General features: G+C 69.0%; 63 protein-coding genes (2 of these 63 only partly in view). 30 read left to right on the top strand and 33 right to left on the bottom strand.

Annotation, left to right across the window (positions count from 1 at the left end; translation table 11 throughout):
- The 3 genes from EGH21_RS04390 to mutS all read left to right on the top strand — a co-directional run.
- On the top strand, positions 1–350 hold the 3' portion of the coding sequence (locus tag EGH21_RS04390; RefSeq protein ID WP_220617234.1) for a multicopper oxidase domain-containing protein. It extends 4,327 nt beyond the left edge of the window; 350 of the gene's 4,677 nt are visible here — the last part of the coding sequence; its start codon lies off the left edge, out of view; the stop codon is at positions 348–350.
- Positions 351–578: 228 nt separating this feature from the next.
- Positions 579–1,127, top strand: a complete 549-nt coding sequence (locus EGH21_RS04385; protein ID WP_220617233.1) for a hypothetical protein — start codon at positions 579–581, stop codon at positions 1,125–1,127.
- Between the two features lie 51 nt (positions 1,128–1,178).
- Complete coding sequence (gene mutS / locus EGH21_RS04380) at positions 1,179–3,878, top strand: DNA mismatch repair protein MutS (protein ID WP_220617232.1); 2,700 nt, start codon at positions 1,179–1,181, stop codon at positions 3,876–3,878.
- Between the two features lie 39 nt (positions 3,879–3,917).
- Here the strand turns inward: mutS and EGH21_RS04375 are convergent, their stop codons facing one another.
- The 5 genes from EGH21_RS04375 to EGH21_RS04355 all read right to left on the bottom strand — a co-directional run bounded on the left by EGH21_RS04375 (position 3,918) and on the right by EGH21_RS04355 (position 6,456).
- Positions 3,918–4,208, bottom strand: coding sequence for an SUI1 family translation initiation factor (locus EGH21_RS04375; RefSeq protein WP_220617231.1), 291 nt, complete (start codon positions 4,206–4,208; stop codon positions 3,918–3,920).
- A 95-nt stretch (positions 4,209–4,303) separates the two neighbouring features.
- Entirely contained in the window at positions 4,304–4,696 is a 393-nt protein-coding gene (locus tag EGH21_RS04370; protein WP_220617230.1) for a hypothetical protein, read from the bottom strand.
- 1 nt (position 4,697) lies between these two features.
- Positions 4,698–5,180, bottom strand: coding sequence for a DUF7992 family protein (locus EGH21_RS04365; protein WP_220617229.1), 483 nt, complete (start codon positions 5,178–5,180; stop codon positions 4,698–4,700).
- A gap of 112 nt (positions 5,181–5,292) precedes the next feature.
- Positions 5,293–5,889: a class I SAM-dependent methyltransferase gene (locus EGH21_RS04360; protein WP_220617228.1), complete on the bottom strand. Its 597-nt coding sequence runs from the start codon at positions 5,887–5,889 to the stop codon at positions 5,293–5,295.
- A 57-nt stretch (positions 5,890–5,946) separates the two neighbouring features.
- Complete coding sequence (locus EGH21_RS04355) at positions 5,947–6,456, bottom strand: hypothetical protein (RefSeq protein ID WP_220617227.1); 510 nt, start codon at positions 6,454–6,456, stop codon at positions 5,947–5,949.
- Positions 6,457–6,606: 150 nt separating this feature from the next.
- Between EGH21_RS04355 and EGH21_RS04350 the strand changes: the two genes are divergently transcribed.
- Positions 6,607–7,215 carry a DUF4397 domain-containing protein gene (locus tag EGH21_RS04350; RefSeq protein ID WP_220617226.1) on the top strand — a complete coding sequence of 203 codons (609 nt, stop codon included), beginning with the start codon at positions 6,607–6,609 and terminating at the stop codon, positions 7,213–7,215.
- 7 nt (positions 7,216–7,222) lie between these two features.
- Here the strand turns inward: EGH21_RS04350 and EGH21_RS04345 are convergent, their stop codons facing one another.
- Both EGH21_RS04345 and EGH21_RS04340 read right to left on the bottom strand, forming a co-directional pair.
- Positions 7,223–8,479 (bottom strand): HAD family hydrolase, encoded by a 1,257-nt coding sequence (locus tag EGH21_RS04345; protein ID WP_220617225.1) that lies wholly within the window; start codon positions 8,477–8,479, stop codon positions 7,223–7,225.
- Between the two features lie 82 nt (positions 8,480–8,561).
- Positions 8,562–8,726, bottom strand: a complete 165-nt coding sequence (locus EGH21_RS04340) for a hypothetical protein (RefSeq protein WP_220617322.1) — start codon at positions 8,724–8,726, stop codon at positions 8,562–8,564.
- A 129-nt stretch (positions 8,727–8,855) separates the two neighbouring features.
- On the opposite strand from EGH21_RS04340, the gene mutL reads away from it, so the two are divergent.
- Entirely contained in the window at positions 8,856–10,949 is a 2,094-nt protein-coding gene (gene mutL / locus EGH21_RS04335; protein ID WP_220617224.1) for a DNA mismatch repair endonuclease MutL, read from the top strand.
- A 16-nt stretch (positions 10,950–10,965) separates the two neighbouring features.
- Here mutL and EGH21_RS04330 read toward each other — a convergent pair whose 3' ends face one another.
- The gene (locus EGH21_RS04330; protein WP_220617223.1) at positions 10,966–11,904 is read right to left on the bottom strand and encodes a glycosyltransferase; all 939 of its coding nucleotides are present in this window, start codon (positions 11,902–11,904) and stop codon (positions 10,966–10,968) included.
- 231 nt (positions 11,905–12,135) lie between these two features.
- Between EGH21_RS04330 and EGH21_RS04325 the strand changes: the two genes are divergently transcribed.
- From EGH21_RS04325 to ygfZ, 4 genes are all read left to right on the top strand, one after another.
- On the top strand, positions 12,136–13,263 hold the full coding sequence (locus EGH21_RS04325; protein ID WP_220617222.1) for a carboxylate--amine ligase: 1,128 nt from the start codon (positions 12,136–12,138) through the stop codon (positions 13,261–13,263).
- Positions 13,264–13,343: 80 nt separating this feature from the next.
- The gene (locus EGH21_RS04320; RefSeq protein ID WP_220617221.1) at positions 13,344–14,288 is read left to right on the top strand and encodes a sugar kinase; all 945 of its coding nucleotides are present in this window, start codon (positions 13,344–13,346) and stop codon (positions 14,286–14,288) included.
- 68 nt (positions 14,289–14,356) lie between these two features.
- Entirely contained in the window at positions 14,357–15,610 is a 1,254-nt protein-coding gene (locus EGH21_RS04315) for a carboxypeptidase-like regulatory domain-containing protein (RefSeq protein WP_236035373.1), read from the top strand.
- Positions 15,611–15,648: 38 nt separating this feature from the next.
- On the top strand, positions 15,649–16,734 hold the full coding sequence (ygfZ, locus tag EGH21_RS04310; RefSeq protein ID WP_220617220.1) for a CAF17-like 4Fe-4S cluster assembly/insertion protein YgfZ: 1,086 nt from the start codon (positions 15,649–15,651) through the stop codon (positions 16,732–16,734).
- Here ygfZ and EGH21_RS04305 read toward each other — a convergent pair.
- Positions 16,725–17,120: a hypothetical protein gene (locus tag EGH21_RS04305; RefSeq protein ID WP_220617219.1), complete on the bottom strand. Its 396-nt coding sequence runs from the start codon at positions 17,118–17,120 to the stop codon at positions 16,725–16,727. The genes ygfZ and EGH21_RS04305 overlap by 10 nt on opposite strands.
- 52 nt (positions 17,121–17,172) lie before the next feature.
- A complete protein-coding gene (locus EGH21_RS04300; protein ID WP_220617218.1) occupies positions 17,173–17,400 on the bottom strand; it encodes a DUF7860 family protein in 228 nt (75 codons plus the stop codon).
- A gap of 83 nt (positions 17,401–17,483) precedes the next feature.
- On the opposite strand from EGH21_RS04300, the gene EGH21_RS04295 reads away from it, so the two are divergent.
- A complete protein-coding gene (locus tag EGH21_RS04295; RefSeq protein ID WP_220617217.1) occupies positions 17,484–17,726 on the top strand; it encodes a DUF8151 family protein in 243 nt (80 codons plus the stop codon).
- A 1-nt stretch (position 17,727) separates the two neighbouring features.
- On the opposite strand, the gene EGH21_RS04290 is transcribed toward EGH21_RS04295, so the two are convergent.
- A complete protein-coding gene (locus tag EGH21_RS04290) occupies positions 17,728–18,810 on the bottom strand; it encodes a geranylgeranyl reductase family protein (protein WP_220617216.1) in 1,083 nt (360 codons plus the stop codon).
- 76 nt (positions 18,811–18,886) lie between these two features.
- Positions 18,887–19,462: a hypothetical protein gene (locus EGH21_RS04285; protein ID WP_220617215.1), complete on the bottom strand. Its 576-nt coding sequence runs from the start codon at positions 19,460–19,462 to the stop codon at positions 18,887–18,889.
- Positions 19,463–19,594: 132 nt separating this feature from the next.
- Between EGH21_RS04285 and EGH21_RS04280 the strand changes: the two genes are divergently transcribed.
- Entirely contained in the window at positions 19,595–19,981 is a 387-nt protein-coding gene (locus tag EGH21_RS04280; protein WP_220617214.1) for a hypothetical protein, read from the top strand.
- On the opposite strand, the gene EGH21_RS04275 is transcribed toward EGH21_RS04280, so the two are convergent.
- The 4 genes from EGH21_RS04275 to uvrA all read right to left on the bottom strand — a co-directional run bounded on the left by EGH21_RS04275 (position 19,978) and on the right by uvrA (position 28,051).
- Positions 19,978–20,934 (bottom strand): WD40/YVTN/BNR-like repeat-containing protein, encoded by a 957-nt coding sequence (locus tag EGH21_RS04275; RefSeq protein ID WP_220617213.1) that lies wholly within the window; start codon positions 20,932–20,934, stop codon positions 19,978–19,980. The genes EGH21_RS04280 and EGH21_RS04275 overlap by 4 nt on opposite strands.
- A 39-nt stretch (positions 20,935–20,973) precedes the next feature.
- On the bottom strand, positions 20,974–23,034 hold the full coding sequence (locus EGH21_RS04270) for a pentapeptide repeat-containing protein (RefSeq protein ID WP_220617212.1): 2,061 nt from the start codon (positions 23,032–23,034) through the stop codon (positions 20,974–20,976).
- A gap of 45 nt (positions 23,035–23,079) precedes the next feature.
- Complete coding sequence (locus EGH21_RS04265) at positions 23,080–25,008, bottom strand: S9 family peptidase (protein ID WP_220617211.1); 1,929 nt, start codon at positions 25,006–25,008, stop codon at positions 23,080–23,082.
- Between the two features lie 61 nt (positions 25,009–25,069).
- Positions 25,070–28,051 carry an excinuclease ABC subunit UvrA gene (uvrA, locus tag EGH21_RS04260; RefSeq protein ID WP_220617210.1) on the bottom strand — a complete coding sequence of 994 codons (2,982 nt, stop codon included), beginning with the start codon at positions 28,049–28,051 and terminating at the stop codon, positions 25,070–25,072.
- Between the two features lie 117 nt (positions 28,052–28,168).
- On the opposite strand from uvrA, the gene EGH21_RS04255 reads away from it, so the two are divergent.
- Both EGH21_RS04255 and EGH21_RS04250 read left to right on the top strand, forming a co-directional pair.
- Positions 28,169–28,753 (top strand): LURP-one-related/scramblase family protein, encoded by a 585-nt coding sequence (locus EGH21_RS04255; protein WP_220617209.1) that lies wholly within the window; start codon positions 28,169–28,171, stop codon positions 28,751–28,753.
- A gap of 74 nt (positions 28,754–28,827) precedes the next feature.
- Positions 28,828–29,073, top strand: a complete 246-nt coding sequence (locus EGH21_RS04250) for a hypothetical protein (protein ID WP_220617208.1) — start codon at positions 28,828–28,830, stop codon at positions 29,071–29,073.
- A gap of 48 nt (positions 29,074–29,121) precedes the next feature.
- Here the strand turns inward: EGH21_RS04250 and EGH21_RS04245 are convergent, their stop codons facing one another.
- Positions 29,122–29,859 carry an SDR family NAD(P)-dependent oxidoreductase gene (locus EGH21_RS04245; protein WP_220617207.1) on the bottom strand — a complete coding sequence of 246 codons (738 nt, stop codon included), beginning with the start codon at positions 29,857–29,859 and terminating at the stop codon, positions 29,122–29,124.
- A 71-nt stretch (positions 29,860–29,930) separates the two neighbouring features.
- Between EGH21_RS04245 and EGH21_RS04240 the strand changes: the two genes are divergently transcribed.
- Positions 29,931–31,313: an LVIVD repeat-containing protein gene (locus EGH21_RS04240; protein WP_220617206.1), complete on the top strand. Its 1,383-nt coding sequence runs from the start codon at positions 29,931–29,933 to the stop codon at positions 31,311–31,313.
- 15 nt (positions 31,314–31,328) lie between these two features.
- Here EGH21_RS04240 and EGH21_RS04235 read toward each other — a convergent pair whose 3' ends face one another.
- Genes EGH21_RS04235 through EGH21_RS04225 form a run of 3 tightly spaced genes read right to left on the bottom strand, consistent with a single transcriptional unit; the run spans position 31,329 to position 33,295 of the window.
- Positions 31,329–32,729 (bottom strand): ribonuclease FAU-1 family protein, encoded by a 1,401-nt coding sequence (locus EGH21_RS04235; RefSeq protein ID WP_220617205.1) that lies wholly within the window; start codon positions 32,727–32,729, stop codon positions 31,329–31,331.
- Positions 32,726–33,100, bottom strand: a complete 375-nt coding sequence (locus EGH21_RS04230) for a DUF7532 family protein (RefSeq protein ID WP_220617204.1) — start codon at positions 33,098–33,100, stop codon at positions 32,726–32,728. Before EGH21_RS04230 ends, EGH21_RS04235 begins: the two co-directional genes overlap by 4 nt.
- Positions 33,101–33,139: 39 nt before the next feature.
- Entirely contained in the window at positions 33,140–33,295 is a 156-nt protein-coding gene (locus EGH21_RS04225) for a preprotein translocase subunit Sec61beta (protein ID WP_220617203.1), read from the bottom strand.
- 104 nt (positions 33,296–33,399) lie between these two features.
- On the opposite strand from EGH21_RS04225, the gene EGH21_RS04220 reads away from it, so the two are divergent.
- Positions 33,400–33,666 (top strand): thioredoxin family protein, encoded by a 267-nt coding sequence (locus tag EGH21_RS04220; protein WP_220617202.1) that lies wholly within the window; start codon positions 33,400–33,402, stop codon positions 33,664–33,666.
- A gap of 48 nt (positions 33,667–33,714) precedes the next feature.
- Here EGH21_RS04220 and fer read toward each other — a convergent pair whose 3' ends face one another.
- From fer to EGH21_RS04195, 5 genes are read right to left on the bottom strand one after another with little or no spacing between them, the layout of a single operon-like run.
- Complete coding sequence (gene fer / locus EGH21_RS24540) at positions 33,715–34,404, bottom strand: ferredoxin Fer (protein ID WP_220617201.1); 690 nt, start codon at positions 34,402–34,404, stop codon at positions 33,715–33,717.
- 46 nt (positions 34,405–34,450) lie between these two features.
- On the bottom strand, positions 34,451–35,116 hold the full coding sequence (gene npdG, locus EGH21_RS04210) for an NADPH-dependent F420 reductase (RefSeq protein WP_220617200.1): 666 nt from the start codon (positions 35,114–35,116) through the stop codon (positions 34,451–34,453).
- Between the two features lie 54 nt (positions 35,117–35,170).
- A complete protein-coding gene (locus EGH21_RS04205; protein WP_220617199.1) occupies positions 35,171–35,560 on the bottom strand; it encodes a hypothetical protein in 390 nt (129 codons plus the stop codon).
- A gap of 51 nt (positions 35,561–35,611) precedes the next feature.
- Positions 35,612–36,478: a TIGR01548 family HAD-type hydrolase gene (locus tag EGH21_RS04200; RefSeq protein ID WP_220617198.1), complete on the bottom strand. Its 867-nt coding sequence runs from the start codon at positions 36,476–36,478 to the stop codon at positions 35,612–35,614.
- 35 nt (positions 36,479–36,513) lie between these two features.
- Positions 36,514–36,912 (bottom strand): UPF0146 family protein, encoded by a 399-nt coding sequence (locus tag EGH21_RS04195; RefSeq protein ID WP_220617197.1) that lies wholly within the window; start codon positions 36,910–36,912, stop codon positions 36,514–36,516.
- 39 nt (positions 36,913–36,951) lie between these two features.
- Between EGH21_RS04195 and EGH21_RS04190 the strand changes: the two genes are divergently transcribed.
- Entirely contained in the window at positions 36,952–37,473 is a 522-nt protein-coding gene (locus EGH21_RS04190; RefSeq protein ID WP_166968258.1) for an archaemetzincin family Zn-dependent metalloprotease, read from the top strand.
- A gap of 81 nt (positions 37,474–37,554) precedes the next feature.
- Positions 37,555–37,770 carry a hypothetical protein gene (locus tag EGH21_RS04185; protein ID WP_166968259.1) on the top strand — a complete coding sequence of 72 codons (216 nt, stop codon included), beginning with the start codon at positions 37,555–37,557 and terminating at the stop codon, positions 37,768–37,770.
- 87 nt (positions 37,771–37,857) lie between these two features.
- On the opposite strand, the gene EGH21_RS04180 is transcribed toward EGH21_RS04185, so the two are convergent.
- Complete coding sequence (locus EGH21_RS04180; protein ID WP_220617196.1) at positions 37,858–39,696, bottom strand: ribosome biogenesis/translation initiation ATPase RLI; 1,839 nt, start codon at positions 39,694–39,696, stop codon at positions 37,858–37,860.
- Positions 39,697–39,698: 2 nt separating this feature from the next.
- Entirely contained in the window at positions 39,699–39,995 is a 297-nt protein-coding gene (locus EGH21_RS04175) for an EMC6-like membrane protein (protein ID WP_236035372.1), read from the bottom strand.
- 158 nt (positions 39,996–40,153) lie between these two features.
- Here EGH21_RS04175 and EGH21_RS04170 point away from each other — a divergent pair, with 158 nt between their 5' ends.
- The gene (locus EGH21_RS04170; RefSeq protein WP_135306228.1) at positions 40,154–40,420 is read left to right on the top strand and encodes a MarR family transcriptional regulator; all 267 of its coding nucleotides are present in this window, start codon (positions 40,154–40,156) and stop codon (positions 40,418–40,420) included.
- A gap of 1 nt (position 40,421) precedes the next feature.
- Here the strand turns inward: EGH21_RS04170 and EGH21_RS04165 are convergent, their stop codons facing one another.
- Together EGH21_RS04165 and EGH21_RS04160 are read right to left on the bottom strand one after the other, a co-directional pair.
- Positions 40,422–40,559, bottom strand: a complete 138-nt coding sequence (locus tag EGH21_RS04165) for a hypothetical protein (RefSeq protein WP_220617195.1) — start codon at positions 40,557–40,559, stop codon at positions 40,422–40,424.
- Between the two features lie 7 nt (positions 40,560–40,566).
- A complete protein-coding gene (locus EGH21_RS04160) occupies positions 40,567–40,728 on the bottom strand; it encodes a hypothetical protein (protein WP_220617194.1) in 162 nt (53 codons plus the stop codon).
- A gap of 271 nt (positions 40,729–40,999) precedes the next feature.
- On the opposite strand from EGH21_RS04160, the gene EGH21_RS04155 reads away from it, so the two are divergent.
- Positions 41,000–42,217 carry a molybdopterin molybdotransferase MoeA gene (locus EGH21_RS04155; RefSeq protein WP_220617193.1) on the top strand — a complete coding sequence of 406 codons (1,218 nt, stop codon included), beginning with the start codon at positions 41,000–41,002 and terminating at the stop codon, positions 42,215–42,217.
- Positions 42,214–44,055, top strand: coding sequence for a molybdopterin biosynthesis protein (locus EGH21_RS04150; protein WP_220617192.1), 1,842 nt, complete (start codon positions 42,214–42,216; stop codon positions 44,053–44,055). Before EGH21_RS04155 ends, EGH21_RS04150 begins: the two co-directional genes overlap by 4 nt.
- A gap of 1 nt (position 44,056) precedes the next feature.
- Here EGH21_RS04150 and moaA read toward each other — a convergent pair whose 3' ends face one another.
- Entirely contained in the window at positions 44,057–45,121 is a 1,065-nt protein-coding gene (gene moaA / locus EGH21_RS04145; RefSeq protein ID WP_220617191.1) for a GTP 3',8-cyclase MoaA, read from the bottom strand.
- Between the two features lie 110 nt (positions 45,122–45,231).
- Here moaA and yqeC point away from each other — a divergent pair, with 110 nt between their 5' ends.
- The 7 genes from yqeC (at position 45,232) to EGH21_RS04110 (ending at position 49,603) form a co-directional block, all read left to right on the top strand.
- Positions 45,232–45,951 (top strand): selenium cofactor biosynthesis protein YqeC, encoded by a 720-nt coding sequence (gene yqeC / locus EGH21_RS04140; RefSeq protein ID WP_220617190.1) that lies wholly within the window; start codon positions 45,232–45,234, stop codon positions 45,949–45,951.
- A gap of 114 nt (positions 45,952–46,065) precedes the next feature.
- The gene (locus EGH21_RS04135; protein WP_236035371.1) at positions 46,066–47,838 is read left to right on the top strand and encodes an aldehyde ferredoxin oxidoreductase family protein; all 1,773 of its coding nucleotides are present in this window, start codon (positions 46,066–46,068) and stop codon (positions 47,836–47,838) included.
- A complete protein-coding gene (locus EGH21_RS04130; protein WP_220617189.1) occupies positions 47,835–48,605 on the top strand; it encodes a DUF7124 domain-containing protein in 771 nt (256 codons plus the stop codon). The genes EGH21_RS04135 and EGH21_RS04130 overlap by 4 nt, the downstream gene beginning before the upstream one ends.
- A 51-nt stretch (positions 48,606–48,656) precedes the next feature.
- Positions 48,657–48,926, top strand: coding sequence for a hypothetical protein (locus EGH21_RS04125; RefSeq protein ID WP_220617188.1), 270 nt, complete (start codon positions 48,657–48,659; stop codon positions 48,924–48,926).
- On the top strand, positions 48,923–49,069 hold the full coding sequence (locus EGH21_RS04120; protein ID WP_220617187.1) for a hypothetical protein: 147 nt from the start codon (positions 48,923–48,925) through the stop codon (positions 49,067–49,069). Before EGH21_RS04125 ends, EGH21_RS04120 begins: the two co-directional genes overlap by 4 nt.
- Positions 49,066–49,413, top strand: a complete 348-nt coding sequence (locus EGH21_RS04115) for a hypothetical protein (protein ID WP_220617314.1) — start codon at positions 49,066–49,068, stop codon at positions 49,411–49,413. The genes EGH21_RS04120 and EGH21_RS04115 overlap by 4 nt, the downstream gene beginning before the upstream one ends.
- A gap of 46 nt (positions 49,414–49,459) precedes the next feature.
- Positions 49,460–49,603 carry a hypothetical protein gene (locus tag EGH21_RS04110; RefSeq protein ID WP_220617186.1) on the top strand — a complete coding sequence of 48 codons (144 nt, stop codon included), beginning with the start codon at positions 49,460–49,462 and terminating at the stop codon, positions 49,601–49,603.
- On the opposite strand, the gene EGH21_RS04105 is transcribed toward EGH21_RS04110, so the two are convergent.
- The gene (locus tag EGH21_RS04105; protein WP_220617185.1) at positions 49,604–50,824 is read right to left on the bottom strand and encodes a Dyp-type peroxidase; all 1,221 of its coding nucleotides are present in this window, start codon (positions 50,822–50,824) and stop codon (positions 49,604–49,606) included.
- 90 nt (positions 50,825–50,914) lie between these two features.
- Between EGH21_RS04105 and EGH21_RS04100 the strand changes: the two genes are divergently transcribed.
- Genes EGH21_RS04100 through EGH21_RS04090 form a run of 3 tightly spaced genes read left to right on the top strand, consistent with a single transcriptional unit; the run spans position 50,915 to position 51,564 of the window.
- Positions 50,915–51,073 (top strand): hypothetical protein, encoded by a 159-nt coding sequence (locus tag EGH21_RS04100; RefSeq protein ID WP_220617184.1) that lies wholly within the window; start codon positions 50,915–50,917, stop codon positions 51,071–51,073.
- Complete coding sequence (locus tag EGH21_RS04095) at positions 51,063–51,338, top strand: hypothetical protein (RefSeq protein WP_220617183.1); 276 nt, start codon at positions 51,063–51,065, stop codon at positions 51,336–51,338. Before EGH21_RS04100 ends, EGH21_RS04095 begins: the two co-directional genes overlap by 11 nt.
- Positions 51,331–51,564 carry a hypothetical protein gene (locus EGH21_RS04090; RefSeq protein ID WP_220617182.1) on the top strand — a complete coding sequence of 78 codons (234 nt, stop codon included), beginning with the start codon at positions 51,331–51,333 and terminating at the stop codon, positions 51,562–51,564. Before EGH21_RS04095 ends, EGH21_RS04090 begins: the two co-directional genes overlap by 8 nt.
- A gap of 1 nt (position 51,565) precedes the next feature.
- Here EGH21_RS04090 and EGH21_RS04085 read toward each other — a convergent pair whose 3' ends face one another.
- Positions 51,566–52,192 carry a TorD/DmsD family molecular chaperone gene (locus EGH21_RS04085; RefSeq protein ID WP_220617181.1) on the bottom strand — a complete coding sequence of 209 codons (627 nt, stop codon included), beginning with the start codon at positions 52,190–52,192 and terminating at the stop codon, positions 51,566–51,568.
- Positions 52,189–52,641 carry the final stretch of a hydrogenase iron-sulfur subunit gene (locus EGH21_RS04080; RefSeq protein ID WP_220617180.1) on the bottom strand. 1,686 nt of this gene lie beyond the right edge of the window, so only the last 453 of its 2,139 coding nucleotides appear in the window; the start codon falls outside the window, past its right edge — the gene reads right to left on this strand; it ends in the stop codon at positions 52,189–52,191. The genes EGH21_RS04085 and EGH21_RS04080 overlap by 4 nt, the downstream gene beginning before the upstream one ends.

The following is a 52,641-nucleotide window of genomic DNA, read 5'->3' as shown; positions in this document are numbered from 1 at the left end:
TCGCCGACGCGACGCTCCAGTTGCTCGGGACGACGACGGGCGAGCGGGTCGGCTCCGTCGTCCGGCTCCAGCCGCGACAGGGCGAGAGCGCGAGCGACATCGTCGTCGAGACGGATTCGGGTTCGGAGTTCGTCGTCGCCGGCGGCGAATCCCTCCGTGACCTCGTCGACTCGCCGCCGGGGTCCGACGTGGCCGAGTTCGTCCGCCGGACGACTAACACGCGGGTCGAGGCCGTCGCCGCGTTCGCCGACGTCGCGACCCCGATGGACGGCGACACGACCGGGAACGGCAGCGGAAACGGAAACGAGACGACGACCGACGGCCAGGGCGGCACCCAGACCGACAGCTAACTCGGTCGGCGGCGCCAAGTCACGCCGACCGCTCCCGCAATCCCTGCGCCGGTGACTACTCGACGCGGTTCTCGAGGTCACACTCCGTGAATACCTCTTCGGCGAACGCGGTCGATAGCTGCTCGCGGCCCGCGTTCTGTACGGAGACGACCACGCGGAGGGGGGCTGTCGTGGCCTGAATATCTCGGGACCAGCAACGTTATATTCAATACCTGAATTCTCAAGCGCATGACCGACGACCCTCGCTACGACCGCCGCGGATTTCTCTCGCTGGTCGGTGTCGCGGCACTCGCTGGCTGTTCCGACTCGCTGCCGACGGTCGGTCCGACGCCGACGTCGACACCGACCGTCGCGCTGTTCGAGGCACACCCGGAGACACTGGTCCTCACCCGCGGGGAACTCCCGTCGGGGGCGACGTGGGAGCAGAGTCCCTCGAATCGCCGGGACGATACGTTCAGCGTCGGCTACGAGGTGTTCGTCGACGGCGACCGCTCCCACCAGATAAGTCTGGGCCTCTCCCGACGGACGAGCGTCGACGGCGCCGTCTTCGACCACGACAACCTCGTCGAGCTATACCGTGAGGAGGACGACGCCACCGCCACGGCCCTCCAGTACGGCGACGAGGGCACGCTCGTGACCTTCGGCGACGAAGCGCACGCCATCGTCACCTACCGCAACCTCTCGCTCAACGTCGGCCTGTACGACGACGGGCCGCTGGAGAGTCTCCGGGACGTCACCGAACTCCAGGTCGAGAAACTGGAGCGACTGGCGCCGTAGAGTCGCGCCGCTCCCGCAATCCTTACCCCGGGGACGGACAGAGGAACGGCTATGACAGAGGCGACGGGTATCGTCGGGGAGTTCCTCTCGCTCAAGGAGGAGACCGACGCCGACGTGCTGACGATGCAGTGTGGCGACTTCTACGAGTTCTTCGCCGACGACGCCGAACTGGTGGCCGAGGAACTGGACCTGAAGGTGAGCCAGAAGTCCTCCCACGGGTCGTCGTACCCGATGGCCGGCGTCCCCGTCGACGACTTGACGCCGTACGTCTCCGCGCTGGTCGAACGGGGGTACCGCGTCGCCGTCGCCGACCAACACGAGACGGCCGACGGCCACGCCCGCGAGATAACGCGCGTGGTGACGCCCGGGACACACCTCGAAACCGGTGACGCTTCCGCACAGTACCTCGCCGCCGTCGTCCGGCAGTCCTCCCGCGACGGCGACACCTACGGACTGGCCTTCGCCGACGTGACGACCGGCCAGTTTCAGGTCACGCAACTCGACGACGCCGACCCCGGCGCCGTCCTCACCGAACTGTACACCTTCGCCCCGGCGGAGGTCCTGCCCGGCCCCGACCTGCGGAACGACGACGACTTTCTGGACGCCCTCTCGGAGCGCTCCGACGCTGCCGTGAGCCTCCACGCGACGGAGTCGTTCGCGCCCGGCCGGGCCCGCCACCGGGTACGCGAGCAGTTCGGCGCCGAGACGCTGTCGAGCGTGGGCATCGCCGACGACGACGCGGCTATCGCCGCCGCCGGTGCGGTCCTCTCGTACGTCGAAGAGACCGGCGTCGGGACGCTCGCCGCCGTCACGCGGTTACAGGCCTACGGCGCCCGCGAACACGTCGCGCTGGACGCGACCACCCAGCGGAACCTCGAACTCACCGAGACGATGCAGGGCGGGAAGTCGGGGTCGCTGTTCGACACCGTCGACCACACCACGACGGCCGCCGGCGGGCGACTCCTCCGCCGGTGGCTCCAGCGCCCCCGCCGTGACCGGGGGGAACTCCACCGCCGGCAGTCCTCCGTGGCGGCGCTGACCCGCGAGGCGATGGCCCGCGAGACCATCCGAGAGACCCTCTCGGACGCCTACGACCTCGAACGACTGGCCTCCCGTGCCACCTCCGGGAGCGCCGACGCCCGGGACCTCCGGGCCGCCCAGGAGACGCTGGCACTGCTCCCGCAGGTCGCCGACGCCGTCGAGCAGACCGAGCGACTGGCCGAGTCGCCGCTGGCCGACGCGCTCTCGGGCGCGGACCGCGAGGCCGCCGCCGACCTCGCCGCCGAACTGGACGCAGCGCTCGTCGAGGACCCGCCGGGGACGGTCACGCAGGGCGGCCTGTTCCGGCGGGGCTACGACGACAGTCTGGACGAGATTATCGACGACCACGAGAGCGCGCTGGAGTGGCTGGAGACCCTGCCCGACCGCGAGAAAGAGCGCACCGGCATCACCCACCTCTCGGTCGACCGCAACAAGACCGACGGCTACTACATTCAGGTCGGGAAGTCCGAGACGGACAGCGTCCCCGAGGAGTACGAGGAGATAAAGACGCTGAAGAACTCGAAACGCTACACCATCCCCGAACTCGACGAGAAAGAGCGGGCGGTCCTGCGACTGGAGGAGCGCCGCCACGAGATGGAGTACGACCTGTTCGAGGACCTCCGACAACGGGTGGCCGAACACGCGACGCTCATGCAGGACGTGGGTCGGACGCTCGCCGAAATCGACGCGCTGGCGTCGCTGGCCGTCCACGCCGTCGAGAACGACTGGACGCGGCCGGACGTGACCGACGGCGAGGAACTGTCCATCGAGGCCGGTCGCCACCCCGTCGTCGAGCAGACCACCGAGTTCGTCCCGAACGACCTCTTTCTGGACCGCGACCGGCAGTTCCTCGTCGTCACCGGTCCCAACATGAGCGGGAAGTCGACGTACATGCGACAGGCCGCGCTCATCACGCTACTGGCGCAGGCGGGGAGTTTCGTCCCGGCGCGGGACGCCACCGTGGGCCTCGTCGACGGCATCTACACCCGCGTCGGCGCACTCGACGAACTCGCGCAGGGTCGCTCGACGTTCATGGTCGAGATGCAGGAACTGTCGAACATCCTCCACTCCGCGACAGAGGACTCGCTGGTGATTCTGGACGAAGTCGGCCGCGGGACGGCGACGTTCGACGGCATCTCCATCGCGTGGGCGGCGACGGAGTACCTCCACAACGAGGTACGCGCGAAGACGCTGTTCGCCACGCACTACCACGAACTGACGACGCTGGCGGACCACCTCGAACGCGTCGAGAACGTCCACGTCGCCGTCGCCGGCGAACCGGAGTCGGCGGGCGAGGACGGCGTGACGTTCCTCAGAACCGTCAGGGACGGACCGACCGACCGGAGCTACGGGATTCACGTCGCCGACATGGCCGGCGTCCCCGGGCCGGTGGTCGACCGCTCGCAGGAGGTACTGGACCGCCTGCGCGAGGAGAAGGCCATCGAGGCTCGCGGGAGCGGCGGTGGCGGGACGAAACAGGCCGTCTTCGACCTCTCCTCGGGGACGTTCGGCGGCGGGTCGGCAGACAGTGAGCGTGCGAGCGCCGACGGCGGTGGGGCCGCTACCACGACGGACGCCCTCGCAGAGCGATTCGGCGAGGACGCCGAGGACGTGCTCGCGGCCCTCTCGGACGTCGACGTCGACGAGACGCCGCCGGTCGAACTGATGGCGAAAGTCCAGCAGTGGCAGGACGAACTGGCCGAGGAGTGACTCGGGTAAAAAATACGCTCGGGGTGACCGTCAGCGGTCTCAGGTGGTCTGGAAGCCGCTCTCGGCGAGGAGTTCTCGGACGCGGTCGGCGTGGTCGCCCTGGAGTTCGATACGTCCCTCTTTGACCGTTCCACCGGTCCCGAGCGACGATTTCAGGTCGGAGGCGAGCGACTCGACGTCGGTGTCGCCGTCGAACCCCTCCACTAGCACCATCTGCTTGCCGTAGCGGCGTTCGTCGGTCCTGACCGACAGGCGCTGTGTCGCCCGGTCTAAGTCGGCGGTCGGGTCGTCGGGGACGTCGAGGTTCTCGAACGGATCGTTGTCAGACACTATAGCACTCCTGTTAGGCGGCCGGGCGAGAAGACCGTGTCGTCGGCGAGCGCCGAACTCGACGGGGTCGTGGGCCGGTGTAACCGCGCCACCGGCTACCGTTGGGCGGCCAGTTCCCGCCGAAGGACGGCGACGCCGCCTCCCGTCGCCAGGAGGCCCACAGTGCCGTAGGAGAGCCACTGTGCCAGTCCGATGGGTGCGGTGCGGAGCGACTGGTGCCGTTCCTGTCGGTACTCCTCGTAGGTCGTGTTCTCACACCGCTGTACGTGCGTCTCGTTCAGCGTCGTCTCGCGCATTCCGAGGCCGCCGTCGACGAGGCGGGTCTGCCCCGCCAACTCGTCACATCCCCGTCTGTACGCCTCGAAGTCGTCGCGGGTGACCGCCGTCGTGAGGTCCGCGTAGACGAGGGCGCCGAGCGTTCCGACGCCGAACAGCGTGATGGCCACCGCGACGACCACGCCCGCCCGAACCGGCCTCACCGCGACCACGCTACTCCTCGCGGTCGTCGTAGTCGAACGTCTCCTCGGTCGCGTCGTCCTCGAAGAAGCCGAACGTCTCGTCGTCCCGCAGGAGGTAGTCGTTCTCCAGCATCTCCGAGACGACGCGACCGAGCGAGTCCAGTTCCGACTCTATCTCGTCTACGTCGTCGGTGTCGAGTTCGTCGCGGGCCTCGTCGGGTAGGGCCGGGGCCCGGTAGCCCACCTCGTCGGTGGCGGGGTCCCAGTAGAAGTCGAACCCCTCGACGAGGTCGTGTTCGACGACGACGTCGAAGTCGGGGGCCGTCAGACCGGTCTGGGTCGTCCACTCCTCGAAGGCGTCGTGCCACGCACCGTCGGCGAGGATGCGCTCTATCTCCTCGCGGCGGTAGTCGTCTTCGACCTCTTCCTCCGGCTCGTCGATGGCCTGATACCCGCCCCGTGGCTGTGGGCCGCGGAGCGACGGCGGGTCCGGAACCGAGACGTCGAGCGCCATGTTCTCGTGTAGACCACCCAACTAGAAATACGCACCGCCGGGAAGGGGTGTGCCGGTGGGCTGACGACGCTGCCCGGTTGGGGCCTTCGCGCCGGCGACGCCGCGACCGCCGTCACCCCAGTCGCGCGAACGCGAACTCCGTCGACGTGCCCAGCGGGTCGTCGGCCGTCTCGGTCCACACCTCGGAGAACCCCGCCGCGCGTAACTGGTCGAGCGTCGCCTGCCGCCCGGGCGCGGAGAAGAACATCGACCCGCCCATCCACCCCCGGCGGACGGTCTCGAACCGGCCGGTCGGGAGCGTCGTGAGGACGAGACCGCCCGGCCGGAGGACGCGGGCGAACTCCCGGTACACCTCGGGGTGGCGCTCACGCGGGACGTGGAAGACGGCGTGGTAGGCCGTGACGCCGTCGACGCTGTCGTCGGCGACCGGGAGCGCGGTCATGTCCCCCTGCACCAGTCGCGCGCCGGGGACCGTCTCCGTCGCCAGCTCCAGCCCTCGGCGGGAGAAGTCGAGGCCGACACTCCCCGGCGGGAGGTTCGCCAGCGTGCGCGCGCCGTCGCCACATCCCACGTCCAGCACGGTCGGGTTCTGCGGCAGTTCGGCCAGCAAGTCCGCGACGAGGGCGGCGTCGGACCCGCTCGGGTCGCGCCGCTGTGCGTACGTCTCGGCGACGTCGTCCCACGCTCGCCGTATCTCGTCCGGGTCCATACCGGCCAGTAGGGCCCCAGCGGTATCAGCGCCGCGGGGCCCGCGGGCGAGCGAACGCTAACTCTCCAGGACGGACTTCGGTCGCTTGAGGTAGAACTCCTGTTCGCTCACGCGCTCGTAGACGTCGTACAGCGTCTGGACGGCGTCCGGGTCGGGCGCGAACCGGACGTGCGGCGCGACGTGGTAGGCCTTGCAACTGGTCAGGAAGAAGTACAGCGTCCGGTGGTGGGCGGGCGTGGCGTCGACGACGCCCATCGCCTTCCCGCCGAGGTCGTCCGAGAAGTCGTTGAGCATCGCGGCGATGTCGTCGTGTAACTGCTCGTCGGGTCGTTTGAGCGTCGTCCCGAACGTCTGCTCGAGGAACTCGCTCGTCGCCCGGAAGAACGGGTTCGAATCGACGCCGCTGGGGTCGACGTCGGCGAACCGCTCGTACAGCGACAGTACCGTCGACAGTTCCGCCTCGGTGACCGCCACCGGTCGCACCGGGTCCCCCTGACCGAGGGTGTACTCCGGGAACGAGTGAGCGGTCGGGTCTGGAACCTGCCCGAACACCTGTTCGAGGTCCATAGTCGGGGTAGGACCGCGAGCCGTCTAACTGTTCTGTGGTATCGTGTACCACGGTAGGTTGGGGGTGCGTTCGGTTCCCCGGCCTTACCCGACCCTATCAGCCCCATAACGAAACACGCCGCCGGTGTCGAACCGGCAGGTGAGCCAGACATGGCAGACAGTACGCAACTGCGCATCGGACACTGCTGTCCGGACGCGCCGAACGTGGACGTCGGCGTCGACGGGACGACCCGGTTCGAGGAGGTCGAGTACGCGACGCTGAGCGACTACGCGCCCGTCGACCCCGGCGACCACGAGGTGGCCATCGCCCCCGCGGGGAGTACCGCCACCGTCGTCGAGCGGACCGTCTCGCTGTCGCCGGACACCGCGTACACGGTGCTGGCGACGGGGCTGATAACCGACATCGAGGCGACGCTCCTCCGCGACGACACCGGCGAGGTGCCCGCGGACGTCGCACACCTCCGACTCGTCCACACGTCGCCGGACGCACCGAGCATCTCGCTCGACGTCGGCGAAGCGGCGGACGTCGTCGGGCGCGTCGACTTCCGCGAGGCCAGCGACTACCGCCCGGTCGAGGCCGGCACGTACGACCTGTCGTTCCGACCGACGGACCGCGGCAGGGTCGAACTCGAACTCGACGGCATCTCTTTCGAGGGTGGGACCGCCTACTCGGCCATCGCACTCGGGCAGTTGGAGGCCGGGACGCTCGCCGCCGTCGTCGAGGCGGACGCGGTCGAACTGGTCGCCCCCGAGGAGTGAACGGCTCTCAGGACCGGCGTTCGTTCAGCCGAGCGATGAGGTCCAGTCCGTAGGCGATGTTGAGGACCGAACTCGCCTCGCCGGCCTCGTAGACGAGGTCGTCGTGGGCCCGCACGTGGTCTAAGACCGCCTTCGAGGCGTGGTCCGGGGCGGCGGCGATGCCCGCGTCGTTCTCGGCGACCCACTCCATCACCCGCAGGTCGCTCTTGCTGTCGCCCATCACCAGCGCGAACGGGTCGTCGATGCCCAGCACCTCGAAGGCCTGTTCGACGCCGGCGGACTTGTCCAGTTCCAGACTGACGAGTTCGGCGGCGTCGCCCTCGTAGTAGCCGAGGTCGATGCGCTCGAAGAGGTCCAGCAACGCCGACGGCGCGCCGTCGAGGTCGGCGTCGGTCGAGAGTCCCGCGTCGTCGAACACCGCCTGAATCTCCGGGTCCCGCGCGAAGTACGTCCGGGCGAGGGCGGCGGGGTCCGCGACATCGACGCCGACGGCTTCGGCCACGCACTCGCCGACAAGCCCACAGAGGTAACACAGCGCCTCGTCGACGATTTCGACGGCGGTGTCGCTCCCCACCTCGGCGTTCGGCTTGAGCGTGACGTTGAACTCGTTGCCCTGCAGGTGCGTACCGTGGCTCACGTCGTCGGGGGCCTCAGAGAGGACCCGCCCGCGGACGGCGTCGAACACGTCGACCACCTCGTCGTCCAGTCGCTCGTACAGCAACTGCTTGGTCTGGGCACCGTGTTTCGGCGTGAAGACGCCGTTCCCGGACTCGTAGACGATAGAGAGCGACCCCGAGGAGACGACTTCGTTGCCCAGGCCCTGAATCATGAACCCCTTGACGTTCTCCAACGTCTGGCCGGTGCAGACGACGATGGGGACGCCGCGCTCCTGAAACTCGGTGAGGAGGTACAGCGTGTCACGCGGAATCTCGTTGTCGGTGTCGCCGGCCGACCGGAGCGTCTCGTCCACGTCTAAGACGAGGACGTTCACCGACCGGCCGTACTTCGAGAAGAGGTCGAGCGCGGTGAACGCCTCCTCGCGGGTCAGTCGGGCGGCGATGTCGGCGTACGTCTCGCCCGTCGCGGGGAACTCGTCGGCTATCTCGGCCTTCCGCTCGTCCAGTTCCGCGCGGGCGTCGTCCCACTGGTCCAGTGCGACGGGGGAGCTGAGCGGCGGAAAGAGGTCCACGAACTCCTGATAGGCACGCAACGTCTCGGTGTCTGCCGTCTCGTAGAGGCGGTAGAGCTGGTCGTACTGTTCCATCTGTCTCCGTTGCCGTGGCTGTCGCTGTCCGGGCACTTCACTGTACGGTTCGCGCCGTCGAAAAACGGAGTGGGGGTCCGACTTACTCCTCGCCGTCGCCGCCGTCGGTCAACACTTCGACGTCTGTCTCCGCCTCGTTGAGGAACGACGGTATCTCCGGTTCCTCGTCCGACTCCTCGTCGGCGTCGGCCAGCTCGTCGGCGCGGTCACGGCTCCAATCGGGGATGTCGCCTCTGTGGTGGCACATGGTAGCTCACCGAGCGGGGCTCGGGACTGTGTCGTGTTAACTATTTCCATACGCGGTCCGACACTCGCCGGAGACAGTCTCAAGTCGCCCCGTCCGTTACCCGGGTGCAACGACTATGCGAGGGCCGCCATGACCGACATCCAGCAACTCGACGAGCGGACCGTCGAACGTATCGCGGCCGGCGAGGTGGTCGAACGACCCGCCTCCGTCGTCAAGGAACTCGTCGAGAACGCTATCGACGCCGACGCGAACCGCGTCACGGTAGCCGTCGAAGCGGGCGGCACCGAGGGCATCCGCGTGACCGACGACGGCGTCGGGATGGACCGCGAGAGCGTCCAGCGCGCCGTCGAGCAACACACCACCTCGAAGATTCGCGACATCGCCGACCTGGAGGGCGGCGTCGGGACGCTGGGGTTCCGCGGTGAGGCACTCCACGCCATCGGCGCCGTCTCGCGGCTGACCGTCACGACGCGGCCGCGCGGCGGCGACGTGGGGACCGAACTCGTCGTCGAGGGCGGCGAGGTGACCGCCGTCGAACCGGCGGGCTGTCCGGAGGGGACGACCATCGCGGTCGACGACCTGTTCTACAACGTCCCCGCCCGCCGGAAGTACCTCAAGCAGGCCTCGACGGAGTTCGCCCACGTCAACACCATCGTCACGAGTTACGCGCTGGCGAACCCGGACGTCGCCGTCACGCTGGAACACGACGGCCGCGAGACGTTCGCCACGACGGGGCAGGGGGACCTCCGCGAGACGGTCATGTCCGTCTACGGGCGGGAGGTCGCACAGTCCATGATAGCGGTCCGCGCGGGCGCCAGCCCCGGAGACCCGCAGAGCGGCGGCGACGACCTCCCCGATGGCCCACTCGACGGCGTCTCCGGCCTCGTCTCCCACCCCGAGACGACCCGCGCCGGCCGGGAGTACCTCTCGACGTACGTCAACGGCCGCTACGTGCGCGCGAAGACGGCCCACGACGCCGTCGTCGACGCCTACGGCACCCAGATTGCGCCGGACCGCTACCCCTTCGCCGTCCTCTTTCTGGACGTGCCGGCCGGCGACGTGGACGTCAACGTCCACCCGCGGAAGATGGAGGTCCGGTTCGCCGACGACGAGGGGGTCCGCGAGCAGGTCCGCACCGCCGTCGAGGACGCCCTGTTGCGCGAGGGACTGCTCCGCTCGTCGGCCCCGCGCGGCCGCTCACAGCCCGAGCAAACCGAAATCTCGCCGTCCGGGTCGGATGACGGCGGTTCGTCGTCGCGAACGCCCGCCGACGACCGGTCGACCGGGACGACGCGCGAGACGTCGGGGACGTCCACCGACGCCGGGCCCGACGACAGAGCGAGTTCGACGTCGAACGCGTCCGACACCTCCGTTTCGGGTCGGACGGACGACGGCGACTGGTCGGCCGCTGACGAGAGCGCCACGACGGACGACGAGGCTGCGACGGCCTCGCCGTCGACCGACGACGACCAGTCCCGTCCGCCCGAGGAGACGACAGAGACGGCCACGCCGTCCAGCGAGTCGTCCGCGGACGAGGTGCCGGCCGACCGGAAGTTCTCCGGGGGCCACGAGCAGGCGCGACTCGGCGGAAAACCGGAGACGGCCCACGACACGCTCCCGTCGATGCGGGTGCTGGGTCAGTTACACGAGACGTACGTCGTCGCCGAGGCCGACGACGGCCTCGTCCTGATAGACCAGCACGCGGCCGACGAGCGCGTGAACTACGAGCGCCTGCAGGCCGAGTTCGCCGGCGAGACGACGACCCAGGCGCTCGCGGACCCGGTCGAACTCGAACTCACCGCGCGCGAGGCCGCCGTGTTCGAGGCCCGGAGCGACGCGCTGGCGAGTCTGGGCTTCCACACCGCCCGGACCGGCGAGCGGACCGTCGAGGTGCGTACGCTCCCGGGGGTCATCGCCGACGCCGCCGGGCCGGACGTCGTCCGGGACGTGCTGGGTGCGTTCGTCGGCGGGGAGCGCGAGGCCGCGACCACCGTCGAGGCGGCCGCCGACGAACTGCTCGGGGACCTCGCGTGTTACCCGTCGGTCACCGGCAACACGTCGCTCACCGAGGGGTCGGTCCGGGACCTGCTGGCGGCGCTGGACGACTGTGAGAACCCATACGCGTGCCCGCACGGCCGGCCGACGGTCATCGAAATCGACCGCGAGGAACTCGAAGACCGGTTCGAGCGCGACTACCCCGGCCACTCCGGTCGGCGCGAGTGACGGCCGCCGCGTCGGCTCACCCGCTCAGCGCCCGTCGATACACGGCCTCCAGTCGCGCCGCCATCTGCTCGACGGCCAGTGACCGGGCGGCCCGCCGACCGTTCGACCGTTCGCCCCGGTCGAGGACGCGCGCGAGCGCCGGGGCGAGGTCGGCCTCGTCGGCACAGACCGCCGACGGCGTCACTCCGTCCAGCCGGTCTCGCACGTCGCCGACGTCGGTGGCGACCACCGGGAGGTTGCACGCGAGCGCCTCCTTGACGGTGTTGGGCGACCCCTCGCGGCGCGAGGTCAACAGCAACGCGTCGGCCGCGTTCATGTAGGTCGGGACGGCCGCCTGTTCGACCTCGTAGACGGCGTGGAGACGGACCTGACGGTCGATGCGTGATCGAACGGCGTCGACGACGCGTTCGGCCAGCGGGTAGTTCTTCACCGCCCGGTCGGGCGTGTACGGGAACAGGACGTGGGCGGCGTCGGGGTCCCATCCCACTTCGTGGCGGGCCGTCGCCGGGTCCATCGGCCGGAACAGGTCGAGGTCCACGCCGTGTGGGACGACCGTCGCGTCGCCGTCGAGGCCGGCCGCCATCTCGTCGCTCATGACGACCGTCTCGTCGACCAGTCGGGCACAGCGCTCGCTGAGCCACCCGAACTCGCCCATGAGGTCCGACCCCCAGAGGGTGAGGACGACGGGTCGACGGGGCTGGGCCAGCGCGAACGGCGCCGTGAGGCCGTAGTGGGCGTGGACGATGTCGTAGTCGTCCCGGGCCGCAGAGAGCACCCGACCGTAGAACCGGAGATAGTGGTGGACGGAACGGCGCGCCGCCTTGCGCTCGGCCCGGTCGTCGCTGTCACGGCCCGGAACGGGCACGACGTCGCAGACGTGTCCTCGCTCGCGGAGACACTCGACGCGGCGGTCGAAGAACGACGAGCGGTGCGTCACGAGGTGGAGGACCCGCATCGGTGGCGTCCTCCCGTCGGCGGCGCAAAGTAATGGTGTCCCGATTGTCGGCCGTCTCGCGGTAGTAGTGACCTTATTGGGCAGGTTCGCCACCGCCGGCGTGCGAACCGGTGCGGTGTCCGGCCCGAGTCCGGCGGTCGACGCGCCAGTCGCGTCTGCAGAGCGGTCCGAAACCGGTTACCCGACGTAAGTTTGCAATTACAATCAGGCTATTGTGAGAGGTATAGTCGTATGGACGTGTTGGTCACCGACGGCTTCGAGAAGAAGTCGCTGACGGTGGTCAGGGCCATCCAGTCCGTCGCCGACGAGGTCGGCGTGGTCGCACAGTTTCCGTTCTCGCTGACCGCCGCCTCCCGGCACACCGCGCGGGACCACCGCATCGAGGCCGACGACGCCGACGACTACGCGGCCCAACTCGCCGGCGTCGTCGAGGAGTACGGCTACGACTACGTCCTGCCGGTCAGCGGTCGCACGACGGAGATCGTCTCGGAACACCGAGAGGCGATTCCCGCCCCGCTCGACCCGATTCTCCCGCCGAAACCGTCGTTCCGTCGGGCCATCGACAAGCACGACCTGCACTCGCTGGCCGGCGAGTTCGACATCCCGACGCCCACGTCGGTCCGTATCCGGTCGTTGTCGGACGTCGCACGCGCTGTCGAGACTGTCGGCCCGTCGGGCGTGTTCAAGACCGGGAGCGAGACGGAGCCGCGTTTCCTCCGGTACGTCGGGTCCCCGGCGGAACTCCGGTCCACGTACCGGACCTACATGGAGACCCACGACTCCGACCCCGTCTATCAGGCCTACCTGAGCGGCCGGGGCCGAGGCTTCTTCGGTCTCTACGTCGACGGGGAGTGTCGCGGCCACTACGCCCACCGGCGTATCCGCGAGTCGCCGCCGTCGGGTGGCAAGAGCGTCTGTGCCGAGTCTCTCTCGGACCCGGAACTGTACGCGTACGCCGACCCCCTGCTGTCGGCACTCGACTGGAGCGGCGTCGTGATGCTAGAGTTCAAGAACGACGCCGACGGAAACCCCCGACTGCTCGAGTGTAACCCGAAGTTCTGGGGGTCGATGGGGCTGGGGGTCGCCTCGGGGATGAACTTCCCGCGCGCGCTGCTGGAGTACCTCTCGGAGGGACGGGTACCGTCCTTCGAGTTCACGCCGGCCCGGTACCACTGGCCGCTCTCCGGGGACCTCCTGCACGCCATGAAACGTCCGCGGAGCGCTCCGGCGGTCGCTGTGGACCTGCTCTCGCGGTCGACCAAGTCGAACCTCCAGCTCACGGACCCGCTCCCGCACGTCGCCGAGGGGACTCGTGCGATGGTGTCGGCCGTCGTCAGCGTCGACGGCCCGGTCGACTGACCGCCGGTGGCCCGGCACGGTCCGAATCGTACGCCGACCCGGCCGGTTGAACTAAGCCGTAGTCTCCCGATACGCGGAGTATGTCACTGGTTACTTTCGGCGAGACGGCCCTCCGATTCGCGCCGCCGGACGGACAGCGCTTCGAGACGGCCCGCGAGGTACGGATGCGGGCCGACGGCACCGCGAGCACCGTCGCGGCGACGGCGAGCAGACTCGGCAGCGACGCCGTCTGGCTCTCGAAACTGCCGGACACACCGCTGGGCCGCCGCGTCGTCGCCGAACTCCACGAGCACGGCCTGGAGACGGACGTGGTGTGGGCCGACGCCGACGACGGCCGGCAGGGCCTGACCTTCTACGAGGACGCCGCCGCCCCGCGGCAGGACCGACTCCTGCAGGACCGCGGCGACACCGCGATGGCGACGCTCACGCCCGGTGAGATACCGATGGGGCGGGTCCAGAACGCCGACGTCGTGTTCACGGCCGGGTCGACGGCGGCCCTCTCGGAGACGGCCGCGGAGACGGCCGGGGCGCTCCTCCGTGCCGCGCCGGGGATGCGGGCGCTGGACCTCGACTTCCACCCGGGGCTCTGGAGCGCCGAAACGGCCCGCGACACCCTCTCGGACCTGTTCGGCGCGGTGGACCTGCTGTTCGCGAGCGAGGAGCAGGCGAAGGCCGTCTTCGACAAGACGGGCCGGCCGCGGGAACTCGTCCACACCATCGCGGCCGAGTACGACTTCCCGCGGGTCATCCTCACGCGGAGCGAACACGGCGTCGTCGCCTTCCACGACAACGTCGTCCACGAACAGGACGCCTTCGAGACGACCGCCGTCGACACCTCCGGGCAACACGCCGCGCTGGTCGGGGCCGTCCTCCAGCGACTCGCTGACGGGGCGCCGACCGACGAGGCACTCGCCTACGGGACGGCCGCGGCGGCGCTGACCCGGACGATGCCCGGGCCGGTGACGCCGCTCGAACCCGCCGAGGTCGAGCGCCTCGTCGCGTCACAGTCCGACCGTGGCCGGTGACGTCAGGGCGAGAGCGACCCGGATAAGCCGACCATACTGTTAAGGTCGGTCCACGTTACCATTCCCACATGGCTTCTCTTCGGTTGTTCGTCACGCTCTGCGTCGTCGTGCTCACCGGTACAGCCGCCGTGTCCGGTGTCGGGGCCGCACAGGAAGACCGAGTGACGTTGACGGTCACCATCGTCGACCAGAACGGTGACGCGCTGAGCGACGTCGACGTCTACGCCACGTGGGACGACGGGGCGGGCGGCCCGGTCAACGAGACGACGCGGGCCAACGGACAGGTCCTGCTGGACGTCCCCGAGGGCGCCGACGTGCGGATTCACCTGGACGACGACGAGTACATCCGCAACTCCCCGTACCTCGTCGCCGACGCGACCACCCGGTCGGTCGAGGTGCCCGTCTCGCAGAGCGCCAGCGCGACGTTGACCGTGCGTGACACCGAGGGCGCTCGGGTCGAGAACGCCCGCGTCCAGCTCTACCGGTCGGGCCAGTTCGTCACGGACCAGCGCACGAACGCCGACGGCGTCGTCGAGACGCCGCTGGTCGAAGCGGGCGAGTACCGCGTCGTCACGACGAAAGACGGCTTCTTCCGCAACTCGACGCGGATAGCGGTCACCGGCGAGACCGAGGCGACGACGACGCTCGAAGAGGGGTCGGCGCTGGTCACCGTCACGGTCACCGACGACCACTTCGAGGACCCCCGACCGATTCGGAACGCCTCCGTCACCGTCCCGTCGGTCGGCACCGTCCAGACCCTCTCGGACGGCGAGGCGACCATCAGCGTCCCGGTCAACAGCGACTACACGCTCGAAGTGACCAAGGCGGGCTACGGGACCAGTAGCCAGCCGCTCCGGGTCAGAGAGTCGGACACGGCCGTCGACGTGGCCATCCAGCGGACGCCGCGAATCGACCTCGTGCCCGCCAACGAACGCGTCGTCGTCGGCGAGACGGTCCGCATCGAAGCGACCGACGAGTACGGCGACCCGGTGGCGAACGCGACCGTCACGCAGGGCGGCGCGGAGGTCGGCACGACCGACGCGTCCGGCGTCGCGACCGTGCCGGTCGACAGCGGTGGGAACGTGACCTTCACCGCGACCAAGGGCGACCTCTCGGCGACGGCCACCGTTCAGGGTATCGACCCGGACGCGACGGACACACCCGCCGAGACGACGACCACGGCGACGACCGAACCGCCGACGGACACCGAGACGCCGACCGACGGCGTGTTGCCTATCGGCGAGAGCGGGCCCGGGTTCACTCCCGTGACCGTCGTCGTCGCCCTCGCACTCTTCGCGGTGCTCGCGCTCCGACGGCGGTAACGGGACCCTTTTGGGCGCGAGGCTCCCATCCGTGAGCAATGACTGTCCTCGAGGAGGTTCATGAGGCCCACGAGGCCACCTTCCGTGAGGTGGGCGGGCGCCGCGTCGTCGACAACTACGGCCGGCCCGAACGGACCCACCGCGCGGTCCGGAACGTCGTCGGCGTCTGTGAGTTCGGCTACGGCGTCCTCGTCGTCACCGGGGAGGACCGGGTCGACTACGTCGACAACGCCGTCTCGAACCGCGTCCCCGAACAGGACGGACGGGGCTGTTACGCCCTCTTGCTCGACCCGCAGGGCCGCGTCGAGACGGACATGTACGTCTACAACGCCGGCGAGCGACTGCTCGTCTTTACCCCCCCGCAGCGGGCCGAACCGCTGGCGGAGGAGTGGCAGGAGAAGACGTTCATCCAGGACGTGGACATCCGCGTGGCGACCGACGACTTCGCCACCTTCGGCGTCCACGGCCCGAAGGCCACCGAGAAGATAGCCAGCGTCCTCCATCAGGCCTCGTCTCCGGAGACGCCGCTCTCGTTCAATCGCGGCGAACTGGGCGACGCCGGCGTCTCGGTCATTCGTACGGACAACCTCGCCGGCGAGGAGAGCTACGACGTGGTGTGTGCGGCCGAGGACGCCGAACCGGTGTTCGACACGCTCGTCAACCGCGGACTGAACGCCGTCCCCTTCGGCTACCGGACGTGGGAGACGCTCACCCTCGAAGCGGGGTCGCCGCTGTTCGACACCGAAATCGAGGGCCACGTCCCGAACGAACTCGGCCTGCGCAACGCGCTGGACTTCGACAAGGGGTGTTACGTCGGACAGGAAGTCGTCTCGCGCATCGAGAACCGCGGCCACCCGCCGACCCGACTGGTCGGCCTCTCCGTTGCTGCGCTCCCCGAGTCGGGGGCCGCCGTCTTCGCCGGCGACGAACACGTCGGCGAGGTCACCCGCGCCGTCGACAGTCCGATGCGCGAGGCCGCCATCGCGATGGCGGCCGTCGACTGGGACCTGCCGGACGGCGCCCTGACAGTCCGAGCAGACGGAGAAGAAGTCGACGCCGAACGCACCGACCTACCGTTCGTCGACGGGTCGGCAACGTCCGCGAGACTCCCCAGTTACGAGTAGCCCACGTCGTCCTCGGCGAACTCCGGTTCACCGAGGTAGTACTCGACGGCAACGAGCGCCGTGTACGCCGAGAACGCGGCGAGACACATCCCGCCGAACTGGGTCACGGCCGTCAGCGGCGCGCCGACGGTCTGGTACTGGAGTGGGGCGAGGATGAGCCACAGACCCAGTATCGTCGCCATCACCGCTGCCGCGAAGCGGGGCCGCCCTCGTTCCCGAACGGTCTGGAAGTTCTTCCCGGCGAAGACGGCACCGACGACGGCCGAGAGCGTCACACTCCCCCTGACGCCCGGGTTGGCCCCGAGCGCCAACGGGCCGACGAACGCGACCAGACAGCCGAGCAGTGCGACGACGGCCGAGGCGACGGTGAAACGCGAGGCCTTCATGCGAAGGGCTGTCGCTCGGCAGTCGTAAATAGCTTCGACCGAATCACCGCGCTCACTCGACGAGTGGCAGGACGATGCCGAACACGAGCGGCGAGAACAGACCGAGCAGGATGCCGAGCGCTACCATGTCGGTCAACAGCACGTTACTCCACGCCGGGAACGGCCCGAGGAGCGTGTGGCCGAGGATTTCGCCGAGTGCGCCGATCGCGAACAGGCCGACACCGAGGAGGAACCCGCGTTTCGCCAACAGTCCGTGGTCCATGTCGCGGTACTGCGTCATACTCACCGGGTCGCCGTGGGCCGACTAAGCGCTTGCGCTTCGCAGGAAAAGGGTTATAATTCACATCAGCATACGACTCGCTGATGAACGGACTCGTCTCCGAATCGCTCGCGGAACTGCTCGGACTGCTCGTCTCGGCGCTGCTCGCGGGCGTCCTGACCGTCGTCGGCGTACTCACCGAGAGTGCCGGACTCTCGAACCTGCTGGCCGGACAGTCGGTGTTCGGCCTCTGGGAACTGTGGATGGGCGCCGTCTTGCTGTACGCCGGGCTATATATGCTCGGCTACAAGCGAGTGTGGCTGGGTCTCCACCGGTCGCTGGCGTAGGTCAGGACCGCGAGAGCAGCGCTTTCAGTTGCTCGCGGGAGAACAGCGTCGAGGGACGGTCCATGTGGACGCCGATTTCGCCCTCGAACGCTTTCATGCCGGCCTTCTGCACCACCTTCGGCACCGAGTAGCCCGCGCGAACGGCGTGGCCCAGACGGATATCCCGACGCAGGTCCTCGCGCCACGCACGCTCGTAGTCGCCCAGCGTCGCCGGGTCCTCGGGGTCGATTTCGCGGGCCGCGTGGTCGGCGGCGGTCATGCCGTAGAGGATGCCCCCGCCGGTGAACGGCTTGGTCTGGGCGGCGGCGTCGCCGACGAGGAACGACCGCCGGCCAGTCACGCGCTTCGGCGGGCCGATGGGGATGAGACCCGAACAGCGGCGTGTCACGTCCGCGTCGTACTCCTCGGTAAACGCCTCGAAGCGCCCGCGGGCGTCGTCGCCCGGCGGCACCGCGAGGCCGTACTCGACGCCGGCCTCGCCGCGCGGGATGCGCCACGCGAAGAAGCGCGGGACGGTGAGGTGGACGTCGACGAAGTCGCCGTGGTCGGCCGCCTCGTCGAACCCGAGGACGCCGTGGAGGAGTTCGTCGGGTTCCGGCAGGCCGAGTTCTCGCCGGACGCGGCTCTTGGGGCCGTCACACCCGGCGACCATCTTCGCGCGGTGGGTCTCGACGCCGTCGGGGCCTCTCACCTCGACGGTGACGCCGTCTCTGTCTTCCTCGACGTCGACGACGGTGTGTTCCTCGCGGACGTCCGCCCCGTCCTCGCGGGCCAACTCGGCGAGGTGGCGGTCCAGCCCCACCCGGTCGATGACGTTCGAGATGACCTCGTCCTTGTAGAAGGGGTGGGCGTCGCTGCCCGGCCCGTCGGTATGGAACCGGGCACCGGACACCTCGTTCTGCAGCAGTTCGTCGCGGGCGTCGTCGGTGTAGGCCCACACGTCGGTGCTGACGTGGCCCGAACAGGCCAGTGGTTCGCCCACCGTCCCCTGTTCGAAGGCGAGTACGTCGTACCCTTGCTGGGCGGCCCGCCGGGCGTAGCGGGCGCCAGCGGGGCCGACACCGACGACGACGACATCGTGCATACCTGTCGTCTCGGCGTCGCGAGACAAGTACTTTCTCGATTCCGAACGGCCGGAACCGAGCGTGGAGAGGCAGGCGTCAGTCGTCGCTGTCGTCGTCCGCTTCGTCCTCGGTGTCGTCTTCAGCGTCGTCGTCTTCGGGTTCTTCGCCAGCCTCTTCGTCCTCTGCGTCGTCGTCTTCTTCGTCCTCTGCGTCGTCTTCCTCCGCGTCGTCGTCTTCGGACTCTTCGTCCGATTCCTCGTCGATGTCGTACTCGTACTCTTCCTCTTGGAGGGTCAGCGACCCGTCTTCGACCGTGTACTCCAGTTCGCCCTCGGCGTCACCGGCCTCGACGGACAGTTCGACCGCTTCGAGGGATTCGCCGTCCTCGGACAGTGCCGACCGGTCGACGGTCGCCGTGCCGTTCCCGTCCGTGTGGACGGTGACTTCCTCCTCGCCTTCGACGGTCACGGTGGCGTTCTCGACGCCCTCACCGTCGTCGGTGACGGTGACCGTCGTCGTCTCGTTGCCCAGCGACGCGTCCACATCCACGTCCGTGACGGACGCCGTCGACGCGTCCGTGGCTGTCTGTGTGGCACCGGTGGCGGCGGCGACGCCACCGCCGGCGACCAGCAGTGCGACGAGTGCGAGCGTCAGCGGTTTCGTGAGCGACATTGCAAGCGAGGGGTCGGGACCGTTCGAGGATAAACCGGGCCGGTCGTTGGGTCGGATTTAACCCAGTTTAAGCCGGTTTAGACCGTTCACGGCGGCGTTACGCCTTTGACCGCGGCACTCTAGCTCACGGCCATGGCAGAGTATCAGCCGGGTGTCTGCAACATCGGGTCGACACAGCGTCGCGCGCGTCGGCAGGCGGGTATCGGGTCGTTCGGCCTGGCGGTCGCTATCGTCCTCGCCGTCGCCCTCTCCGTGCTCCCGACCGGCGCACTGTGGGCCACCGCGCCGTTCCTGTTCGGTGGGTGGGTCGGCGTCCTACAGGACTACTTCCAGTTCTGCGTCGCCTTCGGGGCGCTGGCCCGGTACGACCTCTCGGGGTCCGGCGGGTCCAGCGGGTCGGTGGCCGAACGCGAGGCCGTCGCCACCGACCGGAAGCGCGCCGCGAAGATTCTCGGCGTCGCGGCCGTCCTGACCCTCGTGTCGACGGCGCTCGTCGTCGCTCTCGGGACCGCTCTCTAGACGACGGCGAGGCCGCGTGGGACCTGGTCGTACGTCTCCTCCCACGACCCGACCCGCTCCCACGTCCATCCCTCGGCCGACCGGAACAGACCGTGGTTCGTCACCGCGCATATCGCGCCGTCGGGGTCCGGAGCCAGCACCGCCCGCGAGAGGCCGTCGGCTGCCGGCAGGCCGTCCATCGCCGTGGCCCACCCGTCGCCGGTCCAGCGGTAGACGTAGCTCTCGCCGGTCGTCGAGTGGGCCGACCGGGGACCGCTGGCGGCCGAGACGACGACGGCGTCGGGGTCGTCGGGGTGGACCGCCAGCCCCCAGACGTAGCGGTGGTCGAGGCCGTTCTGCGGGTACTGCCACGTCTCGCCGTAGTCCTCCGACTGGGCGTAGCCGTCGCCGGCGGCCGTGTACACTCTCGTCGGGGTGTCGGGGTGGACGGCCAGCGTGTGGTTGTCCCGCCGGCCGCCGGTGGGATGGTCGACCCACGTCTCGCCGCCGTCCTCGCTCCGGACGAACGCGCCGGCCTCGACGGCGACGTACACTCGTTCAGGGTCGTCCGGGGCGACGGCCAGCCATCGGACGTGGTGGGTGTGGGGACGCGGCGGGAACGACCACCGCGAGGCCGAGTCGAGGTCCGTGAGTCCGTCCCGCTGGCTCCAGTTGTCACCGCCGTCCGTCGACCGATAGACGGCGCTCGGTTCCGTGCCCGCCCACACCACGTCTTCGTCGTGTGGACTGACGGTGACGCTCGTGACGCGGTCGCCCGCGTCCAGCACGCACTCCCACGTCACCCCGCCGTCCGTCGTCCGCTGGAGGCCCGAATCGACCGTGCCGACGAACGCCCGGTCGGGCGCTCGCTCGGCGGCGGCGACACATTCGAGCGTGTGGTCGCGCAGTCGCTCGGTCCACTCGCCCGACCCGACGAGCAGGCGGTCTGAGAGGGCGGCGTAACATGTGTCCATACCGTCCCTACGTCGGCGACCGGGAGAAAGATTGCGCGCTCACCGGCTGACCGAGCGGGTCAGCGCGAACACGTACAGCGCGATGAAGAAGGCCCCGAGGAACGCCTCCGACTGCGCGATGACGTTGACCGTCGCGTCGTCGACGGCCCCGACGCCGCCGAGGAAGAAGGCGATGAACGACCCGAGGCTCAACTGGAGGTACTGCTCCACGTCGGCGAACAGGCGCGGCGCGAGCGCGAGGTAGAGGGCGGCGTAGCCGACGACGAGTGCCACCGACGCCCCGAGAGTGTAGGAGGGGCGCTCGCCGTACCCCGTCGTCAGGAACAGGAAGGCGTTCAGGCCCCAGCGCCCGAGGCTCCGCACGCGGCCCCGGAGCGGCGCGCTCCCGTCGACGACGCGGCCGGCGTGGGTCCGGCGGCGATAGGCCAACTGCGAGACGAAGAAGGCGGAGGCGGCGGTGTTGTCCGCGATATCGTTGGCGCCGTTCTTCGCCCGGAGGTAGGTCACCTCGCCGTCGGCGGCCGGGATGGTCCCCTCGGTGGCCTCCGCCAAGCGGTCGGAGCGCTCGCGGGCGTCGTCCGGGAGCGACTGGTCGGCCGCCCGGGTCGCCGCTCGCTCCAGCAGTGCGGCGGCCGTCTCGTCGTCGCCGGCCGCACCCACCATCGTTTCGAGTGCGTGCGGGTACGCGAGCGTCGTCCGAAGCGGGTCGGCGAGGCCGTCCGCGAGTTCGTGGAGGCGGTAGTCGGCGGCCTCCAGGTCCACGTCGTCGTCGTCGCGCACGTCGAACCCGTCGAAGCGCGTCCGGTGGAACGCCAGTCGGTCCAGCGGGCCGCCCGACCCGCCGCCGGTGAACTTCACCGTCCCCAGCGTGGTCTGTTCGAGGTCGTAGACGACCGTGCCGTCGGCGGGTTGGCCCAGCGTCCCGCCGCCGACCGCACTCCCGGACAGCGACACGAGCGCGACCCCGTCGGGGCCGGCGGCCGTCGGCGACAGGTCGACGGTGTCGACGGTGCAGTCCTCGACGGTCACGACGCCGAGACAGCGCACGTCCGCGGCGGTCACGCGGTCGACCGTACAGTCGGTGAGTCGCGGACTCGCCAGCGTCGCGCCGTCTAGCTGGAGGTCCGCGACCGTCGCGTCGTCGACGGTCGGACGGACGAGCGTGCTCCCCGTGAGGTCGACCCGCTCGGCGTCCAGTCCGGTGAAGTCGGTACCGACGAACGTCGAGTTCTTCAGGACGAGTTTCATCGACACCGCCGCGTCGGCGAAGGTGCCGCCGGCGAGCGTCGCGTCGGGCAGGTAGAACCGCTCGGCCTCGATGCGCTCGAACACCGCCTCCTCGTAGCTCGTCTCGTTGAAGTAACCCCCGCCGAACGTCGTGCCGTAGAATCGCGCCGTCCCGAACGAGGCCCCGCGGAAGTCGCCCTCGTCGAAACTCGCGTGGTAGAAGTCGCCCGTCTCGAACGTCGCGTCGTCGAAGTCGGCCATCCCGAACTCGGTGTGGTGGAAAGAGCCGTCGCCGACGGTGGCGTCGTCGAACGCCGCCTCCCCCACGCTCGCTCGGTCGAAGTCGACGGTCTCGAAGGTGGCGTCCCGGCAGTCCACGCCGTCGACGCGAACGCCGGCGAACGCGCCCGACTCGACGGTCGCGCCGCGGGCGTCGAGTTCGTGGTAGGCGCCGTCGAGTCGCAACTCGCCGACGGTCGCCCCTCGGAGGTCCAGTCGCTGGCCGACCTCGCTGTCGGTCCCGTCCAGCCGGTCGATGCTGGCGCCCCGGAGGTCTATCGGGTAGTTGTCGGTGGCGTCGACCACCGCCATCGAGAGGTCCAGCGTCGCGATGTCCGCCCCGAGGAACTGCTTCGACCGACGGTGCGCCGTCCGGTCGCCGTCCGCGCCCGACTCCACGGCGTCTAGGAACGCCGCCGACACGTCGACGTCCTCGGGCGTCTCGGCGGGTGGGCGGTGGAACGGGCAGTGGTCGGCGTCGGCCATCGCGCCGTGTGGACAGCGCCACGTCTCGCTGTCGGCTATCGACTCGTGCTGTGCCGCCGGCTCACACTGGAAGCGACACTGGCCGTCCCCCGCACCCGACCACACCATCAGTACTCGAAACCGTCGCTATGGACCGTAATAAGTGCTGTCCGCTCAGTCGTCGGCGGCGACGGCCTCGGTGCCGATGCGCCGGTCGAGGAAGTCGTCGAGCAACCGGAACAGCCGAATCTTCTGGTCGATGTCCGAGGAGGCGTGGCCCTCCTCGCCGAGTTCCTCGTACTCGTAGTCGCCGCCGACGGCGTCGCCGTCTCCTCGCGGGCTCTTCGACCCCGCGCTCTCCGGCCCCTCGGTGTAGCCGAAGTCGTCCAGCGCCGCCCGGAACAGGCGGGCCTGCGAGACGGGGACACGGCGGTCGTTGACCCCGTGGAGCACGAACAGCGGCGCCGAGAGGTTCTCGACGTACTCGATGGGCGAGCGTTCGTGATAGAGGTCGGGGTTCTCCTCGGGCGTCCCGAGGTTCTTCTCCATCAGTTCCGTGCGATAGTGGGGCATCGTGTTCTCGTACTGGTCTTCGAGGTCGGTCAGCCCTATCCACGCCACGCCGGCGTCGTAGAGGTCGGGGTACTGGAGCATCTGCCAGTACGCCGAGTAGCCGCCGTAGGACCCGCCGAAGACGGCCACGCTGTCCTCGTCGACCCACTCGCGGGTGTCGAGGACGTGTTCGGCGGCCGTCGCCACGTCGCCCTGTTCGGCCCCGCCCCAGTCGTCGTACAGTCGCTGGACGAACTCGCGGCCGCGGCCGGTCGATCCCCGGTAGTTCACCTGCAACACCGAGAACCCCCGCTGGACGAGGAACTGGGTGTAGAGGCCGAAGGACTTCGTGTCCATCGCCCGCGGGCCGCCGTGGGGGTTGACGATTAGCGGCGACGGTCGCTCGCCCGAATCGTACAGGAGCGCGCCGATGTCGAGCGTCTCGTAAGGGTCGTGCTCGACGGCGGCCTGCCGTGTCTCGGGGACGCCGTCCGAGGTGACGGTGAAGTACTCGGCGTCGGCGAAGTCCTCGGGCGAGAACGGACCGTACTCGGCCTCGTGGAGCGTCTCGTACTCGTCGGTCGCGAGGTCGTAGGCCAGCAGGTCCGGGCGGCGCGTCGGCGTCGTGTGGGTCAGCAGGACCCGGTCGTCGGCCAGCGTCGAGTCGCCGGCGAACGTGGCGACGCCCTCGGGGAGGTCGAGTTCGCGGGCCTCGCCCGACTCGACGTCGTAGACGACGGGCATCTTCGCGGCGTCGCGGGTCCGCGTCACGAGGAAGCGCTCGCCGTCGGGCGTGAAGCCGTGTGGCTCCTCCTCGAACTCGCCACCGAACCACGCAACCTCGTCGGTTTCGAGGTCGTAGACGCCGCTCCGCGTCAGGTCGGCGCTGTTGTCCGAGACCAGCAGGCGGTCGCCGTCCGGGCCCCAGTCGACGGGTGCCGCCTCCGCGCCCGTCTCGCCGACGCCGAGGTTCCGGGGGTTCGAGCCGTCGGCGTCGGCCAGATACACGTCCATGTTCTCGAAGTCGTCGGCCTCGTTGGTGGTGTAGGCGAGTCGGTCCCCGTCGGGCGAGAGCAGGCCCGTCCAGACCGCCCGCTCGTAGTCGGTCAGTTTCGCCGTCTCCCCGCTCGAGAGGTCGTGAGCGTAGAGGTTCATCTGCCCGTCGCGGGTCGACCCGACCAGCAGCGTCTCGCCGTCCTCGCCGACGTCGTGGAGGACGACCTGTCCGTCCATCTCGACGACCGGTTCGACGGTCCCGTCGCGGTCGACGGCGTACACGTCGTTCTGTTCGTCGCCGGCGTCGTCCAGATGGAAGAACACGCGCTCGCCGTCGGCGCTCCACTCGACGTGCCAGCGGGCGTTCCGTGGGACCTCGCCGTCGCTCCACCGCTCGGACTCGCCGCTGTCGGGGTCGAGGACGTGCAGTTCGTTGCGGCCGGTACCGTCGTAGTAGAAGGCGACGGACTCGCCGTCGGGAGACGCGGTCGGATGCGCCAGTGTGGGCAGACTGGCGAGCGCTTCGAGCGTCTCCGAGGTATCAGGGTCAGACATTCAGACACACACAGACGCGGCCATCATGTATGCGTTCCGCCTAACGAGATAGCCGGGCCGCTCAGTCGTCGTCGGCCTTCGCTGCCGTCTCGGCGGGGTCGCGGTCGGCACGCGGCCCCTCCAGTTCGACGTCTGGGAGGAGGTCACGGAGGTACTGCCCGGTGAACGACCCTTCGGTCCGGGCGACCGACTCGGGGGTCCCCTCGGCGACGAGTTCGCCGCCGTTCTCTCCGCCCTCGGGGCCGAGGTCGACGATGTGGTCGGCGTTCTTCACGAGGTCCAGTTCGTGCTCGATGACGACCACGGTGTTGCCGTCGTCGGTCAGGCGGTGGAGGACGTCGATGAGTTTCCGTTCGTCCTCGGGGTGGAGGCCCGTCGTCGGTTCGTCCAGCAGGTACAGCGTCTCGCCGGAGTCTTTCTTGCCCAGTTCCTCGGCGAGCTTGACCCGCTGGGCCTCCCCGCCGGACAGCGTGGTCGAGGGCTGGCCCAGTGTCATGTAGTCCAGCCCCACGTCTTTCAGGAGCTGGAGGCGACGGCGGATGCCGGGGTGGCTCTCGAAGAAGTCGTAGGCCTCCTCGACGCTCATGTCGAGGACGTCGGCGATGGTCGCGCCCTTGTAGGTCACGTCCAACGTCTCGTCGTTGTAGCGAGCGCCGCCACACTCCTCGCAGGGCACCTCCACGTCCGAGAGGAAGTTCATGTCGATGGTCACGGTCCCTTGGCCGCCGCAGGCCTCACACCGGCCGCCCTTGACGTTGAACGAGAACCGCCCCTTCTCGTAGCCGCGCTGTTTGGCGAGGTTGGTCTCGGCGAACAGTTCGCGGATGTGGTCGAAGACGTTCGTGTAGGTCGCGGGGTTCGACCGCGGGGTACGACCGATGGGCGACTGGTCGATGAGCCGGACCGTCTCTACCGCGTCGAGGCCCTCGATGGCGTCGTGTTCGCCGGGGTTGACGTCGGTGTCGTTCATCCGGCGGACCAGCCCCTTGTACAGCACGTCGTGCATCAGCGTCGACTTCCCGGACCCGGAGACGCCGGTGATGGCGGTGAACGTCCCCAGCGGGAACTGTACGTCGAGGTCCGCGAGGTTGTGCTGACGGGCACCCTTCACCGTGAGGTAGCCGTCGCCCTCGCGCCGCTCGTCGGGCACCGGAATCACACGGTCGCCGGCCAGATAGTCGCCGGTGACGGACGCCTCGGTGTTCATCAGTTCCTCCTGCGGGCCGTTGACGACGACTTCGCCGCCGCGCTTGCCCGGTCCCGGTCCCATGTCGATTATCTGGTCGGCCCGACGCATCGTCTCGGTGTCGTGTTCGACGACGAGCAGGGTGTTGCCCAGATCGCGCAGTTCCTCCAGCGTGTTCAGCAGGCGGTCGTTGTCCCGCTGGTGGAGGCCGATAGAGGGTTCGTCCAGCACGTACAGCACGCCCACGAGGCCGGAGCCGATTTGCGTGGCGAGGCGGATGCGCTGGCTCTCGCCGCCCGAGAGGGTGGACGCCTCGCGGTCCAGCGTGAGGTACTCCAGTCCGACCTCCTGCATGAACCCGAGGCGGGCGCGAATCTCCTTCAGAATCTCCTCGGCAATCTTCGTGTCCCGGGCCGAGAGGTTCGCCTCCAGCCCCTCGAAGTGTTCGAGCGCGTCGCCGATGGACATCCGGTTGACCTCGGTGATGGCCGTGCCGTCCACCAGCACCGCGCGGGACTCGGCTTTCAAGCGGGTCCCCTCACAGGCGGGACACGTCGTCGTCGCCATGAACTCCTCGATGTGCTCGCGGGCGCGGTCGGAGTCCGTCTCGACGTGGCGGCGTTCGAGGTTGGGGATGACCCCCTCGAAGCGTTCGGTCTTCTCCCGCGTGCCGTTCTTCGTGCGCCACTGGAAGTGGACGACGCCGTCGGTCCCGTAGAGGAACTGGCGCTGTATCTCCTCGTCTAAGTCCTCGAACGGCGTCTCCAGCGAGACGCCGAAGTGGTCGGCGACGTTGTCCAGTTGCCGGGAGTAGTACGTCCGGTCGTAGCTCCACGGTTCGAAGACGTGTTTGAGTGGCTTGCTGGGGTCCCGAATCACGAGGTCCTCGCTGACCTCCTTCGTCTCGCCCAGTCCCTCACACTCGGGACAGGCGCCGTGGGGAGAGTTGAACGAGAACGAGCGGGTCTCGACCTCGGAGATGTCGATGCCACAGTGCGTGCACGCGAGGTCCTCGGAGAGTTCGACGACGAGGCGGTCCTCGCCGGCGGTCTCCTCGTCCGCCTCGGCGTCGGCAAGGTCGCCGGTCGCGCGGGCGGTCGACCCGCCCAGCGCGTCGGCCGCGCCTTCCGGCGGGTCCGGCAGGACGACCTTCAGTGTCCCGTCGGCCTCCGTGAGTGCCGTCTCGACGGAGTCGTTGATGCGCGAGCGAGCGTCCGCCGATATCTTCACGCGGTCGACCACCACGTCGACGGTGTGGTCGTAGTTCTCGTCGAGTTCGGGGCGGTCGAGCGTGAGGTCGTACTCCTCGCCGTCGACCTCCACGCGGGAGTACCCCTCGCTCACGAGGTCGTCGAACAGGTCCTCGAAGGCCCCCTTCTGGTCGCGGACGACCGGCGCACACAGTTTCGCCCGTGTGCCCTCGGGGAGTTCCAGCAGGCGCGAGACCATGTTCTGGGCGGACTGCTCGCCCACCTCGCGGCCACACTCCGGGCAGTGTGGCACGCCGACGCGGGCGTACAGCAGACGGAGGTAGTCGTGGAGTTCCGTGACGGTGCCCACCGTCGAGCGGGGGTTGTTGGCGGCGTTCTTCTGGTCGATGGAGATGGCCGGCGAGAGGCCCTCGACGTTCTCGACCTGTGGCTTGTCCATCTGGCCGAGGAAGTTGCGGGCGTAGGCCGACAGCGACTCGATGTAGCGTCGCTGGCCCTCGGCGTAGACCGTCTCGAAGGCGAGCGACGACTTTCCCGACCCCGACAGCCCCGTGACGACGGTGAGTTCCTCGCGGGGAATCTCCACGTCGACGTCCTTGAGGTTGTGTTCTTCGGCACCCCTGACCTCGATGACGTCCTTGCTCATCTATGGGTTCACCAAGGACGGGGGCGGTGAAACCCTGTCGGTTGCTCGCTCACTACCTTTTCATCTGATACGAAACCCTACGAAAAGTTTCAAGTCGTGGCTGTATAATTCGAGTGTATGAGCGAGTCGACGTCGAAGTACGACATAGAGGGTATCGAACTCACGGACGACACCTACACCGTCGAACAGAGCCTCGTCCGGAACAAGTACAAGGCCATGGACGCCGCCGGCAACGTCGTCCTGCGGGGCAAACAGAAGATGTTCAAACTGAAGGAGAAGTTCCCGTTCGTCGACGCCGACGGGAACGAGGTGTTCGAGGTCAACGCCGGTGGCATCGTCGACATCGCCGGCAACTACGTCCTGACCGACTCCCAGACGGGGGAGGACGTCGTCGTCCTCGACAACGACTACTCCATCCTGCAGGACACGTGGACGATTCGGGACGCCCAGACCGAGGAGAAACTCGCCGAAATCAACTCCCGCGGTGCATTGGTGACGCTGGCCCGGAACACCCTCCCGTTCGGCAACTGGATACCCCACAAGTACGAGATTACCGACCGGGACGGCGACCACGTCGGTAACATCGACGGCCAGTTCTCGCTGAAGGACCGCTACGAGATTACCATCGACGACGCCAGCGACGTCCCGAAGGAACCCGTCGTCGCCGCCGCCATGGTCATCGACGCGATTCAGGGCAACTGAGCGGACGTGCCCCTCGTTCAAACCGCGTTTTGAACGTCCAGAAGGCGTTTTACGCGCCGCGCCGACGTCCGCGTATGTCGAACGCGAACACGCCGGTCGAACGCGACTGGACGCTGCGCGACGTCGGAGCGGGCCTGTCGGTCCTGCTGGGACTCGCGCTCTCGGGCTACGGCGGTTACACACATCTCACGGTCGCGGCACGAGTGAGTGCCGGACAGTGTGACGGGTGTGCCCCGTGGCACCCCCTCTTCGTCGTCGCGCCCATCGTCGTCGGTGTCGGCCTGGTGCTCCTCGGCGGCTACGTTCTCTCCCGCCGGTAACTCCCCGGACTCGACAGTGCGGGTCGAACCGCCCGCGTCGGGGTCGCCCTACAACCGCTCGGGTACCAGTCCGCCGTCGACTTCGACGTTCTCGCCGGAGATGTACTCGGAGTCCTCGTCGAGGAAGAAGAGGAGCGCCTGTTGCATGTCCTCGAAGGAGGCCGGCCGTCCGCGCGGCAGGTCGTCGGGGAACTCGTCGGAGTTCTCGACGGTGTACGGGGAGACGGCGTTGACCGTGACGCCGTCGTCCTGCGTCTCGCCGGCGAGCATCCGCGTGAACATGATGACCCCTGCCTTCGCGACGTAGTACGGGAAGTTCACGGGGTCGACGTAGGTTCGCTCGGCGGTGGCGTAGCCGACGTTGACGATGCGCCCCCACGACTGCTCGCGCATCGCCGGGAGCGCGCGCTTCGCACACAGACAGGTCGCGTCGAAGTTCGTCGTCATCACCGTCCGCCACGTGTCGTAGTCGATGTCCTCCCAGTAGGAGGGCGCGAACGCGCCGACGTTGTTGACGAGGACGTCGACGCTGTCGAGGTCGGCCTCGACGTTCTCGAAGATGGCGTCGACGGCGTCCGGGTCGGTCACGTCGCCCTGTACCGTCGTCGCCGTCGCGCCCCGTTCGCGGGCCGACTCGGCCACGTCGGCGGCGGCGTCGCCGCTCGTGTTGTAGTGGACGGCCACGTCGGCGCCGTGGTCGGCGATAGCCAGCAGGAGTTCGCGGCCGACGCCCTTCGCGCTCCCGGTCACGAGTGCAGTCCGTCCGTCGAGGTCCGGCGAAAGCATACCACCGCTAGGGGCGCCCGGATGAAAACCACCACCGGAAGTCTTCTTGCCGTCCCGCCCCGACTCGGGGTATGCATCGGCGGACGTTCCTCCAGCGCGTCGGCGCCGCCAGCGTCGGGGCCGGCGCGGCCACCGGGGCCGCGAGCGCCCATCCGACGCCGACCGGCGGGGACACCGGGAGCACGCCGGCCGGGACGCCGACCGGGCGGGACCCACTGGGGACCGTCGACCTGCCGGGCGCCCACGAACTGGTCACCAGCCCGGACGGCCACACGGCCTACGTCGCCACCGGGACGGGGGTCGCCGTCGTCGACGTCACCACCCCCACGGACCCCCGTCTCCTCACCCACCGCACGGGTTTGCTGGCCGACAGCGCCGACGGACCGATGGCGGAGGTACAGGACCTCGCAATCGTCGGCGACAGGCTCCTCGTCGCCGGCCCGGCCCACCCCGCGGAGGGCGCTCACGGCCTCGTCGTCTTCGACGTGGCCGACCGCCAGTACCCCGAACGCGTCGCCGCCTACGAGACGGAGACGCGTATCCACAACTGCGACTTCGACGGTCGCTACGCCTACCTCACGGCCACCAGTCGCGAAGGGAGTCCGTTACTGGTCGTCGACACCGAGGCCGGACGGGAGGCCGGGACGTGGTCGCTGTTCGACGCCGACGAGGCGTGGCGGGACGTGCCGGCGGGCGTCCGCCCCTTGCACGACGTGTGGGTCCACGACGGCCGGGCCTATCTCGCGTACTGGGACGCGGGGACGTGGATACTCGACGTCTCGGACCCGACCGACGTCTCGCTCGTCTCGCGCGTCAGGGGGCGGGACCCGAGCGAACTGGCCGCTATCGAGCGCCCGTCGGTCGAACGGAGCGAACCGCCGGGCAACGACCACTTCGTCACGGTAAACGCGGACGCGACACTGCTGGGCGTCGGGAGCGAGTCGTGGGACTTCGACGAGGACGGGTCGGGCGGTCCGAGCGGTATCGAACTGTTCGACGTCACCGACGAGACGGCCCCCGAGTCCGTCGCCACCATCGGCCCGCCGGCGACGAGCGACCCGACGCCGGGCGGCGTGCTGACGACGGCGCACAACTTCGAACTCGTCGACGGTCGCTGTTACGCGGCGTGGTACAACGGCGGCGTCACCGTCCACGACGTGCGCGACCCCGCTGTCCCCGAGGAAGTGTTCGCGTGGCGGGACTCCGAGACCACCTCCTTCTGGACGGCCCAGCGCGGCGCCGGGTGTTTCCTCGCGGCCAACACGAACGCCAACGCCGGGTCGGAGGTGACGCCCGGCGTCTACACCTTCCCGGACCCGCGCCTCCCGACGCCGGCCGAGTCGACGGACGCGGCGGCCGACGGGCCGGGCATCGTCGGGGCCGCCGGCGACGGGTTCGGCGTGGCGGCGGCGCTCGCGGCGGTGGGGCTCGCCGCGTGGCGACTCCGGCGCTGAGGCGGCCGGCGGCGCTCAGGACAGCGCGCTCGCGACTGCGGCGGCGACGCTCCGCGCTCGGTCGGCCAGTGCCTCCGGGACGTTCCCGGCCGCGACGGCCGCGTCGAGTTCGTCGTCGTCGACGCGTTCGACGGTGCCGTCGGCGTGTTTGACGACGTCGACGTGGAGGTCGACGTACCGGGCCGTGTCCGGAAATATCTCGACGGGCGTGCAGACGTTGACGTAGGTGCCCTTCTTCTCGCCGTCGCTGTCCCGATAGGTCGTCGGGTACCACCAGCGCCCCTCCTTCAGTTTCGTCTCCGCGACGTCGCCGGCCTCCTTCGGGACGCCCAGCGCGTCGTACTCCCCACCGGCAGTCATCTCCCGTTCGACGGTGACCGTCCCGTCGGCGTCGACCGACTGCACGTCGGCCCGGCCCAGCGTGATGAGTCGGCCGTCGGGTTTCCCGTGGCCGAGGGTGAGCGACCCGCCCGCCTCGGGGCCGAACTGCCGTGCGGTCACGGCGAAGGGGAAGTCCGTCTCGCCGCCGCTCCCGGGGTCGTCACACAGCGCTTCCACGTAGTCGACGGCGGCGCTGGCGGCGTTCGACCCGGCCTTCACGCGGTGGTGGCCCTGCATCGTCGTCGTCACTGCGCGGCGCTGGTCGTCCAGCGCGAATCGGCTCTCCCGACCGAACCACACCCACGTCGTCGCGCCGCCGTCGTAGTAGCGGTGGGGCGCGACATCGGCGGCCGCCTCGGCACCGTCGAGTGCGTCGTCGATAGCCTCGGCGCGGGCGTTGGCCGCCGAGAGCGCGTCGGCCAGTGCGTCGAACGACGCCTCGTCGCTGGCACGTTCCCACGAGACGCCCCAGCCCTCGCGGGGGTCGGCCGCGATGACGTCTAGCATAGCTGGGCCGCCCGCTGTCGTCGAGTTCGAGGCGCCACGCTCCAGCGTCAGCAACTCGCCGCGGACGGCGACGGTCCCGTCGAGAACGGGCCGGCCGTCGGTCCACGGGGCGCTCCCCTCGACGACCTGTACGCACAGGCGGTCGCCCGTCTCGACCCGGTCCTCGGCGTTCGAGTACGGCAGAAAGCCCTCGCCGTCGCCGCAGTCCACGACCGCGCCGCTCCCGAGCGTCTCGGTCACTTCGCCGGCGTACACCGCGCCCTCGGGGAGCGGGTCGGCCCACCAGAGCGCGTCCCGACCGAGGTCGGCGAGCAAGTCGACGACCCGGTCGACCGTCTCGGCGTCCCCGCTGACGCCGACGCCCTGCCGGTCGTCGGTCGTCGCCACCGTCGCGGCCGCTCGCTCGACGGCGAACTCGGCGTCGAAGCGGTCCTCGATGGGGTCCGACGCCTGCACCACGTCGACGCCCGCCTCGTCCAGCAGGTGGGTCAGCGCCGTCGTGTAGATGCCCCTGATGCGGACGCTCATAGCGCGTCTCGCTCGCTCGCGAAGCGGACCCGCGCGTCGACGGTCGGGCCCAGCGTCAGTTCGACCACGTCGTCGTTCAGCACTCGCCCCCCTTCGACGGGGACACCCCACGAGTCGAAGCGGAGGTAGCCGCGGATGTCGTCGGCGTGCGTGAAGAGGTCCAGATACTCGACGGTGTGTGTCTGTATCTCCGCAGAGCTATGGGCGACGTCCATGTCCGAGTGGACGGTCTCGCGGTCGGCGAAGAACGCTTCGAGGTCCTCGGCGGCCGCGTCGGTGGCGGCGACGACGGCCTCGGAGGCGGCTTCGATGGTCGTCTGTTCGACGCCGGCCTGCCGGAGCGCGCGCTGTTCGCGCTGTGTGAAGTGCATACCCGCTCTTGTCGGCGGGGGATAGAAAACGTCGCGGACTCAGGCCATCGCGTTCAGCACCAGGACGAGGGCGCCGAACAGGATGCCGAAGGCCACGATGGTTCGCGGGTCGATACGGATGGTGTTCTGGTCTTCTGCGTCGAAGTACCGGACCAGCCCAGCACTCGACATCAGCCCGCCGCTGTCGCTGCTCATACCACAGACTGTCCACTCGCCGGGAGTAAGCCTTTCGGGTTCGCCCCCGGCGCACCCACATGGACAATCCTTATCTGGCACCACAGGTTACATCGAAGAGAACCATGACGGTCACGCTCAAGGACTTCTACGCCGATTGGTGCGGCCCCTGCAAGACTCAAGACCCTATCCTCGAAGACCTAGAGGAGGAGTGGACTGACGTCGAGTTCGAGAAGATAAACGTCGACGAGGAACAGGACGTCGCCAACGAGTATCAGGTACGCTCCCTGCCGACGCTCATCGTCGAGAACGACGACGGCATCGTCGAGCGATTCGTCGGCGTCACGCAGGCCGACGACCTCGAAGACGCGCTCTCGCAGGCCGGCGCCTGAGCACTGCGCGCCACTTTTCGCGGGCAAACCGACGCCCCCAGCGACCGCTCAGTCCGTCGAGGACGACGCCTGCTCGAACCGACTCGCCGGGAGCAACAGGTCGTGGACCTCGGGGATGTGCTTGACGTTGTAGACTATCTTCGCGTCCGTCTCGGGCGCGACGATACAGGAGAGGCGAATCCCCTTGTCGTGGAGTTCCTGGGGCAGGATGTGGCTCTGTGGCGAGGGCATCTCCCCCTCGACGACGGCGACGGCGCAGTTCGTACAGGCCCCACCGCGACAGGCGAACGGCCACGCGTACCCCTCGCTCTCGGCGGCCTCGAGCAGGGACTCGTTCTCCGCGACGTGGAACCGGCCGTAGTCCTCGGGGTCGAACCCGCCGTCGGCGGCCTTCTCGAACAGGTCGTCGTCGTCCAGTGCCCACCCCTCGTCCGCGATTATCTCGTAGTTGAGGTACTGGACCTCGACGCCCTCGGGTTCGGGCGGATCGGGGTCCGGTTCGGGGTCCGCCTCGGTGGCGGTGGGGCCGGGCGCTGGCCCGGTCGGCGGGTGCCGTGGCTCGTCGCCGGGTTCGTAGCCGTTCTCGATGCGCTCGTAGGCGTCCTGGACGGCCTGAAACGCCTCGGCCGACCCGCCCTGGTCGGGATGGGTCTCCTTGACTCGCTCCCGGTACGCGTCGACGATGTCGGCCTCGTCCGCGTCCGGGTCGACACCGAGTATCTCGAATGGGGAGGCCACATCGGGGAGTAGGACTGCGGGGTGAAAAGTCTCTCTTCGCCGGTCGCTACTGGAACCGCACGCCGAGGTCGTGCAGGCCGTCGTTGTGGCGGGCGACGTTGATGAGCAGCGGCGTCACCGCCTCGACCTCCGCGGCGTTCGAGAGGGGGCCGCCGTCTAGGGCACGCAGGCCGACGATGCCCTCCGCGAGTTCACAGACGGTGTCTTTCGCGTCCGTGTCGTCGCCGACGACGACCGTGTCCCAGTCGAGGTCAGCGTCGAGGTTCGCCAGTCGGCCGGCGGCGAGGTTGTGGAACGCGCCGACGACGGGCGTCTCCTCGGGGGCGGCCTTCGCGGCCAGTTGCGTGACGCTGCCGACGCCGGGGCGGTTGTAGTGGAAGCCGTCTTCGTCCCGCTTCATCCCGACGGCCGGCGCGACGAGGATGGCGTCGCCGAGGACGTCAGCGACGGCCTCGACGGTGTCCGTGAGGTGGTACGCCGGGACGGCCGTGACGACCACGTCCGCGCGGGCGGCCGCGTCCTCGTTGCCCAGTCCCTCGATCGCGACGTCCTGTCCACGGCTGTCCAGTTCGGTCTCGTACTCCTCGGCCTTGGTCTCGGCTCTCTCGGCCTCACGTGACCCGACGATGACCGTGTGGTTCGTGTCGTACGCCCAGCGGAGGGCGAGGCCCTCGCCGATGTCGCCGGTCCCGCCGAGTAGCGCGATATCCATATCTACGCGGTAGGGCGACCTGCGAATAAGCGTTGTGCGACCGGTGGGACTTGCCTACGTGTACTCGTCCCAGAGATAGTCGACGCCGCCGCCGTAGGCCGTGTACAGCGCCGCCGCGAGGCCGACGACGTAGGCCACCAACTGCGCGACGATAGCGAGTGGACTGGTGGTGCCCAGCAGCAACGCGAACACCGTCGCCAACACGACCGTGACGACGAAGATGGTGAGGATGAACACCGCGACACGGCCGGGTCTGTGAGCGTTCCGGAAGAGCTGTTCGTGGGTCGAAATCGTCCAGTACGCCGCCGGGAACGCGACCACCGCGAAGCCGATGGCGTACAGCTGGACGTACTGGAGACCGGGTTCGAACACCGCCGCGCCGCCGACGAGGCCGGCCCAGACGCTCACCAGCAGCGACCACCCGACCATCCCGCGTCGTCCCATGCCGACCCGTTCCGACCCGGCGTTGAAATCCCTGCCGTTCTCTGTGGTCCGCTACCCGAGCAGGTCCGGGAGGTCGTCGACCGTCTCGACGACCGCGCTCGCACCGGCGTTGGCGTACTTCCGGCGACCGGTCTCGCCAGTCAGGCCGCCCGTCAGGACGCCGACGCCGTAGTAGACCCGGTCGTCGTCCGCCTCGTCGGCGTTGACCGCCGTCTGCACGTCGTCCAGCGTGTCGCCGGCGAACGCCACGCGCTCGGCGTCGAAGCGCTCGGCCAGCGTCACGAGGGCGTGCGGGTGCGGTTTCCCCTCCGCCCAGTCGTCCATCGTGAAGCGGTGTTCGTCGGGGATGTCCAGCCCGACCCGCTCCATCGCGATGTCGGCCTCCGCCGCGGGACGGCCGGTGACGACGCCGACGGCGTAGCGCTCTCGCAGAGTCGCGAGCGTCTCGGGGGCGACCAGCACCGGTTCGTCGTTGATGTACCCCGGCGCGTCGAACGGCGGGTCGCCGCCCTCCAGGTCGCGGTACAGGTCGCTCCCGAGGTACAGCGTCTGGAACACGTCCCGGAGTTCGTCGGGGTCCCACGCGTCGAGGACTCGCTCGGCGGCCGCCTCGTCCAGTAGGTCGCGGACCACGGCTTCGGCCGCGCCGATGCCACCGCCACGCTCGGCGATGGCGTCGGTGAAGGCCGCGAGGTCTGCCACGTCGGCTTCGCGGGCCGAGAGGACGAACAGCGCCGCCGCGTCGGTCACTTCCCAGTCGTTGTTGAACCCGCCGGCGTCCTTGAACTGCTGGATGCCGGCCTTCTCGATGGTGTCACCGTACACGCGCTCGACGGACTCGACGACCGCCCGTCGGTAGGAGTCGGCCACGTCCACGAGGACGCCGTCGATGTCGAGGACCACCGCGTCGACTTGCATGTCGGGTCGGTGGCGGGCCTCGTTCAAGCCGCTTGCTATCCGGGTCCCTCGCTCACCCGGTACAGCGTCTCCCCGCCCGGCAGTTGCTCCCGGCCGACCGGCACGGTCGGCTGGTCGCCGCCGAGCGTGGTGAACCAGCAGGCGGCGCCGACCCGGCGCGCTACCGCTCGGAGCGGCCGGTGGAGTTCCGGTGGCAGGTTCCGCGCGAAGACGACGTCGGCCCCCTCGTACACCGAGCGTTCGGGGTCGGTCACGTCGTCGACGACGAAGGTGACGCCGTCGGGGACCCGCCGCGGTCGAACGTCGGTCGCCGTCACGTCGACGCCGCGCTCGACCAGTCCGGCGGCCACGTCAGGGTGGTTGCCGACGCCGACTTCGACGACGGTCTCGGCGGCGGCCAACCGGTCGACGAGAGCGCTGTCGGCATCGTCCATGGCGGGATGTTTAAGCGGTGCCATCCCATATGGGTTCGCATGCACGTCGACATCGTTCCGGTGGGCGAGGTCTCCGCCCAGGTCAAGCGCGAGGCCTCCGACGGCCTCCGGGCCACCTACGACTGCGAGGTCTCTATGCACGAGCCACAGTCGGTGCCCGCCGGTGCGTACGATGGCGACCGCGACCAGTACCGCGCCGAGGAGTTCATCGACCTCGCTCGCCGCGTCGGGTCGGGAAGCAAGAACATCGCCATCACGCCCAAAGACCTCTTCTACCGCCGCCGCAACTACGTGTTCGGACTCGCCTACCTCGGCGGGTCGGGGAGCGTCATCTCCACGTATCGCCTGCAGACGTCCTCGGACGGTGGGTTCTCGAACCGCTCGGCCGGCGAGATATTCTCCGCCCGCGTCCGCAAAGAGGTCGTCCACGAAATCGGTCACACCCTCGGACTGGAACACTGCGACAACAAGCGCTGTGTCATGAACTTCTCGCCGACGGTCCGGCAGGTCGACGTCAAGGAGGCGTCGCTCTGTGGCTCCTGCCAGCGGGACGTCCTCTGATTGCGGTAACCGCAGGACTGCGACGGTCCTAACGAGTTAGGTAGAGTGCCTAATTCCCTCTGGGTCTTCCTCCCAAGTGCGATGAGCAAGAGTCAGTCCAGCGACCGAGTTGCGGAGCTAGGTGACATCTTCGTCTCGGTCACCGGCGATGAATCGGTCACCGAACAGCAGGCCGGCGACTCCCCCGACCGAGAGCTCCGGCCCGAAGAGGAGTTCGACCCCGAGGAGGTCGCGGACGGGCTCGACGACGCCGTCGCCGGCTCCGAGACCGGCGATACCTCCGACCCCGCGGCCTGACGCCGCGGGAGCGTGTGTTCTCCGTTTTCGAACCGACGGTAGCGGCCGCTCTCCCGGTCTCCGAGTCGCGGAAAACGCCGCGCAGCCTCAGTTCTGCGTCGGCGAGTAGTAGTACTCGCCCGCGTTCTTCTGCTTGCGGTCGAGCTGGGACCCCGGTTTGTTGATGCGTGGCCGCGAGGTCCGTTCGTCGCGGCGGAACGTGATGTCGAGGTTCGAGAGGAACTCGTTCATCCCCTCGCGCATCCCCTGTGGGGGTGCGGCGTGCCCGCTCTTCGCGGGTTCGCCGTCGAAGACGAGCAAGCGGTCGGCGAGTAGGTCTATCATGTAGATGTCGTGGTCGATGACCATCGCCGTCGCGTCGTGGTTCTCGGCGTAGCGCCGAATCGCGGAGGTGGCCAGCACCCGCTGTTCGACGTCGAGGTGGGCCGACGGTTCGTCCAGCAGGTAGAGGTCGGCGTCCTTCGAGAGACACGCCGCGATGGCGACGCGCTGGCGCTCCCCGCCCGAGAGGTCCGTGAGTTGCTGCTCCATCACCGCGTCCAGTTGGAGCGGCTGGGCGATTTCGGTGTTCCAGTAGGAGGTGCCGAAGTCGTCCGTGATGGAGGCGAGGAACGCGTCGACGCGCATCGGCTGGTCGATATCGATGTACTGGGGCTTGTAGGCGATGTCGAGTCCGGTATCGACCGACCCCTCGGAGGGTTCGAGTCGGCCCGCGAGCATCTTCGCGAACGTCGACTTCCCGATGCCGTTCGGGCCGACGACGCCCAGCACTTCGCTCTCGCGGATGGTGCCGGCTTCGACGTCCAGCGAGAACTCGTCCTCGCCGTAGCTCTTCTGGAGGTCCGGGTACTCGATGACCACGTCGCCGGTCGAGGCGGTCCGTGGAGCGTGTTCCTCGAACTCGATTTCGGTCTGCCGGATGCGCATGTTCTCGTTCTCCAGATACCCGGAGAGGTACTCGTTGATGCCGTTCTTCGTGGACTTCGGCGAGGTGATGATACCGAACGCGCCGGGCGACCCGTAGGCGACGTTGATGTTGTCCGCCAACAGGTCGAGGATGGCGAGGTCGTGTTCGACCACGAGCATCGACCGGTCGCCCTCCTCTGCGAGTTCCCGGATGAGGCGCGCGGCGGTCATCCGCTGGCCGATGTCCAGATACGGCGTAATCTCGTCGAGGAAGTAGAAGTCGGCGTCCCGGGCGAGCGTCGCCACGAGCGCCACGCGCTGGAGTTCGCCGCCCGAGAGGTCGTCGATGTGGTTGTCGACGACCGGGCGGATACCGGTCCGGTCGATGAGGTAGTCCAGTTCGCCGCGCTCGTCGGTCTGTTCGAGCAGTTCGCGGGCCTTCCCGTCGAACTGGTCGGGGATGCGGTCGACGTACTGGGGTTTCCGGGCGACGTCGACGTCGCCGTCGCGCATGTCTTCGAGGTAGTCCTGCAGGGCGGTCCCGCGGTACTCGTCGAGAATCTCCTCCCAACTGGGCTCTTGGCCGTACTGCCCGAGGTTCGGGGCCATCTCGTCGGCGAGGATTCGGACGGCGGTGGTCTTCCCGATACCGTTCGGGCCGAGAATCCCGGTGACCTGCCCCTCCTGTGGCGCCGGCAGGCCGTACAGCGCGAAGGCGTTCTCGCCGTAGCGGTGGACCGGCTCGTCGGTCAGTTCCTGCGGGAGGTTGATGATCTCGATGGCGTCGAACGGGCACTTGTTGACGCAGATACCGCAGGACTCACCCAGACATATCTCCTCGGAGATGCGGACCTGGTCGGGTTTGCCCTCGAACTCCTCGTCGTCCTCGTAGGCCTCGCCGCGCTTGACGATGCACTCCTTCCCGCTCCGGTTCGGCGGGCAGTAGTTCATACACTCGTAGTTACAGCGGTCGGGCTGGCACCTGTCGAGGTCGACGACCGCGATGCTGTCCTCCGCCATCGTTACACCCCGGCCGTCAGCAGGATGCCCCACGAGACGAACCAGAGCGCGAAGGTCATGAACGCGATGTAGAGGACGTCCTTCGTCGAGAGGTCGTCCGGACCGATGCCGATGACCCGGAGAACCGGGAACTGTGCGAGGACGGCGGCCGCCACGACGAGGACGCCGGTGACGTCCGTCGCGCTTGCCGCGACAGCGTTCGAGACGAACGCCGCCGCGATGCCCGCGACGGCCGTGATGGTCGTGACGGTGAGTCCCCGCATGTGGGAGCTCATGCCGTCCGCCGTATCCGTAGCCATACCCACTACTGGACTACCCTCCACCAAAAGGGGCGCGGTTCCAGTACCGCTCGGTCCCGGTGAAGCCGCGCCGACCGAGTCGACAGTTCCGCCGTGAGCGCCGGTCTGGCGAACTGACTCCTCAATCTTTATGCATCCGGCGCCACTCGGTGCAGGTAATGACGGAATCCGATGGGGAGGCCATCGCAGACCTTCCACCGAGCGCGAAGCTCGTCTACAAGGTGCTGGAATACGACGGGCCGCTCACCCAGAAAGGCATCGTGGAGGAGTCGATGCTCTCCGCGCGAACGGTCCGCTACGCTCTCGAACGGCTCGACGAGGTCGGCGTCATCGAGGAGGACGTCTACTTCGCCGACGCCCGACAGAACCTCTACGAGATAACGGAACAGCCGGCCGAACAGGCCGACGCCGCCGTCTCGGACTGACTCACCGACTGGCTTCTCTCACCCCGTATCCACAGGCCGGACAGTTCTGACGCTCGTCGTCGAAGGTGAGGCCACACAGCCCACACTCGTAGGTCGGCCGCGGTTCGAACCGCTCTCTCAGTTGTTGTCGGATACTCATCGCCCGGTCACGCGAGTTCACCGCAGGTCCGACAGCGCGGCCGGCCCGCGCTCGGGTCGAACACCAGCGCTATCTCCCGACAGTGTCGGCAGTACCTGTCGTCGGCACCGAACCGCGCGTCGGCAGTGACGTGACGGGTCGTGGCTGAGCGGGCGTCGTCTATTGCCATGTCAACACGGAGCACGAACTCGCACTAAAGTCCTGTGGGCATACGTCCCGTAATAACCTTATACACTACTAGACACTCGCAAACTTTCCGACGTGATGAAGTATGACGGAACTTCTAGAAGATAGAACTGGCAGTGTGTGGTTCTACACCTGGTGTGGCGGCCACCACTACGCCCGACGTCGGTGGGGCACCCGGTAGTCGGCCCGACGCCGGGCGGAGTCGCCGTCTATCCACGCGGAGGTTTTTGGTCGCCACCGGCCTAGCGACGGACATGAGTGACGAGGCCCGACGGACGGAGGGGTTCAAACAGCGCACACGAGTCGAGTCGGCCCGGGAGACGCTGCTTTCGGCCGTGACGCCACACGACAGAACCGAGCGCGTCCCGCTCAGGGACGCCGACGAACGCGTCCTCGCGACGGACGTAGGGGCCGCACGCCCGGTCCCGCACTATCGGCGGGCGGCGATGGACGGCTACGCGGTCCGGGCCGAGGACACCTTCGGCGCCAGCGACCGCTCCCCCGAACAGTTGCGCGTCGCCGAGCGCGTGGGGCCAGGCACCGCCAGCCGGGTTCACACCGGGAGCGAACTGCCGGCCGGCGCCGACGCCGTGGTGATGGTCGAGGACACCGACCGGCAGGGCGAGTCACTGACCGTCTTCGACGCGGTGGCCGGCGGCGAGAACGTCGCCCCCGTCGGCGAGGACGTCGAGGACGGCCAGACGCTGTACGAGGCCGGCCACCGACTCAGACCTTCGGACCTCGGCCTGCTGAAGTCCGTCGGACTGGACGCCGTCGAGGTGTACGAACGCCCACGCGTGAGCGTGATTCCGACCGGCGAGGAACTCGTTCAGGACGACCCCGCTCCCGGCGAAGTCGTCGAGACGAACGGCCAGACGGTCACGCAGTACGTCGAGCGCTGGGGCGGCGAGGCCACCTATCGCGACGTGGTCACCGACGACGAGGACGCACTCAGAGCGGCCGTCGAGGGCGATCTCGACCACGACGTGGTAGTGACCACCGGTGGGTCCTCGGTGGGCGAACGTGACCTCATCCCCGAGGTGGTCGACGAGTTGGGCGAGGTGCTGGTCCACGGCGTCGCGCTGAAACCCGGTCACCCGGTCGCGCTGGGCCGCGTCGCAGACACGCCGGTCCTCATGCTGCCGGGCTATCCCGTCGCCTGCATCGTCAACGCCGTCCAGTTCCTCCGGCCGACGCTCGAACGGGCGGGCCACCTCCCGACGACGGGTCCGCCGACGACCGACGCGCGGTTGACGCGCAAGGTGGTCAGCGACCCGGGCACCCGGACGTACGTGCGCGTCCAGTTGGGCGAGGACGACGAGGTCGTCACGGCGACGCCGACGCGTGCGAGCGGTTCGGGGGTCCTCTCTAGCGTCGCGCTCGCGGATGGCTGGGTCGTCGTCCCCGAGCGCCGCGAGGGGTACGACGCCGGTGAGACGGTCGCCGTCGAGGATTGGGAGGCCTCGCGATGAGCGACCGACGGGAGTTCCGCGACCTCGCGCCGCCCGAGGAGGCCCACGAGACGCTGGCGGGCCTCGACCTGACGCCCGACCCCGAACGGGTGCCACTCGCCGAGGCCCGTGACCGCGTCCTCGCGGAGCGAGTCGACGCCGAACTGGACGTGCCGGGGTTCGACCGGGCGAGCATGGACGGCTACGCGGTCCGGGCGGCCGACACCTTCGGCGCGGACGAGGCCGACCCGGTGACGATGCCCCTCGTCGGCGAGGTCCACGCCGGCGAGGAACCCGACGTGACCGTCGACGAGGGGACCGTCGCCGAGATCTCGACCGGCGCGGTGATGCCCGACGGGGCCGACGCCGTGGTGATGGTCGAACGCACCACGGAGGTCGCGGACGGCGTCGAGATTCGGACCGCCGTCGCGCCGGGCGACAACGTGATGCTGGCGGGCGCGGACATCGCCGCCGGCGCGCGGGCACTCGGCCCCGGCACGCGAATCACGCCCCGCGAAATCGCCCTGCTCTCGGCGCTGGGCGTCGATAGGGTGCCGGTCCGCGGGACGCCCACCGTCGGCATCGTCTCGACGGGCGACGAACTGGTCCGGCCGGGCGAGTCGCTGAACAGCGCGGCCGGCGAGATATACGACGTCAACAGCTACACGCTCGCCGCGGCCGTCGAGGAGGCCGGCGGCGACCCCGTGCTGTACCCCCACGCCGGCGACGACTACGAGGAGATGGAGCGGTTGCTCCACGAGGCCGCCGACGAGTGCGACCTCGTGCTCTCCTCCGGGTCGACCAGTGCGAGCGCCGTCGACGTCATCTACCGGGTCATCGAGGACCGCGGCGAACTGCTCTTGCACGGCGTGGCGGTCAAACCCGGCAAGCCGATGCTCGTCGGCACCGTCGGCGAGTCGGCCTACGTCGGCCTTCCGGGCTATCCCATCTCGGCGCTGACCATCTTCCGCGTGTTCGTCGCGCCGGTGATTCGCGATGCCGCGGGCCGCGAGGCACCCGCGACGGCGACGGTCACGGGCGAGATGGCCGTCACCGAACGGTACAGCGAGGGTCGCCACCGCCTGCTCCCCGTCGGCCTCGTCGCGGACGGCGACGGGAACCTGCTCGTCTACCCCGTCGACAAGGGGAGCGGCGCGACCACCAGCCTCGTCGACGCCGACGGCACCGTCACCGTCCCCGCCGACACGGACTACCTCGGCGCGGGCGAGACGGTCGAGGTGGACCTGTTCTCGTCGGACGTGCGCCCGCCGACCCTGCTCGGCGTCGGCGAGGACGACCCCACCCTCGCCGGACTGCTGGACGACGTCGACCGGCCGCGCTACCTGCCGGTCGGGACGACGGAGGGACTTCGGCGACTGGGCGAGGGGACGCCGGACATCGCCGTCGCGGCCGGCCCGGCCGAACCGCCGAAGGCGGCCGTCAACATCGGCGACTGGGAGCGCGACTGGGGGCTGGTCGTCGCGCCCGACGCCGACGTAGACTCGCTCGCCGCACTGATCGACGGCGAGTGGCGCTTCGTCAACCGCGATACGGCGTCGGGCCTGCGGCGGAGTCTCGACGACGCACTCGCGGCCCTCGCCGAGGAGCGCGGCACAGACCGTGTGACGGTCGCCGAGGCCATCGACGGCTACGAACTGACGACGAAGGCCCACGAGAGCCCGGCCCGGAAGGTCGCCGCCGGGCAGGCGGACGCGGGGCTGGGACTCCGGTCGACCGCGGAGAAACTCGGACTCGACTACGTCTCACTGGGGGCCCAGCAGGTCCGGGTCCTCGCCAACGCCGACCGGACGGAGAAGGAGAGCGTCCTCGCGTTCGAGCGCGCTATCGAGGGGCTGTGACTCACTCGTCGTCGGCGTACTCGTAGGGGGCGCGGTCGCCCTCGCTGTCGAGGTAGTCCTCGTTGAGTTCCCAGCCGCCCTCGCCGTCCTCGACCATGTACTCGCCGTAGTAGGGGACCCGCTCGGCGACGGTCTTCTCGAAGGCCTCGCGCATCGACGCCTTCGTCTCGCCGATGGCGACGAGGTCGTCGTTCCGGTTCAGACAGCCCTTGAGATAGCCGTCGTGGGTGAGCCGGACCCGGTGGCAGTTCGCACAGAACTCCGCATTGCCGACGGGGTCGACGATCTCGACCATCCCGAGGCCGCTGCCGTCGGTGGCGGCGCGTGCGGCGCCGGTCGCTTCGACCGTCGCGTCCTCGTCTGCCTCGCTGCTGACGAAGTAGCGCCGGCGGTCGTGCATCTCGCGGGTCTCCACGTGGTCGGCCCGGTCTTCGAGCCAGTCGTGGACGCGCTGGATGTCGATGGCCCACTCGGGGTGGCCCGCCAGTTCCGGCATGTACTCGATGAGCTGGAGCTGGAGGCCGTCGTTCTCGGCGACGTGGTCGACCATCCCCGGGACGTACCCCGCCGTCGGTTCGAACACGACCATGTTGAGTTTCACCGGCGCGAGGCCGGCGTCCAGTGCCGCCTCGACGCCTTCGAGCACCCGCTCGTAGGCGCCACTCTGTGTCAGTTCGGCGAACGCGTCCCTGTCGAGGGCGTCCTGTGAGACGTTGACGCGTTCGAGGCCCGCATCCACGAGGCCCTCGGCACGCCCCGGCAGGAAGGTGCCGTTGGTCGTCATCGACACTTCCATCTCGTCGGGCGCGCGCCGGACTATCTCCTCCAGGTCGTCTCGGAGCATCGGTTCCCCGCCCGTGAACTTCACGGCCTCCACGTCGAACTCACGGGCCACCTCCAGGAACCGGACGATGGCGTCAGTCGACAGTTCGTCGTCCTGTGGGTCCATCGGGCCGCGCGTGTCGCCGAGGCCCTCGTTGTGACAGTAGACGCAGTCGAAGTTACACCGGTCTGTCAACGAGACGCGGACCCCCGACACTTCGCGCCCGAACTCGTCTTCGAGCATTTGCTTGTCGAGTGTTCACACTCCGCGGATTTAAAGGGTCGTTTTGTAGGCCCGACCTAGTGACGGCAATCGGGAGAAGCGTTTTCAGCCACGGCCGCACCTGCTAGGGCATGGACATCGTCGGCGCGCTGGCTGCCCACGAGGGAACGACCTGTTTCGTCGGTGCGGGCGGGAAGAAGACGACGATGGCGGCGCTGGCCGCCCGACTGGACCGCGCCGTCGTCACCGCCACCGTCCGCATCCCCATCTTCGACGACTGGGTCGCGCGGGTCGCGGTGACGGACGACCCCGTCGCGGCCGTCGCGGCTACCGACGAGTGGCCCGTCGGCGTCGTCCCCGAACGGGAGCGCGAGGACCGGTATCTGGGCTACGACCGCGAGACGGTGGCGGCGCTGGCCGACTGTGGCGTGCCGGTGCTCGTGAAGGCCGACGGGGCGCGGATGCGCCGGTTCAAGGCCCCGAGCGACCGCGAGCCCCAGATTCCGTCGACGGCCGACACCGTGGTCCCCATCGCGAGCGCCCACGTCGTCGGTCAGCCACTGACCGACGAGCGCGTCCACCGGGTCGACCGGGTTGCCGACCTGACGGGCCTCGAACCGGGCGACACCATCCGCGCGGCGGACGTGGCGACGGTGCTCGCGAGCGACCGGGGCGGCCGGAAGGGCGTGCCCGACGGCGCGACGGTGATTCCGCTCGTGAACATGGTCGACGACGACGAACTGGCGGCCACCGCGCGCGAGATTGCCCGGGCGATTCACGACCGGGCGGACGTACCACGGGTGGTCCTCGCGGAGATGCGCGCGCCCGACCCGCTGGTCGACGTCGTCTAGGCGTCGGTTACCGGCGTCACCGCTGTCTCCCGTACGCGGGGGCGAACGGTGGGCGGGAACCACCGGCGGGCGTCGGAACAACGTTTTTGTCCACCCACCGTCGTATGATATATCATGACACTCGAAACGCCCGGACGCATCCTTCGAGTCGACCTCTCGGCCGGGGCCGCCGAGAGCGTCCGGGTGCCCGACGAGTGGCGGCGAAAGTACGTCGGCGGGAAGGGACTGGGGGCCAGATACCTCTACGACGAACTGACGGCCGGGACGGACCCGCTCGGGCCGGGCAACGCGCTCCTGTTCATGCTCGGCCCGCTCTCGGGGTACCTGCCCGGCGAGTCCCGCTACGCGGCGGTCACGAAGTCGCCGCTGACCGGCGGGTTCCTCGACTCGTACGCCGGCGGCGAGTTCCCCGACGCCCTCGCCGGGGCACTGGGCGAGAACGTCGGCCTGTTGGTCACCGGTCGGGCCGACGCCCCGGTCCGAATCGTCGTCGAAGACGGGACTGCGACGGTCGAACCCGCTCAGACGTGGGGCGAGGACACCGTCGAGACGGCGGCGGCGTTCCCGGACGCGGCGGTGGCCTGCATCGGCCCGGCGGGCGAACAGCGGGTCGCCTACGCCTCCATCGCCTCGGACGCCGGCGACCACCACGCTGGTCGGGGCGGTGCCGGCGCGGTGATGGGATCGAAGCGGCTGAAAGCCGTCGTCGCGCGCGGCGACCCCCCCGAAGGGCTGTCGGCCTTGCGGGAGTCCTACGCGGAGGCGTACCGCGAGACGGCGACGGGCCGCTGGCTCGAGTCCAGCGGGACCGTCGAGAGCGTCGACTTCGCCAACGAGGTCGGAGCGCTCTCGACGCGTGGCTGGACCGACGGCCAGTTCGAGGGGGCCGACGCCGTGGGCATCAGCGCCGTCGAGGCGCTGGCGGCGGGCCGGGAGTACGACGACGAGGAGAACCCCGGCGGCTTCCGCGTGGAGACCGACGAGGGCGACCACGTCCCCCGCGGCGCGTCGGCGATGAGTCTGGGGGCCGCGCTCGGCATCGACGACTTCGACGCCGTCGCGGCGCTGGGCCAGACCTGCGACCGCCTCGGGATGGACCTCATCAGCGCCGGGAGCGCCGTCGCGTGGGCCATCAAGGCCGCCGACGCCGGCCACGTCGACCGTGACCTCGCCTTCGGCGACCCCGACGGCGCCCGCACGCTCCTCCGAGACATCGCGGCCCGGGAGACCGACCTCGGGGACGCACTCGCGGGCGGGGTCGACGCGGCCGCCGAGCGCTACGGCGGGACCGGCCTCGTCCCGACGGTCAAGGCGATGGAACTGCCGGGCTACGACCCTCGGGGCGCTCAGAGCATGGCGCTGGCCTACGCGACGAGCGACCGGGGGGCCTGCCACCGGCGCGCCCGGACCGTCGAGCGCGAGGCGTTCGACGAGGACTGGTCGCCCGAGCGAGCGGCCGCCGCCGTCGTCCGCGAACAGGACCAGCGCTCGGTGCTGTGGTGTCTCGTCGTGGACGACTTCGTCGGCGACGTGTTCGACGATTTGGGCGCGGAGTGGGTCGACGCCGTCGGCCTCGACGTCGAGGGCGACCTGCGGACCGTCGGCGAACGGGTCTGGAACCTCACGCGCCTGTTCAACGTCCGCGAGGGGGTCTCGCGGGCCGACGACGAACTGCCCGCCGTCCTGCGCGACCCGCTCGAATCGGGACCGAACGCCGGGGCGGCCGTCGAGCCAGCACGGTTCGAGGCGATGCTCGACGCCTACTACCGCCGCCGGGGCTGGGGGGCCGACGGCCGGCCCGCCCGTGCGACGGTCGCCCGCCTCGGACTGGACGAAGCCGTCGACGACGAGACGCCGCTCGCCGAGACACCGCTCTCAGAGCCATGACAGACGAGATAGACCTAGACGAACTGGACGTGGAATCGCACGACGAGGACGGCCCGAACCGCGGCGACTGGTTCTGGCGCGGCGAGGGCGACCCGAGCGAGGAACCCGACGCGGGACCGGTCGAGACGCCCTCGGCCGTGACGCCGGACGCCGGCGAGAGCGCCGCGGACGGGGCCGGGGCGACGGCCGACGGGGCGGACGGTGACACCGACACCGCGGACGCGAGCGCCGGCCCGGTCCCGCACGTCCCGCGCGAGAACAAGGACCGGCCGGCGGGCATCCCGGTCGAGAGCGGCGGCGCGGGTGGCGGGGCCGCCGCCGACGCCGGCACGCCGGACGACGCGCCCGAACACCCGGACGCGGCGGACGAACAGGCCGCGAGCGGTCCGCACGGCGGCGGCATCGACGACATGACGATGGCGCTGACCTACGCGGCGGCCCAGCGACTCGCGGACCCGCAACTGGCCATCCGGGACGCGAAGACGTGGACCGACTGGCTCGGCATCGTCGGCGACGTCGAGACGTTCGTCATCAGCAAGTTCCAGCGCGACCACGGCGTCGACGTGGACTTCTTCAGCGGATCGGGCCAGTCGCCCGGCGAGCGACTCGCGGACATCGACGAACACTCGATGTTCTACGCCGAGCGGATGGTCGTCGTCGGCCTCGACGACGAGGAGGCGATAGCCGACGAGGCCGACTGGGAGTTCGTGCCGCTGTCGACGGCGGCCGAGAAGGCCGACTGGGACGTCACCGACGACCCCGAATGACGGTGTACTTTTTTGGTAACGTGCCGCATGGTAGTACGTAGAGGGCGACACATGACACTCAGAACTGCACTCCGACAGTCGAAGATACTCACGTTCGTCGTACTGGGCGCTTTCGTGTGGCTGCTCCTGTCGATGCTGAACGTGATGGGGACGTTCGATTGGGCCGCTATCAACACGGGCGATTTCGTCGGTCAGACCGCCGTCGGCGGCATCGCCGGCGTCGCCGTACTGGCCGTCCTGCTCGGCGTGCTGGTGGTGCTGTACTCCGAGGTGTCCGAGACGAGTCCGGGGCCGGAAGCGTGGCCGCCGTCGGAGCGATGACCTACTACAGTTGCGAGGGCTGTGGACAGCTCATCGACCTCTCGACGCTCGACGAACAGCCCCGTCGCGAGCACTGTCCGGTGTGTGAGGAGACGACGCGCTGGACGCCCGAGTTTACCGCGGACGAGGGGGTGTCGTTCTGATGTACACCTTCGAGGTGAGCGACCGCCTCTACGAGGCCGCGGAACGCTGGGGCGAGAAGATGATGCAGGACACCGACGAGGCGCTGGAGACCAAAGTCGAGCAGTCGCTGCTGGAGATAGAACACCTCGTCTCACAGTCTCACGAGGTCGAGTTCGACGTCGAGGGGCGGACGGTGAGCTACGAGCCGACCGACGAGTTGGCCGCGTTCCTCGAACGGCAGGCCGACGGCCGGGACATAGACGAGAGCGACGTGCTGAAGATGCACGTCGACCTCTACGCCAACGCCTTCCTCGAGGAGGCGTCGTCCGAGGAACGCCCGCCGAACGCGCCGCCGACCGAGTGACGCGGGGAAAGGTTAACTCCCTCCACGTACAACGCTGTGATATACCATGGCGCACGAGGACAACGAATGGCGCCCGAAGGGTGCCACAGATACGTTCAAGGGATACGAGGTCTGGGACCACGGCGTCTGGCCGATAGACACCAACCACGGTGAGGTAGACGGCGACGTCTCCCTGACCGACGAGGAGTAGTCAGGCGTCGGGGAACGCCCGCCGGTCACGCGGCGGGACGTAGAAGTTCGCCCGCGACAGCACCTCGATGAACTCCAGGATGCCGTTGTGCCGTTCGTCCTGAATGTCGGGGTGTTCGTCCTGTAACCACCAGCCGTTCATAGCGTCGCGTGTCTCCACGAAGTCGTCCAGCGTCCGCTGGACCGAGAGGAACTGCACCGCGGCGTGGCCGCCGTCGACGCTGTTGAAGTCCCGGCGCAACAGGAGCGGTTCGTCGTCCTTGCGCGCCCGGGCGACCTTCTCCCAGTGGCCGACGCGCCCCGTCTCCTGTGCGTGTTCCGTGACGGCGTCGGCGAAGTCGATCGGACCGTTTCCGGCGACGTCCTCGGGCGAGAACTCGCTGGAGAACATCTGTGTCACGCGGTCGGCTTCGGGCATCGCCCACCAGTTGTCCAGCGACTCCCGCAGGTGCGAGAGGTGCATCGTCGTCCCGCCGGCGTAGCGGCCGTCGGAGATAGTGACGCGCTCCTCGGAGGCCTGCGTGCCCGTACGCCCGGAGAAGAAGCCCGTGAAGTTCGGCGCGTCGTCGGGGATGTCGTTCGGGACGCCCTCCGCGTTGGCGTGCTGTGCGGGGAGTCCTTCGCCGAGGAAGCCCGTGCGCCGGTCGGCGAGGGTGAAGGCGTCGCCCAGTCGCTGTTCGACGGTGACGCCGCCGAGACTGGACCGCGTGCCGAACATCGCCGACTCGGCGGCCTCCAGTTGCGAGGGGACGTCGCTGGCGAGGACGAGGATGGCGTCGTACGAGAGCAGTTCCGGGTCGTCCGTCCGGGAGACGACCGTCGGGTGGCGGATGGGCGAGTCGCCGAGCCGGCCGAGCCGTTCGAAGTAGGCCGTCCCCCACCCGAGCATGTGGAGGAGGCCGTCGCTCCGGAACTCGAAGGCGTCTTCGAGGGTCCGCATCGCCAGTTCGACGGTGCGGGCCGCCTCCTCGCTGGGGTCGGTGTCGAGGTTCAGCAGGAGCAACCGGAAGTGTTCGGGCGACAGCGAATTTCCGTCGCTGTCGGTCCTGAGACCGTCGTTCCACGCGAACTGGCGCTGCGGGAGGTCCCCCGCGTGGGGGTTCGGCGGGAGGTCCGCGGTCGGCGACTCCGCGCGTCGGGCGAGGAAGTTCGAGCAGCCGCTGAGACCGGCCGCGCCGGTCAACGTCGCGAGTCGATAGAGGAGGGCCCGACGGGATGGCATGTCACCCCGAGGAAGGGGCCTGTCGAACAAAAGCCTTGCCGCCCCAATAAGTTCGCAACCGTTTTGGCGCTCGTGCCGTAGCTAGTGTGTATGGGACTCTCACCCATACACTCCCGGACGGGGTTAGACCTTCCGCTAGCCCCCGATACCGGTGCCGTCTTCCTCGCGATAGGGGTGCTCGTCGTCCTCGTCATCGGCTACGACATCTATCAGGAACACTATAGCTCGGAGGTGGACCGTGGCGACTGAACAGTCAGAGCGGCAGTTCGACGCCGCGACGCTCCTCGGGTACGTCCGAACCACCGTGTACGTGTTGGTGGCCCTGCTGGCGCTGTCGTTGCTCGTCGTCGGGACCGTCGGCCTCCTCGCGGAGATAAAAGGGTCGTGGCATTGGGCCATCCACCTCGAATCGACTATCAGTTACATCGGTCTGTTCGTCAGTCGCTTGCTGGTCGTACTGATACCGCTGTTCGTCGTCCTCGTCGTCGGCCGGCGGGTGATTCCCGATGCGTGAGCGGGTGCGGACGAACCCGTTCGGAGTGGTCGCAGTCGCCGCCGTCTCCTTGCTCTGTCTCGTGGTGGGCGGCGCGGGCGCCGTCGCTATCTACGCCGAGACGGTCGGGACGTGGCGCTCGCTCTTCCTGATGGAACAGACGCTCGCCTTGCTCGTCCCGACGGTGAAGGTCCTGTTGGCCGTCGCCTTCGTGGCCGGCGTCGGCCTCGTCGTCGGGTCCCGCTAGCCTACCCCAGCTGGCCGACGATGTCGTTCTCGAACTCGACCAACCCCTGACAGACCAGCGCCGCCGCGAGGAACAGGCCGCCGTCGGCCTCCTCCCGCATCTCCTCGACGAAGTCGTCTACCCAGACGGTCAGGTGTTCGTCCAGAAAGACGCGCTCGAAGCCGACGGTCTCCTCTCGGCCGGACCGCTGTGCGTCGACGAGGTAGCGGAGGAACGCCATCTCGACGGCGACGAAGTCGTCCTCCTCCGGGTACTCCTCCGGCGAGGACCACCCGGCGGCACCGTAACTGGCTTCCACCTCCGCGAGACCCTCGCCGATGAACTCGGTGTCGTCCCGGTAGTGGGTCTCGTGGGGCAACACCGGCGGGCGCGGTCCCACGAGGAGGTCGGTGTACTCTCGCTCCAGTTCCTTCTGGACGACCACCGGGTCCCGCCCCGCCTGTTCGTCCAGCCAATCTTCGAGCACCTCGAACCCCTCGTCCATCGGGGCGTTGACCGACTCGTCGGGCAGTTGCACCTCGCCGCCGAGGAGTCGCTCGACGAACGCCTCGCCGGGCGTGTCCCAGAACACCTCGATGACGAAGTCTATCAGTTCGATACGGGCCTCGTAGACCGCCGTCTCGTTCATCGTCGACCCCCCTGGTCGAACAGCAGATGGCTCCGACAGTCGCCACAGTACTCGAAGACGCTGTGTTCGGACTCGGGTGCCAGTCCGGCCACGACGTCGCCGACCTCCTCCTCTATCTTCTCCGCGGAGGCGACGCTCGTGAACGCCTTGCCACAGCGGACACACTCCATCATCTCGTCCTCGTGGACGGTCTGCCACGACTCGCCGTCGCGGTTCTCCGGGAGGAGACCGAGGTCCAGCCCCGTCTCCATCGTGATGGCCGTCTCCGGACACCCCTCCTCACAGAGGCCGCAGTTGACACACCGCTCGTGGTTGAACTGCAACTCGCCCTCGCCGGTCCGCCGGATGGCGTCGGTCGGGCAGAGGTTCGTACACGTCGGCGTCAGCGTACAGGCGTCGTTGACGTCCATCAGGCCGAAGTCCTTCAGGCCGCGAATCACCTCCCGGTC

The organism is Haloarcula rubra (assembly GCF_019599465.1).
Lineage (GTDB): Archaea > Halobacteriota > Halobacteria > Halobacteriales > Haloarculaceae > Haloarcula > Haloarcula rubra.
The sequence above is the reverse complement of the archived record's forward strand: the minus strand, read 5'-3'. Positions and strand labels throughout refer to the sequence as shown.

What these genes read in the sequence shown, in the direction of transcription:
- EGH21_RS04385 (WP_220617233.1), top strand. Translation starts at nt 579, where the DNA reads ATGACCGACGACCCTCGCTACGACCGCCGCGGATTTCTCTCGCTGGTC.
- mutS (WP_220617232.1), top strand. Translation starts at nt 1,179, where the DNA reads ATGACAGAGGCGACGGGTATCGTCGGGGAGTTCCTCTCGCTCAAGGAG.
- EGH21_RS04365 (WP_220617229.1), bottom strand. Translation starts at nt 5,180, where the DNA reads ATGGCGCTCGACGTCTCGGTTCCGGACCCGCCGTCGCTCCGCGGCCCA.
- EGH21_RS04360 (WP_220617228.1), bottom strand. Translation starts at nt 5,889, where the DNA reads ATGGACCCGGACGAGATACGGCGAGCGTGGGACGACGTCGCCGAGACG.
- EGH21_RS04355 (WP_220617227.1), bottom strand. Translation starts at nt 6,456, where the DNA reads ATGGACCTCGAACAGGTGTTCGGGCAGGTTCCAGACCCGACCGCTCAC.
- EGH21_RS04350 (WP_220617226.1), top strand. Translation starts at nt 6,607, where the DNA reads ATGGCAGACAGTACGCAACTGCGCATCGGACACTGCTGTCCGGACGCG.
- EGH21_RS04345 (WP_220617225.1), bottom strand. Translation starts at nt 8,479, where the DNA reads ATGGAACAGTACGACCAGCTCTACCGCCTCTACGAGACGGCAGACACC.
- EGH21_RS04340 (WP_220617322.1), bottom strand. Translation starts at nt 8,726, where the DNA reads ATGTGCCACCACAGAGGCGACATCCCCGATTGGAGCCGTGACCGCGCC.
- mutL (WP_220617224.1), top strand. Translation starts at nt 8,856, where the DNA reads ATGACCGACATCCAGCAACTCGACGAGCGGACCGTCGAACGTATCGCG.
- EGH21_RS04330 (WP_220617223.1), bottom strand. Translation starts at nt 11,904, where the DNA reads ATGCGGGTCCTCCACCTCGTGACGCACCGCTCGTCGTTCTTCGACCGC.
- EGH21_RS04325 (WP_220617222.1), top strand. Translation starts at nt 12,136, where the DNA reads ATGGACGTGTTGGTCACCGACGGCTTCGAGAAGAAGTCGCTGACGGTG.
- EGH21_RS04320 (WP_220617221.1), top strand. Translation starts at nt 13,344, where the DNA reads ATGTCACTGGTTACTTTCGGCGAGACGGCCCTCCGATTCGCGCCGCCG.
- EGH21_RS04315 (WP_236035373.1), top strand. Translation starts at nt 14,357, where the DNA reads ATGGCTTCTCTTCGGTTGTTCGTCACGCTCTGCGTCGTCGTGCTCACC.
- ygfZ (WP_220617220.1), top strand. Translation starts at nt 15,649, where the DNA reads ATGACTGTCCTCGAGGAGGTTCATGAGGCCCACGAGGCCACCTTCCGT.
- EGH21_RS04305 (WP_220617219.1), bottom strand. Translation starts at nt 17,120, where the DNA reads ATGAAGGCCTCGCGTTTCACCGTCGCCTCGGCCGTCGTCGCACTGCTC.
- EGH21_RS04300 (WP_220617218.1), bottom strand. Translation starts at nt 17,400, where the DNA reads ATGACGCAGTACCGCGACATGGACCACGGACTGTTGGCGAAACGCGGG.
- EGH21_RS04295 (WP_220617217.1), top strand. Translation starts at nt 17,484, where the DNA reads ATGAACGGACTCGTCTCCGAATCGCTCGCGGAACTGCTCGGACTGCTC.
- EGH21_RS04290 (WP_220617216.1), bottom strand. Translation starts at nt 18,810, where the DNA reads ATGCACGATGTCGTCGTCGTCGGTGTCGGCCCCGCTGGCGCCCGCTAC.
- EGH21_RS04285 (WP_220617215.1), bottom strand. Translation starts at nt 19,462, where the DNA reads ATGTCGCTCACGAAACCGCTGACGCTCGCACTCGTCGCACTGCTGGTC.
- EGH21_RS04280 (WP_220617214.1), top strand. Translation starts at nt 19,595, where the DNA reads ATGGCAGAGTATCAGCCGGGTGTCTGCAACATCGGGTCGACACAGCGT.
- EGH21_RS04275 (WP_220617213.1), bottom strand. Translation starts at nt 20,934, where the DNA reads ATGGACACATGTTACGCCGCCCTCTCAGACCGCCTGCTCGTCGGGTCG.
- EGH21_RS04270 (WP_220617212.1), bottom strand. Translation starts at nt 23,034, where the DNA reads ATGGTGTGGTCGGGTGCGGGGGACGGCCAGTGTCGCTTCCAGTGTGAG.
- EGH21_RS04265 (WP_220617211.1), bottom strand. Translation starts at nt 25,008, where the DNA reads ATGTCTGACCCTGATACCTCGGAGACGCTCGAAGCGCTCGCCAGTCTG.
- uvrA (WP_220617210.1), bottom strand. Translation starts at nt 28,051, where the DNA reads ATGAGCAAGGACGTCATCGAGGTCAGGGGTGCCGAAGAACACAACCTC.
- EGH21_RS04255 (WP_220617209.1), top strand. Translation starts at nt 28,169, where the DNA reads ATGAGCGAGTCGACGTCGAAGTACGACATAGAGGGTATCGAACTCACG.
- EGH21_RS04250 (WP_220617208.1), top strand. Translation starts at nt 28,828, where the DNA reads ATGTCGAACGCGAACACGCCGGTCGAACGCGACTGGACGCTGCGCGAC.
- EGH21_RS04245 (WP_220617207.1), bottom strand. Translation starts at nt 29,859, where the DNA reads ATGCTTTCGCCGGACCTCGACGGACGGACTGCACTCGTGACCGGGAGC.
- EGH21_RS04240 (WP_220617206.1), top strand. Translation starts at nt 29,931, where the DNA reads ATGCATCGGCGGACGTTCCTCCAGCGCGTCGGCGCCGCCAGCGTCGGG.
- EGH21_RS04235 (WP_220617205.1), bottom strand. Translation starts at nt 32,729, where the DNA reads ATGAGCGTCCGCATCAGGGGCATCTACACGACGGCGCTGACCCACCTG.
- EGH21_RS04230 (WP_220617204.1), bottom strand. Translation starts at nt 33,100, where the DNA reads ATGCACTTCACACAGCGCGAACAGCGCGCGCTCCGGCAGGCCGGCGTC.
- EGH21_RS04225 (WP_220617203.1), bottom strand. Translation starts at nt 33,295, where the DNA reads ATGAGCAGCGACAGCGGCGGGCTGATGTCGAGTGCTGGGCTGGTCCGG.
- EGH21_RS04220 (WP_220617202.1), top strand. Translation starts at nt 33,400, where the DNA reads ATGACGGTCACGCTCAAGGACTTCTACGCCGATTGGTGCGGCCCCTGC.
- npdG (WP_220617200.1), bottom strand. Translation starts at nt 35,116, where the DNA reads ATGGATATCGCGCTACTCGGCGGGACCGGCGACATCGGCGAGGGCCTC.
- EGH21_RS04205 (WP_220617199.1), bottom strand. Translation starts at nt 35,560, where the DNA reads ATGGGACGACGCGGGATGGTCGGGTGGTCGCTGCTGGTGAGCGTCTGG.
- EGH21_RS04200 (WP_220617198.1), bottom strand. Translation starts at nt 36,478, where the DNA reads ATGCAAGTCGACGCGGTGGTCCTCGACATCGACGGCGTCCTCGTGGAC.
- EGH21_RS04195 (WP_220617197.1), bottom strand. Translation starts at nt 36,912, where the DNA reads ATGGACGATGCCGACAGCGCTCTCGTCGACCGGTTGGCCGCCGCCGAG.
- EGH21_RS04190 (WP_166968258.1), top strand. Translation starts at nt 36,952, where the DNA reads ATGCACGTCGACATCGTTCCGGTGGGCGAGGTCTCCGCCCAGGTCAAG.
- EGH21_RS04185 (WP_166968259.1), top strand. Translation starts at nt 37,555, where the DNA reads ATGAGCAAGAGTCAGTCCAGCGACCGAGTTGCGGAGCTAGGTGACATC.
- EGH21_RS04180 (WP_220617196.1), bottom strand. Translation starts at nt 39,696, where the DNA reads ATGGCGGAGGACAGCATCGCGGTCGTCGACCTCGACAGGTGCCAGCCC.
- EGH21_RS04175 (WP_236035372.1), bottom strand. Translation starts at nt 39,995, where the DNA reads ATGGCTACGGATACGGCGGACGGCATGAGCTCCCACATGCGGGGACTC.
- EGH21_RS04170 (WP_135306228.1), top strand. Translation starts at nt 40,154, where the DNA reads ATGACGGAATCCGATGGGGAGGCCATCGCAGACCTTCCACCGAGCGCG.
- EGH21_RS04165 (WP_220617195.1), bottom strand. Translation starts at nt 40,559, where the DNA reads ATGAGTATCCGACAACAACTGAGAGAGCGGTTCGAACCGCGGCCGACC.
- EGH21_RS04160 (WP_220617194.1), bottom strand. Translation starts at nt 40,728, where the DNA reads ATGGCAATAGACGACGCCCGCTCAGCCACGACCCGTCACGTCACTGCC.
- EGH21_RS04155 (WP_220617193.1), top strand. Translation starts at nt 41,000, where the DNA reads ATGAGTGACGAGGCCCGACGGACGGAGGGGTTCAAACAGCGCACACGA.
- EGH21_RS04150 (WP_220617192.1), top strand. Translation starts at nt 42,214, where the DNA reads ATGAGCGACCGACGGGAGTTCCGCGACCTCGCGCCGCCCGAGGAGGCC.
- moaA (WP_220617191.1), bottom strand. Translation starts at nt 45,121, where the DNA reads ATGCTCGAAGACGAGTTCGGGCGCGAAGTGTCGGGGGTCCGCGTCTCG.
- yqeC (WP_220617190.1), top strand. Translation starts at nt 45,232, where the DNA reads ATGGACATCGTCGGCGCGCTGGCTGCCCACGAGGGAACGACCTGTTTC.
- EGH21_RS04135 (WP_236035371.1), top strand. Translation starts at nt 46,066, where the DNA reads ATGACACTCGAAACGCCCGGACGCATCCTTCGAGTCGACCTCTCGGCC.
- EGH21_RS04130 (WP_220617189.1), top strand. Translation starts at nt 47,835, where the DNA reads ATGACAGACGAGATAGACCTAGACGAACTGGACGTGGAATCGCACGAC.
- EGH21_RS04125 (WP_220617188.1), top strand. Translation starts at nt 48,657, where the DNA reads ATGACACTCAGAACTGCACTCCGACAGTCGAAGATACTCACGTTCGTC.
- EGH21_RS04120 (WP_220617187.1), top strand. Translation starts at nt 48,923, where the DNA reads ATGACCTACTACAGTTGCGAGGGCTGTGGACAGCTCATCGACCTCTCG.
- EGH21_RS04110 (WP_220617186.1), top strand. Translation starts at nt 49,460, where the DNA reads ATGGCGCACGAGGACAACGAATGGCGCCCGAAGGGTGCCACAGATACG.
- EGH21_RS04105 (WP_220617185.1), bottom strand. Translation starts at nt 50,824, where the DNA reads ATGCCATCCCGTCGGGCCCTCCTCTATCGACTCGCGACGTTGACCGGC.
- EGH21_RS04100 (WP_220617184.1), top strand. Translation starts at nt 50,915, where the DNA reads ATGGGACTCTCACCCATACACTCCCGGACGGGGTTAGACCTTCCGCTA.
- EGH21_RS04090 (WP_220617182.1), top strand. Translation starts at nt 51,331, where the DNA reads ATGCGTGAGCGGGTGCGGACGAACCCGTTCGGAGTGGTCGCAGTCGCC.
- EGH21_RS04085 (WP_220617181.1), bottom strand. Translation starts at nt 52,192, where the DNA reads ATGAACGAGACGGCGGTCTACGAGGCCCGTATCGAACTGATAGACTTC.